The sequence below is a fragment of the Microbulbifer sp. ABM4_008 genome, from assembly GCF_056311705.1.
Genome location: NZ_CM149970.1, coordinates 463,743 through 521,413, shown reverse-complemented (window position 1 = coordinate 521,413; position 57,671 = coordinate 463,743). Strand labels below are relative to the sequence as shown.

General features: G+C 48.3%; 51 protein-coding genes (2 of these 51 cut by a window edge). 25 read left to right on the top strand and 26 right to left on the bottom strand.

The genetic code is table 11. The features are described 5' to 3' along the window. The 6 genes from ACYX4J_RS02230 to ACYX4J_RS02205 form a co-directional block, all read left to right on the top strand. On the top strand, window positions 1-734 hold the final stretch of the coding sequence (locus tag ACYX4J_RS02230; RefSeq protein ID WP_476177777.1) for a trans-sulfuration enzyme family protein. 1,048 nt of this gene lie to the left of the window's left edge; the window shows 734 of its 1,782 coding nt (coding positions 1,049-1,782); the start codon falls outside the window, past its left edge; its stop codon occupies window positions 732-734. A 110-nt stretch (window positions 735-844) separates the two neighbouring features. After that, window positions 845-2,143 (top strand): S1C family serine protease, encoded by a 1,299-nt coding sequence (locus ACYX4J_RS02225; protein ID WP_476177776.1) that lies wholly within the window; start codon window positions 845-847, stop codon window positions 2,141-2,143. Beyond that, the gene (locus ACYX4J_RS02220) at window positions 2,134-3,174 is read left to right on the top strand and encodes an FHA domain-containing protein (protein ID WP_476177775.1); all 1,041 of its coding nucleotides are present in this window, start codon (window positions 2,134-2,136) and stop codon (window positions 3,172-3,174) included. Before ACYX4J_RS02225 ends, ACYX4J_RS02220 begins: the two co-directional genes overlap by 10 nt. Continuing rightward, complete coding sequence (gene hisC, locus ACYX4J_RS02215; protein WP_476177774.1) at window positions 3,171-4,244, top strand: histidinol-phosphate transaminase; 1,074 nt, start codon at window positions 3,171-3,173, stop codon at window positions 4,242-4,244. Before ACYX4J_RS02220 ends, hisC begins: the two co-directional genes overlap by 4 nt. Before the next feature lie 76 nt (window positions 4,245-4,320). Then, window positions 4,321-5,262, top strand: coding sequence for a penicillin-insensitive murein endopeptidase (gene mepA, locus ACYX4J_RS02210; protein WP_476177773.1), 942 nt, complete (start codon window positions 4,321-4,323; stop codon window positions 5,260-5,262). Window positions 5,263-5,266: 4 nt separating this feature from the next. Beyond that, on the top strand, window positions 5,267-6,277 hold the full coding sequence (locus ACYX4J_RS02205) for a D-alanine--D-alanine ligase (RefSeq protein WP_445355638.1): 1,011 nt from the start codon (window positions 5,267-5,269) through the stop codon (window positions 6,275-6,277). A gap of 53 nt (window positions 6,278-6,330) precedes the next feature. Here ACYX4J_RS02205 and ACYX4J_RS02200 read toward each other — a convergent pair whose 3' ends face one another. Then, complete coding sequence (locus ACYX4J_RS02200) at window positions 6,331-6,900, bottom strand: HNH endonuclease (protein ID WP_282931208.1); 570 nt, start codon at window positions 6,898-6,900, stop codon at window positions 6,331-6,333. Between the two features lie 796 nt (window positions 6,901-7,696). Between ACYX4J_RS02200 and ACYX4J_RS02195 the strand changes: the two genes are divergently transcribed. The 7 genes from ACYX4J_RS02195 (at window position 7,697) to tcuB (ending at window position 17,004) form a co-directional block, all read left to right on the top strand. Then, window positions 7,697-9,184 (top strand): PQQ-dependent sugar dehydrogenase, encoded by a 1,488-nt coding sequence (locus ACYX4J_RS02195; RefSeq protein WP_476177772.1) that lies wholly within the window; start codon window positions 7,697-7,699, stop codon window positions 9,182-9,184. Between the two features lie 50 nt (window positions 9,185-9,234). Then, complete coding sequence (locus ACYX4J_RS02190; protein WP_413663362.1) at window positions 9,235-9,549, top strand: exodeoxyribonuclease VII small subunit; 315 nt, start codon at window positions 9,235-9,237, stop codon at window positions 9,547-9,549. Window positions 9,550-9,564: 15 nt separating this feature from the next. Continuing rightward, on the top strand, window positions 9,565-10,458 hold the full coding sequence (locus tag ACYX4J_RS02185; RefSeq protein WP_444908398.1) for a polyprenyl synthetase family protein: 894 nt from the start codon (window positions 9,565-9,567) through the stop codon (window positions 10,456-10,458). A gap of 95 nt (window positions 10,459-10,553) precedes the next feature. Continuing rightward, window positions 10,554-12,470, top strand: a complete 1,917-nt coding sequence (dxs, locus tag ACYX4J_RS02180) for a 1-deoxy-D-xylulose-5-phosphate synthase (RefSeq protein ID WP_476177771.1) — start codon at window positions 10,554-10,556, stop codon at window positions 12,468-12,470. 140 nt (window positions 12,471-12,610) lie between these two features. Then, window positions 12,611-14,461 carry a DUF885 domain-containing protein gene (locus ACYX4J_RS02175; RefSeq protein ID WP_476177770.1) on the top strand — a complete coding sequence of 617 codons (1,851 nt, stop codon included), beginning with the start codon at window positions 12,611-12,613 and terminating at the stop codon, window positions 14,459-14,461. 100 nt (window positions 14,462-14,561) lie between these two features. Further along, window positions 14,562-15,950 (top strand): FAD-dependent tricarballylate dehydrogenase TcuA, encoded by a 1,389-nt coding sequence (gene tcuA, locus ACYX4J_RS02170; protein ID WP_476177769.1) that lies wholly within the window; start codon window positions 14,562-14,564, stop codon window positions 15,948-15,950. Beyond that, the gene (gene tcuB, locus ACYX4J_RS02165; protein ID WP_476177768.1) at window positions 15,937-17,004 is read left to right on the top strand and encodes a tricarballylate utilization 4Fe-4S protein TcuB; all 1,068 of its coding nucleotides are present in this window, start codon (window positions 15,937-15,939) and stop codon (window positions 17,002-17,004) included. Before tcuA ends, tcuB begins: the two co-directional genes overlap by 14 nt. 18 nt (window positions 17,005-17,022) lie before the next feature. Here the strand turns inward: tcuB and ACYX4J_RS02160 are convergent, their stop codons facing one another. The 4 genes from ACYX4J_RS02160 to ACYX4J_RS02145 form a co-directional block, all read right to left on the bottom strand. Continuing rightward, window positions 17,023-19,101, bottom strand: a complete 2,079-nt coding sequence (locus ACYX4J_RS02160; RefSeq protein WP_476177767.1) for a TonB-dependent receptor — start codon at window positions 19,099-19,101, stop codon at window positions 17,023-17,025. Between the two features lie 585 nt (window positions 19,102-19,686). Further along, on the bottom strand, window positions 19,687-21,621 hold the full coding sequence (gene speA / locus ACYX4J_RS02155; RefSeq protein WP_444934210.1) for a biosynthetic arginine decarboxylase: 1,935 nt from the start codon (window positions 21,619-21,621) through the stop codon (window positions 19,687-19,689). Window positions 21,622-21,631: 10 nt separating this feature from the next. Further along, window positions 21,632-21,961 carry a DUF2218 domain-containing protein gene (locus ACYX4J_RS02150; RefSeq protein WP_444934211.1) on the bottom strand — a complete coding sequence of 110 codons (330 nt, stop codon included), beginning with the start codon at window positions 21,959-21,961 and terminating at the stop codon, window positions 21,632-21,634. Window positions 21,962-22,292: 331 nt separating this feature from the next. After that, on the bottom strand, window positions 22,293-22,976 hold the full coding sequence (locus ACYX4J_RS02145) for a response regulator transcription factor (protein ID WP_476177766.1): 684 nt from the start codon (window positions 22,974-22,976) through the stop codon (window positions 22,293-22,295). Between the two features lie 476 nt (window positions 22,977-23,452). On the opposite strand from ACYX4J_RS02145, the gene ACYX4J_RS02140 reads away from it, so the two are divergent. From ACYX4J_RS02140 to ACYX4J_RS02115, 6 genes are all read left to right on the top strand, one after another. After that, window positions 23,453-24,835, top strand: coding sequence for an MATE family efflux transporter (locus ACYX4J_RS02140; protein WP_476177765.1), 1,383 nt, complete (start codon window positions 23,453-23,455; stop codon window positions 24,833-24,835). 125 nt (window positions 24,836-24,960) lie between these two features. Then, the gene (locus tag ACYX4J_RS02135) at window positions 24,961-26,802 is read left to right on the top strand and encodes an IucA/IucC family protein (RefSeq protein ID WP_413663372.1); all 1,842 of its coding nucleotides are present in this window, start codon (window positions 24,961-24,963) and stop codon (window positions 26,800-26,802) included. Continuing rightward, complete coding sequence (locus ACYX4J_RS02130; protein WP_476177764.1) at window positions 26,789-28,708, top strand: IucA/IucC family protein; 1,920 nt, start codon at window positions 26,789-26,791, stop codon at window positions 28,706-28,708. Before ACYX4J_RS02135 ends, ACYX4J_RS02130 begins: the two co-directional genes overlap by 14 nt. Continuing rightward, the gene (locus ACYX4J_RS02125) at window positions 28,692-29,999 is read left to right on the top strand and encodes an AMP-binding protein (protein ID WP_444911553.1); all 1,308 of its coding nucleotides are present in this window, start codon (window positions 28,692-28,694) and stop codon (window positions 29,997-29,999) included. The genes ACYX4J_RS02130 and ACYX4J_RS02125 overlap by 17 nt, the downstream gene beginning before the upstream one ends. Before the next feature lie 43 nt (window positions 30,000-30,042). Then, entirely contained in the window at window positions 30,043-31,419 is a 1,377-nt protein-coding gene (locus tag ACYX4J_RS02120; protein ID WP_413663375.1) for a DUF6005 family protein, read from the top strand. Then, window positions 31,416-32,264 (top strand): sugar phosphate isomerase/epimerase family protein, encoded by an 849-nt coding sequence (locus ACYX4J_RS02115; protein WP_444911554.1) that lies wholly within the window; start codon window positions 31,416-31,418, stop codon window positions 32,262-32,264. Before ACYX4J_RS02120 ends, ACYX4J_RS02115 begins: the two co-directional genes overlap by 4 nt. 53 nt (window positions 32,265-32,317) lie before the next feature. On the opposite strand, the gene ACYX4J_RS02110 is transcribed toward ACYX4J_RS02115, so the two are convergent. After that, entirely contained in the window at window positions 32,318-33,205 is an 888-nt protein-coding gene (locus ACYX4J_RS02110) for a carbon-nitrogen hydrolase (protein WP_413663377.1), read from the bottom strand. A 58-nt stretch (window positions 33,206-33,263) separates the two neighbouring features. Continuing rightward, window positions 33,264-34,298 (bottom strand): agmatine deiminase family protein, encoded by a 1,035-nt coding sequence (locus ACYX4J_RS02105; RefSeq protein WP_444915488.1) that lies wholly within the window; start codon window positions 34,296-34,298, stop codon window positions 33,264-33,266. Between the two features lie 475 nt (window positions 34,299-34,773). On the opposite strand from ACYX4J_RS02105, the gene ACYX4J_RS02100 reads away from it, so the two are divergent. Then, window positions 34,774-35,091 (top strand): DMT family transporter, encoded by a 318-nt coding sequence (locus tag ACYX4J_RS02100; protein WP_108734565.1) that lies wholly within the window; start codon window positions 34,774-34,776, stop codon window positions 35,089-35,091. Window positions 35,092-35,130: 39 nt separating this feature from the next. On the opposite strand, the gene rsgA is transcribed toward ACYX4J_RS02100, so the two are convergent. After that, on the bottom strand, window positions 35,131-36,249 hold the full coding sequence (gene rsgA / locus ACYX4J_RS02095) for a ribosome small subunit-dependent GTPase A (RefSeq protein WP_445361099.1): 1,119 nt from the start codon (window positions 36,247-36,249) through the stop codon (window positions 35,131-35,133). A 590-nt stretch (window positions 36,250-36,839) separates the two neighbouring features. On the opposite strand from rsgA, the gene pulA reads away from it, so the two are divergent. Together pulA and ACYX4J_RS02085 are read left to right on the top strand one after the other, a co-directional pair. Beyond that, window positions 36,840-40,166 carry a pullulanase-type alpha-1,6-glucosidase gene (gene pulA / locus ACYX4J_RS02090; RefSeq protein ID WP_476177763.1) on the top strand — a complete coding sequence of 1,109 codons (3,327 nt, stop codon included), beginning with the start codon at window positions 36,840-36,842 and terminating at the stop codon, window positions 40,164-40,166. Window positions 40,167-40,317: 151 nt separating this feature from the next. Further along, on the top strand, window positions 40,318-41,592 hold the full coding sequence (locus ACYX4J_RS02085; RefSeq protein ID WP_476177762.1) for an amidohydrolase family protein: 1,275 nt from the start codon (window positions 40,318-40,320) through the stop codon (window positions 41,590-41,592). Window positions 41,593-41,717: 125 nt separating this feature from the next. On the opposite strand, the gene ribA is transcribed toward ACYX4J_RS02085, so the two are convergent. From ribA to ACYX4J_RS02015, 14 genes are all read right to left on the bottom strand, one after another. Beyond that, entirely contained in the window at window positions 41,718-42,335 is a 618-nt protein-coding gene (ribA, locus tag ACYX4J_RS02080; RefSeq protein WP_108734569.1) for a GTP cyclohydrolase II, read from the bottom strand. Window positions 42,336-42,352: 17 nt separating this feature from the next. After that, window positions 42,353-42,988: a retropepsin-like aspartic protease family protein gene (locus ACYX4J_RS02075; protein WP_444915485.1), complete on the bottom strand. Its 636-nt coding sequence runs from the start codon at window positions 42,986-42,988 to the stop codon at window positions 42,353-42,355. An 18-nt stretch (window positions 42,989-43,006) separates the two neighbouring features. Further along, a complete protein-coding gene (locus ACYX4J_RS02070) occupies window positions 43,007-43,495 on the bottom strand; it encodes a phosphatidylglycerophosphatase A family protein (RefSeq protein WP_413663383.1) in 489 nt (162 codons plus the stop codon). Between the two features lie 42 nt (window positions 43,496-43,537). Continuing rightward, window positions 43,538-44,479, bottom strand: a complete 942-nt coding sequence (gene thiL / locus ACYX4J_RS02065) for a thiamine-phosphate kinase (RefSeq protein WP_444934220.1) — start codon at window positions 44,477-44,479, stop codon at window positions 43,538-43,540. Window positions 44,480-44,489: 10 nt separating this feature from the next. Further along, window positions 44,490-44,933, bottom strand: coding sequence for a transcription antitermination factor NusB (nusB, locus tag ACYX4J_RS02060; protein WP_282931196.1), 444 nt, complete (start codon window positions 44,931-44,933; stop codon window positions 44,490-44,492). 69 nt (window positions 44,934-45,002) lie between these two features. Then, window positions 45,003-45,473, bottom strand: coding sequence for a 6,7-dimethyl-8-ribityllumazine synthase (gene ribH, locus ACYX4J_RS02055; protein WP_108735355.1), 471 nt, complete (start codon window positions 45,471-45,473; stop codon window positions 45,003-45,005). 77 nt (window positions 45,474-45,550) lie between these two features. Then, on the bottom strand, window positions 45,551-46,672 hold the full coding sequence (gene ribBA / locus ACYX4J_RS02050; protein WP_413663385.1) for a bifunctional 3,4-dihydroxy-2-butanone-4-phosphate synthase/GTP cyclohydrolase II: 1,122 nt from the start codon (window positions 46,670-46,672) through the stop codon (window positions 45,551-45,553). 78 nt (window positions 46,673-46,750) lie between these two features. Further along, window positions 46,751-47,413, bottom strand: coding sequence for a riboflavin synthase (locus tag ACYX4J_RS02045; RefSeq protein ID WP_476177761.1), 663 nt, complete (start codon window positions 47,411-47,413; stop codon window positions 46,751-46,753). Further along, window positions 47,413-48,558, bottom strand: coding sequence for a bifunctional diaminohydroxyphosphoribosylaminopyrimidine deaminase/5-amino-6-(5-phosphoribosylamino)uracil reductase RibD (gene ribD, locus ACYX4J_RS02040; RefSeq protein ID WP_476177760.1), 1,146 nt, complete (start codon window positions 48,556-48,558; stop codon window positions 47,413-47,415). Before ribD ends, ACYX4J_RS02045 begins: the two co-directional genes overlap by 1 nt. After that, the gene (nrdR, locus tag ACYX4J_RS02035; protein WP_108734577.1) at window positions 48,555-49,022 is read right to left on the bottom strand and encodes a transcriptional regulator NrdR; all 468 of its coding nucleotides are present in this window, start codon (window positions 49,020-49,022) and stop codon (window positions 48,555-48,557) included. The genes ribD and nrdR overlap by 4 nt, the downstream gene beginning before the upstream one ends. 153 nt (window positions 49,023-49,175) lie before the next feature. Next, window positions 49,176-50,444 (bottom strand): serine hydroxymethyltransferase, encoded by a 1,269-nt coding sequence (glyA, locus tag ACYX4J_RS02030; protein WP_476177759.1) that lies wholly within the window; start codon window positions 50,442-50,444, stop codon window positions 49,176-49,178. Window positions 50,445-50,663: 219 nt separating this feature from the next. Then, window positions 50,664-51,017, bottom strand: a complete 354-nt coding sequence (locus ACYX4J_RS02025) for an outer membrane beta-barrel protein (protein ID WP_282934635.1) — start codon at window positions 51,015-51,017, stop codon at window positions 50,664-50,666. Between the two features lie 8 nt (window positions 51,018-51,025). Beyond that, window positions 51,026-51,160 carry a hypothetical protein gene (locus ACYX4J_RS02020; protein ID WP_476177758.1) on the bottom strand — a complete coding sequence of 45 codons (135 nt, stop codon included), beginning with the start codon at window positions 51,158-51,160 and terminating at the stop codon, window positions 51,026-51,028. A 149-nt stretch (window positions 51,161-51,309) separates the two neighbouring features. Then, window positions 51,310-51,798, bottom strand: coding sequence for an outer membrane beta-barrel protein (locus ACYX4J_RS02015; RefSeq protein WP_444907217.1), 489 nt, complete (start codon window positions 51,796-51,798; stop codon window positions 51,310-51,312). Between the two features lie 480 nt (window positions 51,799-52,278). On the opposite strand from ACYX4J_RS02015, the gene ACYX4J_RS02010 reads away from it, so the two are divergent. Continuing rightward, window positions 52,279-52,854 carry a hemerythrin domain-containing protein gene (locus tag ACYX4J_RS02010; RefSeq protein ID WP_444896049.1) on the top strand — a complete coding sequence of 192 codons (576 nt, stop codon included), beginning with the start codon at window positions 52,279-52,281 and terminating at the stop codon, window positions 52,852-52,854. Between the two features lie 29 nt (window positions 52,855-52,883). Continuing rightward, window positions 52,884-53,327: a SpoIIAA family protein gene (locus ACYX4J_RS02005; RefSeq protein WP_282931190.1), complete on the top strand. Its 444-nt coding sequence runs from the start codon at window positions 52,884-52,886 to the stop codon at window positions 53,325-53,327. A gap of 68 nt (window positions 53,328-53,395) precedes the next feature. Here ACYX4J_RS02005 and ACYX4J_RS02000 read toward each other — a convergent pair whose 3' ends face one another. From ACYX4J_RS02000 to ACYX4J_RS01985, 4 genes are all read right to left on the bottom strand, one after another. Next, entirely contained in the window at window positions 53,396-54,097 is a 702-nt protein-coding gene (locus ACYX4J_RS02000) for a putative adhesin (protein ID WP_444896048.1), read from the bottom strand. 362 nt (window positions 54,098-54,459) lie between these two features. Next, entirely contained in the window at window positions 54,460-55,122 is a 663-nt protein-coding gene (locus tag ACYX4J_RS01995) for a putative adhesin (RefSeq protein WP_444896047.1), read from the bottom strand. A 401-nt stretch (window positions 55,123-55,523) separates the two neighbouring features. Next, window positions 55,524-56,246 carry a fumarate/nitrate reduction transcriptional regulator Fnr gene (fnr, locus tag ACYX4J_RS01990; protein ID WP_444896046.1) on the bottom strand — a complete coding sequence of 241 codons (723 nt, stop codon included), beginning with the start codon at window positions 56,244-56,246 and terminating at the stop codon, window positions 55,524-55,526. Window positions 56,247-56,463: 217 nt separating this feature from the next. Beyond that, window positions 56,464-57,330, bottom strand: coding sequence for an SDR family oxidoreductase (locus ACYX4J_RS01985; RefSeq protein WP_444896045.1), 867 nt, complete (start codon window positions 57,328-57,330; stop codon window positions 56,464-56,466). A gap of 302 nt (window positions 57,331-57,632) precedes the next feature. Between ACYX4J_RS01985 and ACYX4J_RS01980 the strand changes: the two genes are divergently transcribed. Then, on the top strand, window positions 57,633-57,671 hold the start of the coding sequence (locus ACYX4J_RS01980; protein ID WP_476177757.1) for an adenosine deaminase. 984 nt of this gene lie beyond the right edge of the window; only the first 39 of its 1,023 coding nucleotides appear in the window; it begins with the start codon at window positions 57,633-57,635; its stop codon lies beyond the right edge, outside the window.

The following is a 57,671-nucleotide window of genomic DNA, read 5'->3' as shown; positions in this document are numbered from 1 at the left end:
CCGGCGCCGCCACTGCCGGTGTGGTTATCGGCGAAAACCACCGCATGTTTATCCCTAAAGGCGACAGCGCAAAAGGCCTTAGTTGGGATCAGTGCATGTTCTGGGATGTTTATTACATCAAGGGGGCTTTCCTGGATGCAGACAAGGCCTGGGAAGTGCATTGCGGTATGCGCACCCTGGAAATGCGTATGCTCACCAAGTGTATTAATACTTTAAGCCTCAGCCATTTCTTCGCCAGTCACAGCAAGATTCGTGTCAACAGCCATGCAGTGGAAACCCATCCCAATTCCGGGCTGCGAGAATCGCTGATGCGCTACCAGTTCCCCACACCATTATTCAGCATCGACATGGAAGCTGCGCAAATTCCCACCGAAGCCTTTAAAAGTTTCTTTGACGCGCTGGAGCCCGCTTTCGGGCAAATGGTGAGCTTGGGCCAGACAAATACCATGGTGCTCTGCCCTGCCCTGACATCTCACTCAGAGCTATCACCTGAAGCGATGGAAGCGGCGGGTATATTCCCAACCACCATCCGAATTTCTGTTGGGGATGAAAATATGGCGCAGATGGCCGCTCATGTGATCAACTGCGCGCGCCTGCATCTCGATCCAGTTAGCCCAGGATTTAGCGAGGGCTTTATCGCTCCGGAAGAAGCCGACAAACTCTTCAGCCGCTTTTATCTCGAGTCGCACCAAAAAGTGATAGAGACACAGCCAAAAATTGTGGACTATCTCTGACCATCCAAAACAAACCCATCACTGGTAGATAGCGCCGGTGATGGGCGCTTGTTGCACTATCCTATATCCCGTAGTATCACGCTTCCTGTCCACAATTTAATCAATTCAAAATGCCGAAACTTTCCACGTGGCTATTCGCCTGGATTCTGTGCTGCTTATCCACTGTTGCAATGGCGCAAGGCTATGAAAAGCTCTACAGTGATTATCGCGGCAGCCTCTATCAAATTCGACTTATCGAAAAATCCTCCAATTCAAAAGCCGGCCTGGGGTCAGGCTTTCAAATCTCCCCCGATGGATTGATCGCCACCAACTACCACGTAGTGGCTCAAGCGGTTAGCGAGCCGGGCGAGTACTCCCTGGAATACCTTGCAGTTAATGGCACCCGGGGAAAGTTAACTCTACTGGATATTGATGTGGTCAATGACCTGGCGCTGCTGCGCCAGGAGAAACCGGGAGACGAATACCTGGAATTGGCGACGGACACCCCCAAGAAAGGGGAAACCATTGTCTCCCTGGGCAACCCATTGGACCTGGGCATGACCTTGATTCCCGGGACCTATAACGGTATTGCCGGCGGTAGCTTCTACGATCGTATTCACTTTGCCGGATCTATCAATCCGGGAATGAGCGGCGGGCCAGCGATCAATACCCAGGGGCAGGTAGTCGGCATTAATGTGGCAACTGCGGGCAACCAGGTTAGCTTCCTGGTGCCAGTGGATAAACTGTCGTCGCTTTTAAAGCATTATCGCGCCGAAGGCGGCACTCTCAACCTTAAGCAAGTAACTTATCAACAGCTTTTAGATAATCAGCAAAAAATTATCGACTCAATACTTAGGGCCGACTGGCAGCGTCGCGCCCTCGGTGAGGCACAGGTTGTCGGTGAAATAATTCCAGCCATTAAATGCTGGGGAAACACCCAAGAGAGCGAAACCAATCCGATCAAGCGAATTGATAAAGGCTGCACCGGACAAGATGTTATTTTCCTGTCCGACGACTTCAACACCGGGCGGGTAGAGTACGAATTTTTCTGGCTGCAAGCCGAGGATCTTCTGCCCGCGCGCTTCTATGCCGAGTACGAAGGGCAGATGGACTCCTTTTACCCAGGCAATAGCGCTGGAGAAGAAGATGTAACCAATTTCCGCTGCCAGCAAGGATTTACCTCTCAGGAGCGCGGCAATGAAACCTCGGTATCGAAGCCGGATCGCAATCGCGAGCCCCTGATCGCGCGCACCAGCTACTGTGTCAGGCGCTACAAGGACTTTCCTGACCTCTACGATATTTTCTTCCTGAGCCTAAGTGTGGATCAGAAAAATCGCGCACTGGTCAGCCACTTTACCTTGTCCGGCTTTACCCAGGAGTCCGCCGACGCCTTTACCCAGAAGTTTACGAGCGAGATCCAATGGCCCTGATTATTGAAGAACTCAATCGCGCCCACCGGGTGCAGCTGCGCTACCGAATGGACGGGGATAAATTTACCCTGGGCCGCGCTTACGACAACGATGCGATTCTGGAGGACATCCACTCCGATGCCCACCATGCCGAAATCAAGCGGGGAGAGGACGGCCAGTACGTCTTACACGACCTCAATTCGACCAACGGCTGCCAGCTTTTGGGAAACCTGAAAGATAAGTCCGTTAAACCAGATACCATCGCTCAACACAGAATTTCCTCCGGTGACTTGCTGCAGTGTGGGAAGTCACGCTTCCGGGTTTTCCATACGGATGACCCGGTACCTGAAGCTACCCCTCTCCATTCACTGGAAAACCTGTTTTCCAGCTTGTCCCACCCCCTGGGAGCAATACTGCTGCTGTTGTGTTTTGGCTTCGCCAGCGTACTGATGAGCTACCTCGGTTACGCCCGAAACTATCAATGGACTATTGCCGTCAACATTCTTGCCACGGCCATAATTGGTATGGTGATTTACGCCGGAGTCTGGGCATTTATCGGCAGGGTAGTCAGGCATGAAACGCACTTTTTCACCCATCTATCCATCGCCGCCATAGGTGCACTTACTTACACCTTTTGGGAATGGCTGAGGGGGCTAATCAATTTCAATTTTGCCATCGGCACTACTATTCAGGTCCTGGACTTCCTGGTACTCGCCATCATATTACCGGCAATGCTCTGGTCCGCCTGCTATCTGGCCACCAACCTCGCCAGGGGCTGGCGCTGGACAGTGGCACTGACACTGCCACTGGCATTCCTCGGCCTGGGCTTAGCTGAAAGCGTTAACAACATGGACGAATTCAGCGAGGTTCCACCGATATCCACAGAGCTGAAATACGATAATATGCTATTCCGCAACCCTGTTCCCATGCAGGAATTTATTGGAAGTTCGGCCGATCTATTTGATATCCCCATCAAGAAAAAAGAAACTAAAGAAGGCGCTGAAGGCTCCTCCAGCGACAATCAAAGTAGTACCGCAGAGGTGGAATCATGAGCAAGATTTATTGGAGCCCAGGGCTCGACCAGCTGGAACCCTATACACCCGGGGAGCAGCCCAAGAGTGAAACCCTGATAAAGCTCAATACCAATGAGAACCCCTACCCTGCCTCCCCCGAAGCTTTAAGGCTCCTGGAGCAGCACGACTTTGCCGATGCATTGCGCCGCTATCCCGACCCGGAGTCCTGTGAATTGCGCCGCGCTATTGCCGATAAGCACAATCTCTCTGCCGAACAAGTATTTGTGGGCAATGGCTCCGATGAAGTGCTTGCTCTGAGCTTTTACAGTTTTTTCCGCCGCAGCGAGCCCCTGCTATTTCCGGATATCACCTACAGTTTTTACCCGGTTTATTGCCAGCTCTTCAATATCAAAAGCCGCACTGTTCCCCTGCACGGCGATTTCTCTATCCAGCTTGAGGACTATGCCGCTCCCGCAGCCGGTGTAATTATTCCCAACCCCAACGCACCCACGGGACGGTACCTGCCGCTAGAGCAGATTGAGCAGCTATTGCGCTCACAGCCTGAGAGAGTGGTGGTTATTGATGAGGCCTATATCGATTTTGGCGGACAGAGTGCAGCAATACTCATCGATCGCTATCCCAACCTGTTGGTGATACACACACTGTCAAAATCCTATGCCCTCGCAGGGCTTCGCCTCGGCTTTGCCATGGGGCAAAAGCACTTGATTGAAGGGTTGCTGAGAGCCAAGAACTCCTTTAACTCCTACCCCATTGATGCCATTGCCCAGCGTGTGGCCACCGCAGCGATCCGCGATACCGCCTGGCACAGCGACAATTGCGGCAAGGTCATCGCCACCCGCGAGCGCTGTGAGCGGGCGCTTACAGACCTGGGGTTCGAAGTGATTCCCTCCCAAGCCAATTTCCTTCTGGCCAAACCACCGGAGCCCGGCGCAGAAGCCCTGTATCTGGCACTGCGGGAGCGTAATATTCTCGTACGTTACTTCAACAAGCCCCGGATCAGTGAGTACTTGCGTATCTCTATTGGCACCGATGAGGAAATGGAGCAGTTGATACGGAACTGCAAAGAGATACTTGCGTCACAGAGCTAGCACTCTGTCTGTCTATACTCGTCGGGCGCCACTTGAGGTGGCCCGACAACTGTGACTTATTGGTATCCAGGGACCTATGCACCCGAAAGCTCAAAATTCAGTATCCACTACCGAGGCCGTTAGCCCCTTTAAAGCGGGATTTTTACGGCAACTAACCCACTCCCTGATTCTCGCCTCGGCCCTGGCGAGCGGCGCCGCAAGTGCCAACGACTGGGATAAGGTCGAAGGGCCCAGTGCACAGACACCATCGAGTATTGGCACCTATACCAATGGCTGCCTGAGTGGCGGGGAAACCCTGCCATTGAGGGGAGAGGGCTATCAGTTGGTGAGGACTGGCCGCGACCGACATTTTGCCCACCCCCAGACCATTAACTTCCTGAAGGAGTTTTCCCAGAGCGTGGCGCAGAAAGATCTGGGCAGAATCCAGATCGGTGACATGTCTATGGCTCGAGGGGGCCCTTTCGGCAGTGGTGGGCACAACAGCCACCAAACTGGCCTGGACGTAGACATCTGGTATTCCCAGGATCGGCGAGCCGCAGAGCGTCCCCTCACCCCGTGGGAGCGTGATAATATTTCTGCTGTTGCCTTGGCTGATGAGCGCAAACACCGCCTAATCCCTGAAAACTGGGACGACCGGGTTCCCAAAATCCTGCGCTTGGCCTCAGAGGACCATCGGGTCGAACGAATTTTTGTACACCCGACCATCAAGCGCCACCTGTGCGAAATATCCGGCGAAGATAACGAGTGGCTGCGAAAAGTGCGCCCCTGGTGGGGGCACAATTACCATTTTCATGTGCGCCTGGCCTGCCCAGAGGGAAGCACCAACTGTAAGCCCCAGGCACCAGTGACCACTGCAGCCTGTGGCAGTGACCTGGATTGGTGGTTTAGCGATGACTTCTATGCAATTCTCAATGGCACTAAACCCCAGCCGAAACAGAAAAAGCCGAAACCAAAGACCTTGCCTCAACAGTGCGAACAGGTATTAACCGCACCTTCGGCAGGCACTACGACGGAATAATTTTATGATTAACACCTTGCTTATCTGCGGCGGTGGCGGCAGCGAGCACGACGTATCCCTCAGAACTGCTGATTTTATCGAGGACAAGTTGTCAGCGGCAGAGGACATCGCTCTATTGCGGGTGGAAATGGATAGCAGTGGCTGCCTTACCGACAGCCAGGGCCGGGTTTACCATATCTTTTACGATCGCAAAATTCGCGATGAAGAAGGTAACTCCTGGGATGTGGACTACGTAATTCCTGCAATTCATGGCTACCCGGGAGAGACCGGCGATTTGCAGTCGCAACTGGATATGTTCGGCATCCCCTATTTCGGCTCTGCACCTGAGCCCAGCAAAATCTGCTTTAACAAAATTAAAACCAAGATGTGGCTCAGCGCTCTGGGTATTGAAAACACACCTTACGAGTTTTTGCACAGCACTGAAGTCGAGGAGCTACAAAAAGCTCACGATGCCCTGGAGAACTGGGGCGAGGTATTTGTTAAAGCCTCCAATCAGGGATCTTCCGTAGGTTGCTTTAAGGTCCGTGACAAAGAGGGCTTAGAGGCCGCGATCGAGGACGCCTTTAAACTCTCCCCTTATGTGCTGATAGAAAAAGCATTGAAAGCCAGAGAGCTGGAAGTTGCGGTTTACCACTACGATGATGATGTGATCGCAACCCACCCGGGAGAAGTACGCGCCCCAACGGATACTTTTTACACTTATAAGGAAAAGTATGCCGAGGGCAGCCGCGCGGTCACCTTTATCGAAGCTGCTGATCTTCACGAAGAACAGCTTCAATGGATAGCCGAAGTATCCCTGCGCACTTTTAAAGCCCTAAAGCTGAAGGATTTGTCCCGCATAGACTTTTTCCTGACAGAGACCGGCGAACTCTACCTCAATGAGGTCAATACTTTTCCCGGTATGACACCTAACTCCATGTTCCCCAAAATGATGGAAAACCACGGGCACAATTTCACCGAATACCTGGCCGGCCTGATCCGCTCTGCGGTATCTTCACCTAACGACAAGACATAATTAAAAGGGGCCTGTTGGCCCCTTTTCTTTTTTGCTCATTTTGATCCAACGGGCTAGTGCAACAACCACCCCTGTTGACGTCGCCGTGAAAACTGGCCGCGCAGAAACTCCATCTGATCGCCGCGAATCCGCTCACTGTTAATCAGGGCAAGGTATTCAGCTGCATTGGGGCAGAAGGGCAAAGCCAACAACTCCATGTCGATATTTTCCAATAATTGATTGCCCTTATGCTGGTTACAGCGCCTGCAGGCCGCAACCACATTTTCCCAGGAATCAACTCCGCCTTTGGAAACAGGAATAACATGGTCCCGTGTCAAATCCACACTTTTAAAGAAATTACCGCAATAAAGACAAGTATGGGAATCGCGAAAAAACAGTGCTCGATTTGTTAGAGGTGGGCGCCGGCGCGGACGGGCCATACGTGCACCGCCACAGGCGATAATAGCGGCCAGATCAAGGCTGGAACGATCGCCATTGCGATTAAAGCCTCCTCTCACCCGCTGGACAACACCTCCCAGCGACCACGTAACCAGCTCCCGCACGTACAGACAGGATGCCTCTTGCCAACTCAGCCACTCCAGCGGTTGTCCCGCCAGATTTAAACGCAATATTCTCGCGTGCATAACCTCGCCTCCCCACTGTCGAATAGAACAAGGCAGCCCCGGAACTGTTTCCGTGTAATCACAAAGGTTTTTATAAAGAAGAAAAAAGAAGTTTTGGAGTGACAGATCGAAGGGACTGGATGACGATGACAGAGGCTGGCGCAATTCGCAGCATTAGAAAAAACTGCCACCTTCGAAAGTAAAAGCTTGCTCCCAGACAAGATGGAGGAGTCTGAAAGCTTTTTTACCAACGAAAATACAGATGCCCACAGGCGTAGTTTTGCCTTGGGTAATACGGGCACTTCTGCTGGTAGATTACTGAATGCGCCACCCTCCGCCGGCCCATGGGTAATTTGGCCGGCCTATCAACATTAAAGCGGATAACTATTACAAATTCCAGGCAGCGACATGCCGCTGATGGAATAACAGCAAATTACAAAAGAAAGGTGTAAATTGTAGAAAGCGTTGCAGGCAGCAACAGGCAGGTTAAAGCAGAATGTAAAACACCGCCCAGGCAATCCGGCCCGGGCGGTGCGTCTCACAGGATGGTGCCCATATCCCTAGGGCGAGCGGCGCAATCCATTTATCCATTGCCGCAGTAGTGCAGTCCCTTTCGCGTCCTTGCAAGTTAATTATGGACATCAAGGGAGAAAAAAGTAGGGGAAATCTGCTGAATTTTGTGTAAGAGATATCTCACAAACTGAGTTACCTGTTACAAAAGGGAGGGAAGACAGGAAATTAATCCCGTGTTAACTATAGGGGTAAATAGATAAGCGCGGCAACTATAAACATCTTTATTTCAAGTTCAATCGATACCATGAAGAAAACGTTGAAATATACGCTAATATTTTTTATCGCCCTCGGCGCGGTGCTTTCTACCGCCTTAGCCACCTTTAAATCCAGCGTCAGCGTGCCTTGGCGCCAGCTGGTCGGTGGTGTCAAAACAACAGAAAAAGAAGTGACAGGCCGGCTGACCGCAGCAAATGGATACTCGGTCCAGTTATTTGCAGGGGATGTTCCCGGCGCACGCTGGCTCACAGTGACCCGCAATGGAGACATCATCGTCTCTCAGCCTAAACATGGCAAAGTTTCACTTTTATTACAAGATAAAGACGGCGACGGCCGCAGTGACGGGCAAAAGACCCTTATTGATAATCTTCAACGGCCCCACGGATTATTGCTACACGACGGCTGGTTATATATTGCCGAAAGTGACGCAGTTGGACGGGTTCCCTTTGATCATTCTGATGGGCGACTCGCTGGGCGCTACCAGAGAATTATTGAAAATCTTGAGGACGATGGACACTGGACAAAAACTATTGATATGAGTCCCGATGGATGGCTTTTTCTCAGCAGTGGTTCCAGCTGCAACGTTTGTATTGAAAAAGATCCTCGCCGCGCAACCATCATGAGAATGAAACCAAACGGAGATAATTTTGAAATATACGCCACCGGCCTGCGTAATAGTGTGGGGTTCGATTGGTCTCCAAAAGATGGCGGACTTTACGCAACAGATAATGGCCGCGATTGGCTCGGCGACAACTTGCCGCCAGATGAGCTCAACCTGATTCGCAAAGACCAATTCTACGGATGGCCCTACGCTTACGGTGACCGGGTTCCCGATCCGGATCTTGGGGTGGATGCAAGCCCTGAAATCCAGCAAAAGATTGCTGACTCAATTCCTGCTGTGTACGAATTTCGCGCTCACAACGCGCCACTCGGGATTAAATTTTTGCGCAGTGTGGAACAGCCTAAGGATTATCGCCATGCAGCGCTGGTCGCCCTGCACGGCTCGTGGAACCGCAGCGTGAAAGATGGTTATAAAGTTGTCTCCCTGCACTGGAGTAACGACGGGGAAATTCAACAGAGGGATTTCCTGTGGGGGTTTCTCAGCGATGACCGCCAAACGGTTTACGGCCGCCCTGTCGCCATCGCCGAGGATAAACTGGGCAATATCTATATTTCCGATGACTACGCCGGTGCAGTTTATCGTGTAAGCCAAGGACCCCCTCGCCAAGCTGTATTGACAACACAGCAGCCACAACTGCAAAAAACATCCACGGCCAACGCGCTTTCAATAGATGCCGAGGTGGTTCAACTGGGCGCCCAGCTCTATCGGTCTAACGATTGTGCCCACTGCCATCAGGCCCAGTTTCCCCTGCGCAACCTGTCCGCTAAATACACAGCGCAGACCCTGGCTGACTACTTCGACGCCCCAACACCACCAATGCCTAACTACAACTTTACGGCGGTGCAGAAAAAAGCCCTGGCGCACTATCTTTTATCCCGGGAGTCGAGCCTCTAGGAATTGCGCTCCTAAACGACACTGAGAGGAGGCTCCCGGATGAGGGGGCCATGGAATTGACCCCCGCAGCGCCAGCCGCTAAGGTTGCCCCGCAATTAAGAGGCGATGCTATGGCGGCAAAGAAAAAAACAGCAACTTTTGAAGAGAGTCTCGAGGCGTTGGAACAGCTGGTTGAGCGACTCGAAGGCGGAGATCTCCCATTGGAGGAGGCTCTCGCTGATTTCGAAAAGGGAGTGAAACTCACCCGGGAGTGCCAACAGAAGCTTGCCAAAGCCGAGCAGAAAGTGAAGCTGTTAATTGAAGAGAGCGGCAATATCCGCGAGCTCCCCTTTGATGCCGACGACAACTCCGGGGACCCAGTTTAAGTGAGTTCCGCAAACCTGCCAGAGGAGCTGAAAGCCTTTCTACAGGCCTCCTCCACACGCGTCGAAAGCCGAATCCAGCAGGCGCTCAACACCCCGATCGACGGCTCAGAAAAGCTGTTCGAAGCAATGCGCTATGCCGCACTGGGCCCCGGCAAACGCCTGCGCCCCGCTCTCATCTACGCTTGTGCCCAGGTTTTTCGGGGTGTCGATTTTGACCTGGCCTATTGCGATAGCACAGCGGCGGCCCTGGAGTGCATTCACGCCTACTCCCTGGTCCACGACGACCTGCCGGCAATGGATGACGACGACCTTCGTCGAGGTCGCCCCACCTGTCATATCGCCTTTGACGAAGCCACAGCCATTCTCGCCGGCGACGCACTGCAAACCCAGGCTTTCGAGTTGCTTCTCGCAGAACCGCTCGCGCCTCAATTGCAGTTACAGTTAATGCGTGAGCTCGCCACTGCGGCGGGGGCCCGAGGTATGGTCGCCGGCCAGGCTATCGACCTGGACTCCGTTGACCAAACCCTCACCCTGGATCAGCTGGAGCCCATGCACCGCCTGAAGACCGGGGCTCTGATTTGTGCCAGCGCACGTATGGGCGCACTGCTGGGGGGTGCCAGCGAGAGGGAGCTGGAGGTTATTACCGGCTACGCCCAAGCTATTGGCCTGGCATTTCAGGTTCAGGACGATATTCTCGATATCACTGCTGAAACCGCGGTTCTGGGCAAAACCCAGGGCGCCGATGCCCTGCGCAACAAACCCACTTATGTCTCTCTGCTCGGCGTCGACGGCGCCCGGGACAAGCTGGCAAAACTGCACGCCCAGGCCTCCCAGGCACTGCAAAGTCTCGATGGCGATACCCTGCTACTGCAGCAGCTCGCAGACTATATCGTGCAGCGCGGACACTAAGTCACAGCCTTGCCTGTGGGGTTTGGGATGCAATATGCCCGCCACGGGCATACAATCCCCCTCAATATCACCATCTGTTGCAACTGATACATTTGATGCTCGAAGAAATTCCACGCACACGTCCGCAGACACCGCTACTCGACTCGATCGACGACCCGGCGCAGCTGCGCGCCCTCGATGAACGCCAATTGCCGGAACTCGCCAGCCAATTGCGTGAGTACCTGCTGTATTGTGTCGGCCAGACCGGCGGGCACTTTGGTGCCGGTCTCGGTGTGGTGGAACTGACCATCGCCCTGCATTACATATTCAATACCCCGGAGGACCGGCTGGTTTGGGATGTGGGCCACCAAACCTACCCCCATAAAATCCTCACCGGTCGCCGCGAACAGATGCTGTCCATGCGTCAGCAAGGGGGCCTGTCCGGCTTCCCCAAGCGCAGTGAGAGCCCCTACGATACCTTTGGTGTCGGTCACTCCAGCACTTCGATCAGCGCCGCCCTGGGTATGGCTCTGGGCTCCCCTGACGATCGCAAGGTAGTGGCGGTGATTGGCGATGGCGCCATGACGGCGGGAATGGCTTTCGAAGCCCTAAACCACGCCTCCCATACCGGCAAGGACATGTTGGTTGTTCTCAATGACAACAGTATGTCTATCTCAAAAAATGTCGGCGGCCTGGCTACCTATTTCGCCAAAATCCTGGCCAGTAAAACCTACCTGAACATGCGCGAGGGCAGCCGTAAGATACTGTCTGCCATCCCCAAAGCCTGGCAATTGGCGCGACGTACCGAAGAGCACGTCAAAGGCATGATCACACCGGGCACCCTGTTCGAAGAACTGGGTTTTAACTATGTAGGCCCCCTGGATGGCCACAACATGCACGACCTGGTCCACACCCTGCGCAACTTGCGCAGCCAGCCGGGCCCACAACTCCTGCATATTGCCACCACTAAGGGCAAAGGCTTCGGCCCTGCTGAAGAAGATCCAGTGGGCTACCACGCGCTGAACAAGCTGGAGCCAGAAGCCAAGGTGCAAGTGGCCGTACCCGGCAAGAAGAAACTGCCCAAGTACCAGGATATTTTTGGCCAGTGGCTGTGCGATGCCGCAGAACAGGACGAGCGCCTGGTCGCTATTACCCCGGCCATGTGCGAGGGTTCCGGTATGGTGGAGTTCTCCAAGCGCTTCCCGGACCGCTTCCACGACGTAGCCATTGCCGAACAGCACGCCGTCACTCTCGCTGCGGGCCTCGCCTGTGAAGACCAGAAGCCGGTAGTTGCTATTTATTCGACATTTTTACAGCGCGGCTACGACCAAATGGTGCACGATGTGGCAATCCAAAACCTGGATGTCACTTTCGCCATCGACCGCGCCGGCCTGGTGGGCGAAGACGGCCCCACGCACGCGGGTAGTTTTGACCTCACATTTATGCGCTGCCTGCCCTACCTGGCTATCGCCGCGCCCAGTGACGAAAACGAATGCCGCCAGCTGCTCTATACCGCCTACAAACACAACGGCCCCACTGCTGTGCGCTATCCGCGCGGAACCGGTATGGGTACCTCCATCAACAAGGAAATGGCAGAGCTACCGATCGGCAAGGGGCGCCTGTTGCGCCAGGGCAGTGGTGTAGCCATCCTCAGCTTCGGAACCTTACTCGGCCCCGCTATGGCCGCTGCAGAGCAGCTGGGAGCCTCCGTAGCCGATATGCGCTGGGTAAAACCCCTGGACGAAGCACTGATCGATGAACTTGCCGAGAGTCACCAACTCTTAGTTACCATCGAAGAGAACGCTATTGCTGGTGGCGCTGGCAGTGCCGTACTCGAATACCTCAATAGCACTGCGCGGTCAGTACCGGTGCTGCAAATGGGACTTCCAGATCAAATTATTGAGCACGGCAAGCACAAAGACCTGCTGGCGGCCATCGGCCTCAATGCTTCCGGTATTGAGGAACAGATTCGCAGGCGCTTGCAACTGATCAATCACCAGGAGTTTGGCAGTCGCACAGCGGCAGCCAACTGACCCAGCCCGCCTTTGGCAGCCAGCTAATGCGGCTGGCTGCTCTTCGAATGCCCGGCAATAAATTGCCGGCAGTGGTAACAAACCACCCATTGACTAAATCCGGCCACTATTTGGGCCACACTTTTTCACTTGAGGGGATTATGTCGTTTATCAGAAAAGCCCTATTTACATCCCTGGGACTTGTTGTGAGCCTCAATGCCTCAGCGATGGACCAGGACACCTTCCGAAAAGCTTACAAATCCCTTCCTGAGAGCAGCGCCTCCGAGCGCCTCACCGCCCTGCAGGATTTACGCTATCGCTGGGTCATGGAGAGTTATCCCAGCCAGGCAACGTACGAGGGCTATCCCGGGCAAAATCATCGCTGGGTAGATAACTCCCTGAAGTCTGTGGAACTCAGGCAGAAGCAAACCCGAATCCTATTGGGCGCTGCACGTAATATCGACCAGAGCGACCTGCCAGCCGAACAACAATTGGATTACCAGCTGCTCTACCAGGACTTGTTGGGGGACGTAAAAGGTTTCCAGTTTCCAGAACACTTGCAACCAATTACCCATATGAGCGGTATTCAGCGCAATGTGCCAGCTGTTATCAATAGCATGCCCAAGCGCACTGCAGCCGATTACGAAACAATAATCAGCCGTCTGGAAAGGTTGCCAATTCTGATTGAGCAAACCCAGGGGCTGATGCGCCGGGGTCTGCGCAAAGGAGTCACACCACCACAAATCACTCTGCGCGACCTACCGCGTCAAATACGCGCACTGGTACCTGCCGCGCCGGAGCACAGTCCATTGCTGACTGCATTTAATCAAATGCCTGAGGCCATTCCAGCAACTAAGCGGAAAAGCCTGCAGCAACGCGCCTATGCCATTTACAGTAAACAACTGGTACCGGCCTGGCAGGGTATGGCTGAATTTGTTGAGCGAAAATATATTCCCGAGGCCCAGGTGGATACGGCTTTAACCAGCCGCCCTGACGGTCTGCGCTGGTACGCCCATAAAGTGGAAGAGAATACCACCACCGACCTCAGCCCCGAGGAGATCCACCGCATTGGGCTTGCGGAAGTGAAGCGAATTCGCGGGGAGATGGATAGAGTTATCCAGAAGACAGGCTTCCAGGGAGATTTCAAAGCATTCACCGAGTTTCTGCGTACCGACCCGCGCTTTTACCACACCAGCCGGGAGGGGTTACTGCGGGATTACCGCGATATTGCCAAGCGCATTGATGCAGAGCTGCCCGCTCTGTTCGGCACCTTGCCACGCCTGCCCTACGGTGTGAAACCGATACCCAGCTACTCCGAACAATCCCAAACCACAGCTTATTATCTGCCCGGCTCCAACGAAGCTGGCCGTGCAGGTATCTTCTTTGCCAATACCTACAACCTGCCCAGCCGCCCGAAATGGGAAATGGAGGCGCTCACAGTGCACGAGGCGATGCCGGGTCACCACCTGCAAATTGCCCTGGCTCAAGAGCAAACTGATATTCACCCGCTGCGCCGTATGACTTTCTACACTGCATTTGTAGAGGGGTGGGGCCTTTACTCCGAGAGTCTTGGCTACGACCTGGGCCTGTATAAAAATCCCTACAGCGAGTTCGGTGCACTCTCTTACGATATGTGGCGTGCAGTGCGTTTGGTAGTGGACACCGGTATGCATCAGCTGGGCTGGAGCCGCGAGGAAGCGATCGAATACTTTATGGAGAACAGCGCCAAACCGCTCCACGATGTGACCGTCGAGATAGACCGCTACTTAATTTGGCCCGGCCAAGCCCTGGCCTACAAGTTAGGGCAGCTCAAAATTAAAGAGCTGCGCAAAGAGGCGGAGGAAGCCCTGGATAGCAATTTCGACATTCGCAGTTTCCATGACGCTCTGTTGGGATCTGGAGCACTGCCACTGAATATTCTTGAAGAGCGCATGGACAACTGGCTGGAAAGCCAGGCCTCTGTATCTGTTCACATCGGCATGCAGCAAGCTGAACAACCCGCCACCAGCTGACGATTTTTGCGGCAGGAATTGCCTGCCCGCCTATTTATTCTCTATTTTCACCTACCTTTTGCAATGAGACACAAGTCCATTGCAAAAGGGTTTTCTATCGGTGAACAATCACTACGACCTCGCCGTAATTGGGGGTGGCAATGCTGCTCTGTGCGCAGCTATAACTGCTGCCGAACTCGGGGCCAAGGTGATTATTCTGGAAACTGCGCCCAAACCCTATCGAGGCGGTAATTCCCGTCACACCAGGGATATACGCTGTATGCACCGAGGTCCCCTAGGCCCACTGGAAGGTGACTACAGTGAAGACGAGTACTACGAAGATCTATTAAAAGTTACCGGGGGTAAAACCAATGAGCAGTTAGCTAGGTTGGTAATACGCTCTTCGGAAAGCGCACTTCCCTGGATGGAAAAACACGGAGTCCACTTCCAAGCTCCTCTGTCCGGCACACTATCCCTCACACGCACAAATGCTTTTTTCCTTGGCGGCGGTAAGTCCCTGGTTAACGCCTATTACCGAACTGCAGGCAAATTAGGTGTTGATGTGCTGTATCGGGCACACGTTAAGCACCTGCAGCTGGAGGGAAATCATATTACTCGTGTCGACTATGTTTACGAGGGGCAGCAATACCAAATTGAACCCAGCTCAGTTGTAGTTGCCTCCGGCGGATTTGAAGCCAATCTGGAGTGGCTGGAAAAAGCCTGGGGGCCAGCTGCCGAAAATTTCCTGATACGCGGAACGCCTTATAACCGGGGTGCGGTGTTGGAGGATTTACTGGAGCAAGGCGTGCTGTCCGTCGGAGATCCCACCCAGTGCCATGCAGTGGCAATTGACGGGCGAGCGCCGAAGTTTGATGGCGGCATAGTAACACGCCTCGATTGTGTGCCCTTTTCCATTGTCGTTAACAAAGAGGCTCGGCGCTTTTATGACGAGGGAGAAGATATTTGGCCCAAACGCTACGCCATCTGGGGCCGCCTTGTCGCACAACAGCCAGACCAAGTGGCTTTTGCAATTATCGACTCCAAGTCTTTAAAAATGTTTATGCCGTCAGCATTCCCTCCTACCGAGGCGAATACCTTGGAGGAAATCGCGGAAAAAACCGGTTTACCCTCTGAAAAACTGATCGACACAATAGCGACCTTCAATGCTGCCTGTAGCAGTAGTGAAACTTTTCATCCCACAGAGTTAGATGGTCTCACCACCACCGGCCTGACACCAGAAAAAACCAATTGGGCCCGTCCTATCAACGAGCCACCATTTTACTGCTATAGCTTGCGCACCGGGGTTACCTTTACCTACCTGGCGCTCAAGGTTGATGAGAATGCCCAGTGCAACACTGCCACTGGGCTGGTAAAAAATCTGTGGGCTGCTGGGGAAACCATGGCCGGGTCAATTCTCAGTCAGGGATATCTAGCCGGCCTGGGTATGATGATCGGCACCGTTTTTGGACGTATCGCTGGCAGGGAAGCCGCTAACTATGCAATTGGATAATTTGGAAGAGGCACGGCGGCAAGCAGAAATTTGTAATGCTTGTCGCTATTGCGAGGGCTACTGTGCCGTATTTCCAGCACTTCAACTACACCGCTCTTTCTCAGAGGGAACCATCACCCAGTTGGCCAACCTTTGCCACAACTGTCGAGGCTGTTACTACGCCTGCCAGTATACCGCTCCCCACGAATTCAACATCAATATTCCCCAAGTCATGTCCGAAGCTCGACAGAAAAGCTGGGAGTCTTTTGCCTGGCCCGGAGGTATCGCCAGAATTTTCCAAAAACGCGGCAGTCTGATCGCCCTGGTCACTATCATCGGATTTGCCGTTATCTTTTATGTGATAAGAGCACTGAAACCCAGTGGTGGCGAGGGCTTCTACGCAGTTATTTCCCACCCCACTATGACCGGAATTTTTCTACCCGCTTTTCTATACCCGCTGTTTAGTCTAGGGATCAGTTTACGTCGCTACTGGAGGAAGGTCGGCGGGGAAAAAATTTCCTGGGATCACTTTAGAAGAGCATTAATCTCTGCAGGGAAACTAAAGAATCTATCCGGGGGCCACGGGGACGGATGTAACTTCGAGGAGGAAGACCGATTCAGCAACCAGCGAAGATACACACACCAAGCTGTTTTATACGGTTTTTTATTGTGCTTTGCCGCTACCTGCTCGGGTACTGTCATGTATTACTTTCTAAACATGCCAGGGCCATACCCAATTTTTTCGATACCCAAATTACTTGGTATTCCCGGTGGTTTACTCATATTAGTAGGGTGTAGCAAACTTATCCAACTAAAGCTCAAGGCTGATCCAGAACTGGGCTCGGCAAGAGTTTGGAGTGGGGAGATGGGGTTTATTGGGCTACTGTTATTTATCGCACTCAGTGGTCTCCTACTATTTGCCCTGGGGGGAACAGCTGCACTCCCCCTACTATTGGATTTACACTTGGGTGCAGTTCTCGCTTTTTTTTTACTTACGCCCTACACCAAAATGGCTCATGGTTTTTATCGGATGGCAGCTTTGATTCGTGATGCTCAAATGAAACCTGAAAATTAAAAGCAAGCCCTTACTACATTACCAATCAAAATTAATTCCGAAGTAAATTGAGCGAGGCTCTCCGGGGAAATAGCGGCTACCACTAAAACTACTGTAATCCGCGCGCTCAGCGTAGGCTTTATCGGTAATATTCAGTATTCGAGTAGAAATTTCATATTGTTTCCACTGCCAGGCCAAATGGAGGTTCAGTAAGTCATGTCCTGGATACCGATAAGCATTTTGAGGATCTGTAAAATAGCTACCCTGATGTAACCATTCAAGCTCCGCTGATACCAAAGAATTCGGGGACCAGTGAAGTCGATAGCTACCAAAGGTCTTTGGCGCAGAATCTACAAGCTTTCCATCCAGTTCTACACCTTGCAACTCCCTTTGATCTGCATAGCGATGTTCTGCATAGCTGGTACTCACCTCTAGCCGTAAGCTTTCAGTGAATTCATAATCGACAGCCAACTCAACTCCCCAGTGCCGGGTTTTGCCATTGGACTGGTTAAAATAGTCGGCATCACGAAATATTACATTCTCCTTTTTCATCGTATAAGCCACCCACTCATATGACAAAGAGTCGCCTATTTTCCTCAGCCCTACTTCAAAGCTATTAATTTCCTCTGGATCTAGGTCTGCTACCGTCTGCTCTCGCTGTAATCGATATAACTCTGTCGCTTGGGGTACACGATAACCCTGGGCCAATTGAGTAAAGAGTTGTAGTTCATTACTTAACCATAATAGCGCTCCCAACTTGGGGGATATATTGTTAAAGCTATCTTTTCGGTCATTTGGCCGGCTAAACCGACAGCCTCCAAAGTCACAGGGTAATCCATTTTCATCTGTGCGCCCGGGAAGCATTTGATTGTCGTAGTCATAGTGTGCAGATTCAATCCTGACTCCACCAGTGATTTCCAATTGATCATTAACCTTCCAGGTTGCCGATGCATAGGGGGCGACATTCCAAGCTACGACTTCATAATCGTAGTGCTTTCCCATTGGTATGGTTGCTTGCAGAAATTCAGAGCCCTCGGTAACACTCTCTTGGGCTTCCAGGAGATATCCTTTACTTAATTCAGTATCAATACCGGTTAGCAGATTAAGCTTTTCACCCATCTCCAGATAATAACCGCTTCTTATCCCAACACTCTCCTGGCCATTTTCCTCCATTGGTTGCCCCGGTAAATAATGCTGCAGAAAACGCATGTCAGTTTTACGGAGGTAAGGAGCCAAATGTAATTGACTAGTTTGATTCAAAGGTATATCAATCAGAGAGTAAAATCTGAGAGAATTGGCATCTCGAAACGCCTCTGGATTAGAGTTGGTACGACTCAATCGACGATTGCGGTAAACTCCGTCGCCCTCGAGGTAACCAGCCGTCTCCTGATTTAAGCTTGTCGCTACTAGACGAGTTCGAACTCTGCTATCACCGACCTGGTGGGTATACTGGATGCTAGCCTTTTGCTGGTCCAATTCTGACTGATCCCTATATCCTCCATCAGTCATCAAATACAAATCTGCACTGATCACATCACCTTCAATACTGAGGCGATGATCTGCTGATACACCCAGTCGATAGTAATCGTGGGGCCCCGCTTCAGTGTTGAGAGATCCATTCTTTCCTTCTACAGGATCGCGACTGATAACATTGATCAATCCATGCATTGCATTAGAGCCATAGAGGGTACCAGCAGGCCCTCTAACAACTTCGATATGCCGAGCTGTCTCGCTGAAGGATTCAAATAGCTCATTGATATTACAAAATCCATTTGCTCTCAGTGGAATCCCATCCTCTGCTGTCAACAAACCACCACAGGCTCCCGCACCAGTCAGTACTGGGGAACGTAGGGCTGGCAGGTATTCCTGTCCATTCCCTCTTGCTAGGTTTGCTCCAGGTACACTCACCAGGCTTTGTTGAATATGGGTATTACCACTTTTTCTGAGTACATCATTATCTAGAACAGAAATACTCTCCACCCGCTGTGAAATATCCTGTTCATATCTACCCGCAGTCACAACGATAGTTTCAATCTGAGTTTCACTGCTATGTGAAAAACTGATCGGAAGCAGAGCCAGTGCAATATAACCCAAAGTGATCTTATTTATGATCCTCAAGTCCACATCCCTATTCTTTAAAAGATAGAACATCTTATGTTGTGACCAGATAATATCAGAAAATCATATTCATAATCCTTATGAATATTAGCTAAACCTAGCTTCCTTACTAAATGGCGTAAAATTTAATATTTTACTTCTCGTTACTTTTTACGCAATAAAAAATGCAAGTAACAATCAGACAAAGAAACAAGAAAGATCAAAACTCTTAACAACTATTACAGAGAGGTAATATTTCAACTACAGGCACACTAAAGTTTAAAAGCAAGTATATTCAGAGTTCTGCAATAGCCATAAAGAAGAATAGATTCTATATAAGTGTATAATACTATCACTACAGAAAATTAGCTGACGCTAAAGTAACCAATATAAACCTAAAACACTAAATCAGGATAGGTGCTAACATCATAACTATATAAAAATAAGGAATTTATTAACGTGGCCGGGAGCTAGCTTCACAGAGTAGGGCTTAAATATTTTAGCCAGATCGAAGATCTGGCATCGTCGACATACTTAGATTTAACCTTTCACATATACAGCTAAAGATTTAAACAGGTCAAGTCTCTCACTGCTTTCTACTCTATTCTAATCTCTTTCATAATAGGTATAACCTTGCATACTTGCATTGAAGGTCTTAATTATTTGCTGACGTTCACGAGCGCTAATACGCCCACTGCGAACAGCCGCTTCAACCTTATTACGAAAACGCGTCTTTACTTCATGCGGCTGATACTCGACATAGCTTAAAACATCCTCAATAGTATCCCCATGAACCTCTTTCACAAACTCAAAGCTGGCATCTGAATTCAGTCTCACACTGACAACATTCGTATCACCAAATAAATTATGCAGATCACCCAGAGTTTCCTGATAAGCGCCCACTAGGAAAACACCGAGATAATACTCCTCGCCGTGCTTTATTGAATGCAGAGGTAAGGTTTTTTCGACTTCCTGGTTGACTACGAATCGCTCAATTTTTCCATCACAATCACAGGTAATGTCGGCCAAGATAGCACGCCGACTTGGAGCCTCATTTAGTCGATGAATAGGCATAACAGGAAATAACTGATCAATAGCCCAGCTATCAGGTAAGGACTGAAATAAACTAAAATTACCATAATAGATATCAGCTAATGAATCTGCCAAGCCTTCCAGATCTTCAGGTATTCGCTCCATTTCTGAAAGAGTCTCTTTTATACGATGCAAAACATTGTAATAAATTGTCTCTGATACAGAACGAACACGAAGATCTATTTGGCCACGCTTGAATAATTCGCGAACTTCGTCCCGATAAAACTGCGCATCATTGAAGCACTCTTGCAATCTTTGAGGCTTCAAATAAGTCAGAATTTCACGCATATTTTGAAGCAATTGATGCTCATCTTCCTCAGCTTCTTTTAGCTCTTCTGAGTCGAAACTTACAACATCAAGGATATTAAAGAGCAAAATTGATGTGTAGGCTACAGTAGCACGACCAGACTCCGTAACAATTATCGGGTGGGGTAAGTTCTTGCTATCTAATGTACTCTTAATTGTATCAATAATATCTTCGCAGTATTCCTCAAGTGAATAATTGCGGCTTTGCCCGGTACTTGACTGTCTACCGGTGTAGTCAACTGCTAAACCACCACCTAAATCAATATACTTTAATGCCGCGCCCTCTTTACATAAATCGGAGTAATAGCGACAGGCTTCTAATACACCACCGCGGATATCACGGATATTAGGAATCTGAGAGCCCAAATGGCAATGTAGTAACTCAAGGCAATTGAGCATTTGATGCTCTTTTAAGTAATCAACCACATGTATAAGTTGACTTGATGACAGTCCGAATACACTTCTCTCACCACTGGTAGCACTCCAATGTCCACTCACTTGAGTCGTCATTTTAACGCGCACTCCAATATGAGGAAAAATATCTAACGCTTGACTTCGCTCTACAATAATCGGCAATTCGGTTAAGGTTTCAATAACAAATATACATTTCAATCCAAGTTTTGTTGCCTCTAACCCCAATTCTATAAATTCTTGGTCCTTATAGCCATTACAAATAATTAGGCTATCAAGTTCTTCGATGGTGGATAAAGCTGCAATCATTTCAGCTTTACTACCAACTTCAAATCCATGTTGATAGCGAGAACCAAATTGAGCTACTTCATCGACAATTTGGGCCTGCTGGTTTACTTTAATTGGATAAACACCTTGGTATTTATTCTGGTAATCCAGTTTTTCGATTATCTGACGGAAAGTTTCATTAAGTGAGCTAATACTTTTATCAAGAATATTCTCGACACGCAGTAAAACAGGCATGTGTAAATCGCGGTCCCGCATACCCTCTATAATTTGCATCAAGGGAACAGCATCGGCCTCTTCATCACTAGGATTTTTTACGACAACATTACCCTGTGAATCTATATCGAAATAACCATTGCCCCACTGGTTAACACCATAAATATTCCCTGCCTCAGCTATATTCCACTGAGTATTAACTTCACTCTCGAGTTTATCTTTCTCTAACATCTTTTTACCATTAAGAATTCATTAGATTCCACTGAAGTGAACATTCCACACCTTTCGCAAATCGTAAGAAGTGGGAATCAATGCAATCTATGATCTCTTTTAACTCCGCATCAGAGTTAGCACCACAACACAAATCCAATTGATCTCCACTTCCGTTCATATCACAGAAACCCATATCAAACTCAATATGGCCGCACTCGCTGCTCCAGTGGGCATTAACTTTGTGAGCGAAGTGCTTACATAAACGCCTAATCATCCTCTCGCTGTCAATGTGAATTACCGTTGAAAAAGCTAAAAATTGGCTATCATGCTCAGCCTCAACTTTATTAATAGTGCTCATATCCCCACTTCTTAATTAATTCACTTTATGCCGAGCCAAATTTTAAACGAAAAGATGTATTCAGCAATTAACACCTTTGGTAATGATAATCATTATCAAAGATGTTAATTGCTTTCATGGCCAAAAAAAACCACTTTTACAATTGTTACGGGAGCATAATAGCTAATAAAAACCGTCGATAATTAAAACGTTTTGAACTCAAAGACAGCTTTAAGCTTGCTGATGTTAAACAAGCCTGATTAGAATTTTAGAAAGGAAAAAATACTTGAATAATGCCTAAACCGATGCTTAGTACACCTAAATTTACCGTTTAACTTAAGCTAGTCTTTTATTATGAAAATCTATAACCTTTGCCATGAATCGTAGCAAAGCGGTCAGCCGATATACCAACTTCAATAAACTTTTTCCTGATACGACTAAGATGCATCTCAAGGCTTCGATCATAACGGGAAAATTGCCTGTTGAGTACCGCACGATATAAAAATTGCTTACTAACTACCTTGAATCGGTTCTCAGCGAGTATCCAAAGTAATCGAAACTGAATAGGTGTAAACGCTAAATTATCTCCCCTATAAAAAACCTGCTGCCTTGATTTTAATAACCTTAAATGATCGATATCAATCTCACCTTCAATGTTACTTTCCCCCTTGTGAGTCCTACGCAGTATTGCGTTTACACGCAGCACTATCTCAGTGGAATCAATCGGTTTGGATATAAAATCATCAGCCCCCTGCCGAAAGCTCTCTATCCTTTTTGCCGTTGTATTAATTGAAGAGAGAACAATTACAGGCGTTTGCCCCCAACTACGTATAGCCTGTAAAGGTGATAAATCATCATTGGTGGGCAAAAACGCATTAACTAAAATAAGATCAAAATAGTCTGCGGGCATTACCATCAACCCTTCACTAACATCTTGACATTGAGTGACATTAAACCCTTGCTTTTGCAAAGTGCCGCTCAATTGTCTGCTTATTTTTGTATCACTTTCCAATATTAAAATATGCGCAGTTGCCACAACAGCCTCTTATCCACAACCAAATTAAAACTTGAATTTTTTGAATCCAAAACTATTCATAGCGCAAAAATACTCTCGCCCACCGACGACCTTAATATGGGGGAACCCGACTGGAACCTACACATAGCTCTTACTTTTGACGTCTGACAGTAATTTTAATAGTACATTTTCTAAACTATTTTCAATGGATACACATATGACTTACCAAGACATTTAGCACTGCAAAACATCAATACTGCTGCGCACTTCCTGTACAACCATTGCACGGGACACGCCACCAACATGCTTAGTGCCCAACACAATATTGCATTGGCTCAAACAAAAATCTATTCACATTTAGAACATCAAAACTTCACAATGCAGCTTTATGTATCAACCTAAATTCACCGATATTAATGATAATCACTATCATTTGCAATAAGTGGAATATATAATACTGCCTCAGAACCTATTTTCTCATGATTTGAGACACTTTAATGTCAGCCCAAAATCCAGCGCTTTCCGGTCGTATCGTCAAGACTTTTTTTTACTATGTGCTACCTTCAATAGTCGGCTTAGTTGCAATAACAAGCGCCAACCTGATTGATGGCTTTTTTGTCGGCAACACCATAGGTACAGACGCTCTCGCTGCAATCACTCTAATGATCCCGTACTTCACCTTGTTGATAGCTATTGCCATCATGCTGGCAATAGGCGGGGCTGTGAGCGTAGGTAAAGCCATAGGTGAGAAAGATCCGAAAACAGCAAACGCGATCTTCAGCCAATCCCTTATTGCCGCTGTGGTTATTAACACTCTGTTAGCGCTGGGCAGCTTAGCCTTCAACGATCTACTTTTTGAAATACTTAATATTTCAGCCCAGGTTGCTGTATTAGCAAGGGAATATTTCGACGTCATTCGCTGGGTGTTCATTTTACAGTTAACCACAATGGTGCTGTATTATTTTGTACGTGCTGATGGCCATCCGATATTAGCCACATGTGCATTAGTAATCGGCGCTGCTCTCAATATTATTCTCGATGCCTGGTTTATCGTGTACTTGGAATTCGGATTAGCTGGGGCTGCTTATGCAACTGCAATAGCACAAGTTATACAGTTTTTAGTATTGAGCCGTTATTTTTTTAGCAAGAAAAGAACACTTAAGTTCGAATTACAACAAAGAAACTGGAAACTACTTCTTAACTCAGCTTATAACGGTATATCAGAGTTTATAAACGAGATATCTGTTGGTATTATTTTTTTCATTCTAAATACTTTAATGATAATGCGGCTAGGCGTAGATGGTGTAGCGGCATTTACTCTGGTCAATTACTTCATTTTCTTAAGTGTCATGCTTAGTTATGGTTTAGCTGATGCGCTTCATATCGTTGTCAGTCAAAATTTTGGCGCTCGGCACTTAAATAGAGTGAAATCTTTTTTGTCAATTGCAATATTAAGTACCATCTGCCTGGGTATCATAATCGTTGCGCTGCTCGTTTTTTGGCCAGAAACTGTTCTGAGTTGGTTTACCAATGAACAAGATCAGGAAATATCCCGAGTCAGCATGCAATTGCTGCCATTGTTGCTTCCACTATTTTTAATTAATGGGACTAACATCGTCTTAACCTGTTACTTAACAGCAATACACAAACCAAAACCTTCAGCTTTAATTGCTATTAACCGCAGCTTATTATTCCCCGCCGTATTTTTGATTGCCTTTTATTATATGTTGCCCAGCTGGCACTTATTACCAGCAGCAATAAGTAATTTATCATTTATTGTTGCACTGCCATTAGCAGAATGGTGCACCTTTTTGTTGGCCGCCTATTTTTGCTACCAATACAGGCCTACGAAGCTGAAAGTGAATCAAACTTCAGTCTAAGTAACGCCAAGTGAGATACAGCTCTAAAACAATAGTAACAATTGTAAACTTACTTGCTGGTGAGAATGTGTATCATTATCATCTGGGTAAGTTCTTTTACTTAGTATCTCCAGGAGAATATCGTCATGCCATTCACCGCAAAAGAGCTGGCGGAAAAGGCTTCTTTTCAAGCATTTGCTAATGCATATATAAGAGAAGTTGACCCCGGTGTTTGGCATACAAGCTCTGATTGGCAATTACAAACTGGTGTGGCTCTTGAAGAAGAAAATGGTTATGCGCTAGAACTTTATTTGAACGGAACTGGAGTTACACTTGCTTTAGAAGCTTCTTATCGTTCAATTGTCGGCCGACATGTATTTACTAAAAGCTATCGCAAATTAGCAAATCAATGGAATTGGCAACCCATAGATTTTACTTCTGCAATTATGATGTTAATAGATAACATTTATGCAAAAGATAATAACCAAAACAATAAGCCAAATACTCCAGCCAACAAAATAGAACTATTAAATCGCACTTTAGAAAGTCTTCAAATCATGCAGGATTATCTTACTAAACGACTAGATGATCCTACGCTTAATAGCTCCGATTATATTTGTTCTGAGCAATCTCTGTTATTTGGACATTGGCTTCATCCTACACCCAAGTCACGCCAAGGCATTCACTCTTGGCAACATGAAAAGTATACGCCGGAATTGAAATCTAAATTTCAATTACACTTTTTTGCCGTGTCAAAAGATCTTCTGGAACAAGATTCTTTACTCGACGAGAGTGTTGAGGAAATTATCAATAATATATTAGGGGCCGATATCGATATCGATATCGATAAACAACTAATACCTGTGCACCCCCTACAAGCACAGTGGCTGTTACACCAGGACTATGTTCAACATTTACAACGTGACGGATTAATTGTCGACTTAGGTCTTATGGGTAAGATGTTTACGCCCACTTCTTCTGTCCGCACTTTGTACTGCAGTGAGCTGAATTATATGATTAAGCTCTCGATCCCTGTAAAAATAACTAATTCGCTAAGAAAAAATATGGCTCACGAATTAGATCCGGGATTAAATGTTGGAAAGTTGTTCTCATTAAGCAACTTCAAGCAAAAATTTCCACAGTTTGTTTTAATTGAAGATCCTGCCTTTATTACTGTTAAATTACCTAATATGCAGGAAACAGGCTTTGAAACTATTATACGGCAAAATCCATTCAGTAAAGATACAAACAGTCTAGAACTACCCACAGTTTCAATCGCTGCATTGGTACAAGACCCTATCTTATCCGGAACTCAGTCTAAATTAGCGCAGCAAGTTTTAAGCTTGGCTTCCAAGCAGGGCATTAGCGTAGAAGAAGCAGCGTTAAAATGGTTTAATTGTTATTGGCAATGTGCAATTGAACCAACAATTAGACTTTACGATAGTCAGGGTATTGGTTTAGAGGCTCACCAACAAAATTCTCTATTAACTATTTATGATGACTGTCCAATTAGATACTACTATCGAGACAATCAAGGTTTCTACTTGTCAGAAAAAATGCAGGATAAGTTGCTCGAAGCTGTACCTGAGTTGAGGAATAATCCTGACTTATTTTATCCTGACAATATGATTGCAGACCGGTTTGGATACTATCTTTTTGTCAATCAGTTATTCTCAATTATTGGCCGTATGGGACAAGATGACCTTATTGATGAGAATAAACTATTACAATTAAGTTACAGCAAGCTTAATTTTCTAAATTCTAGGGTACTGACAAGCGTCGGCAAAAACTTTACAGATAGATTATTTAATAATTCTAGTATTCCCTGCAAGGGAAACCTTCTAACTCGCGTTGAAGATGTTGATGAGCTGGAAGCGGAAAAAGAATTAGCTGTTTACACTAATATACGAAATCCTTTCTTCGACCTGCATCAAGAAAGCTTGACTACCCACAAGCAAGTTAACGAGGTGACTCTTGCTCACAGTTAACCCACAGCAGCATTTATCTCAACAAGACTTAGAAATCTCTCCTTATAAAAATTCTGACAGCCACTTAGCTGAAGAAAAAAGAGTGATTCGCCAGCTCTTGGAAGCATTGTTGTTCGAGCATCTTTGTGATTACTCTTATCACGATGGTTTTTTCTATTTTACATTAGGAAGATCTTTTTATCGTGCTTCAGGAAGAATTTCTGGTTTTAGTCGAATTAGAATCAATGCAGAAGAAATGTTTTTTTCTCAAAGAGATGAAAAGCATGTAGATACAAAACTTCAGGCACAATGGATAAAAAATATATCTCAAAGCATTGATTGGCAACCAATAACACTAAATGCCCTTGTTGAGGACTTGCCTACTTCAGTAGTAGTAAAGAAAAAGCTGGCAATTGAGCTCGAACAAACTGTTAAACTTTGCCAGTGGAACAACAAGCATTTAAACCGCCATATAAGCCGTCGTGAATTAACATATACCCAGTTAGAGTCTGCAATTGATGAAGGGCACCCTTATCATCCATGCTTCAAGGCACGAACTGGGTTTAGTGAGCTTGATCATAAACTTTATGGTCCAGAGTTTGGCAATAATTTTCAACTACATTGGTTGGCGATTAGACGATGCTATTTGAAGCGTCGATTTAACTCTGTAACTGAAAAAATATTTTGGGAAACTGAGCTTGGTGAACAATGTTACCAGCAGTTAAATACACAAATTAAAAATCTAACTTCCGATAGTACTGCATTTTCATTGATGCCTATCCATCCATGGCAGTGGAAGTTTTTAAAAGATAAACTTGAGCCCGCTATTGCTGATGGACAAGTATTTTACCTTGGAGAGGCTGGCGATCAATATCAAGCCAGCATTTCTATTCGTACATTATTAAATATTAGCCATCCTGAAAAAGCTAATATAAAACTACCTCTGAATATAATTAATACTTCTTCACTACGCACTATAGAAAGTCACACCATTTGTACTGCACCTGCTATATCAAACTGGTTAATACAAATTCTGGAGTCGGATAACTACCTGAAGCAAAATATGATTTTGCTGGCGGAGTATGCCGGAATAAGGCCTACAAATGATGGCACTGAACATCAGGAATGGATTGAGAATCTCGATGGTCAATTGGGTGTAATTTTTCGACAGAGCCTGCACTCATACTGTGATGAGAAAACTGTAATACCTTTTGTAGCCCTAAGTATAATAGAACAAGATGGCAGCCCTTTTATCGAGCCCTGGATTGCCGAATATGGTTGTCATAGTTGGCTGGAGAACCTGCTCGAAAAGGTGATTATTCCCATATGGCACTTACTAGTTCATCACGGTATTGCAATTGAGGCGCACGGGCAAAATATCTTATTGCAACATAAAGATGGTTGGCCTGAAAAAGTTATAGTGCGCGATTTTCATGAAAGCATGGAGTACGTTCACAATTACTTAGCACAACCGGAATTAGCGCCTACTTTTACTGACTTCGAGGAAGAATATAGTTTTGGCGGGCCAAACCAATATTATTGGATGGAAAGTGTCGAAGCTTTGCGCGAGCTTTTAGTAGATACTTTATTGGTTTTTAATTTATCTGACTTGGCCGTATTACTTGAAGATTACTACCAATTTCCAGAAAGTGAATTCTGGAAATCAGTTTATCACAACTTTAGAAAATATCAGCAATCAAACTTAACTGATCAAAAGCGCATAGCCCAAATCGATTTATTCCAACCGGAAATTAAAACCGAATCACTATTGGATAAGAAATTTCGCGGGAATCGTGAAACAGAATTTCATCATCACATAAGAAATCCGTTAGCAGACGCTGCTTTACATGATACCCAAAAGGAAACCTCCAAGACATCAATATCAGTGCCAGCAGTACCAGGAAAATCCTATGCTTACAATAAATGATAAGTTTTATAGTAAAGAAGACTTTAACGAGCAACAGCAGTCCTATGTCTCAATAAATACTATTAATGAGAGTAACGCTGTTGCGGTATGTGTTGAAGATAATTTTATTTGGTTGACTCTATGTTATTACTTAAAGTCAAAGAAAATATCTGCCATGCCTATCCACCCCAGTGTTCCAAAGGATACTGCAAAGCGTATGGCAGAAAAAGCTGGCTGCGAATTGCTGATTTATGGTGACTTAGCAGGATTAATTGAGCTACCGGCAACTAATTTGAATAAATCTGAAGCAGGTATTATTCAAATGAGCTCCGGCACCACAGGTGAGCCAAAATGCATATTGCGAAGCTGGGCGGATATTGATATTGAGGTAAAGAGTTATTGCCAGGCTTTCAGCGACCCGGACAGCATGACTCCAGTTGTCGCTTGTCCCGTTACCCATTCATATGGATTAATTTGTGGCGTAATGGTTGCTCTGAATCGGGGTCAGTCACCACTGATAATTAGCAATATCAATCCTAAATACCTTATCAAGAAGCTGCAGAGTTGTCAGCGTCCGCTTTTGTATTCTTCTCCGGTAATGTTGCAGGGATTATTACGTTTATGGCCGGCCAATAGCAAACTATTTGCTGCTATGACTTCAGGTTCCACTATGCCACAACAGGTATTTGAGCAGATTCAGGCACGTGTAGAAAACTTATATCAACAGTATGGATGCTCTGAAGCGGGCTGTATTAGTATAGGACAGGATTTATCTGCTGCTAACGATCAAGGAAAGCCATTACCTCATGTCGAAATTACCTGTGGTAATCTCGACAATAAACAGCAAGAGATAGTTGCTTATGTAAAAACTGCATCAGGAATTAAAACTGTTAAAACACAGGATGTCGGCTATTTGAGTGAAAATGGTCGACTGCATTTTCTTGCACGAATGGATGACACAATCATCGTATCGGGGCTAAATGTATATCCTGCAGAAGTAGAAGATATCATACTTGAACACCCGCAAGTTAATGATGTAGTGGTATTTAAGATAGATGATCAATTTGCGGGCCAACGAGTTTGCCTACAGTATGTCGCTTCCCCAGCAATAGACCCCTCCGAACTACGCCAATGGTGCAGTCAACACTTAGCACTATTTCAAGTACCGCAAATATTACAGCCGGTCGATGAGATAATGCGAATGGCTAACAGTAAAGTGAACCGTAAGCAGATTGCGCTGAACTATCAACAGAACATACTAACCAGAACAAATAAAAGTAGTGAAGGAAAACAAGCTGAAAGAGCCAACTAGTAAGTAGGGGCTATCTATTGAGCAAACAAACAATATATTAATTATGCAAAAGACTGAAATAGTAGATTCGATTCAGAGCATACTTACTAATGAGTTGAATCTAACACATATAGAAGATGTTCAGCTTCACTCCAAGCTAAATGAAGATTTATACCTTGATTCCGTACTGATCCTGCAAGTACTTATTAGCTTGGAATTAAAGCTGGGAATTGATATACCCGATGAAGCCTTGAACTTGAAGGATTTTGATACAGTCGATAGCTTTAGTGAGTTTATATTAGGCCGGGTTAACTATAAGAGCGAGAATGGCGCTTCTCCCAAACATACCGATCCTCAAGAGAAATCAGGAGTCGAAATAGCTCCAGCAGAACAAGCTGAAGAGCAGACAGAAGAGTTTGAGGATATTAAAGTACATTGTTTTGTGAGTTGTCTATGCGAGTGTATCAAAGCAAATGATCATGTTGACCATAGACCATTTTACTTTGGTGTATGGGACGCCGATGTTGTAGTTGATAATGATTATTGTATCAACTATCACGCTGAGAATTTGAACCATGACTTCTTTCGAAACTGGTTCGAGAAAATTTATGGTGTCGAGGTAAAGTCCTGGTACAACCAAGGCTTATCCAAAAGCGACAATATTAACACTTTACTAACATTACTAGACAATAAATCTGCCAGTCAGAACATAATGGTAATGCTAGATATGTATAGGTTGCCAGAACGCGAAAATAAGTTTAACCAGAATCCATTCCCTCACTACGTAATGCTGGAAAATAGCCAAAATCCAGAAATGTTATTTATGTGGGATCCTGATTTTCGCTGGGAAGGAGAGCAAAATAAAAAACAAGTATTACACGCAATTGAGTCGGATGCTGTTGCTGGCGGTTATATCTTTGATAGCAGCCAAATTAAACCAAGCTCCAATCAGGCAATCCATGACTATTTTACTACCTGTTTGAACTTAAACAATAATCCGATGACGGATGCTGTGCGAAAAATTGTCAAGGCACATTTGGCTCCTGAAAGTCAGCTAAGCCCCTCTAATTTAAGCCGTGCTCTCACTCAGCTTCCCGTATTGGCTATTCGAAAGTATGCCTACGAACATGGCTTAGCATATTTTATGTTGCAGCTAAATTTGGATTTTGATGAATTTGAAACATGGTGCGACATTATTGAAGAGTTAGTTTCCACTTATAAGCAGATTCAATTTCGTTCTATGAAAATCGCGAATTACGCTACTGAAGGAAACTATCCATCCGAATCATCGACAGATATTAAAACAGAAATCATGCAGCTACTGGATCAACAAGATCAGCGAGAATTTAAAATCAAAGGTCAGCTACATACATTATTTCAACAATGGCAAAACCATGTAGCTATTACTAACAAAGAACGTTCCAATGAGGTGTGCATATGATTTTATCTATCTGTACAATCTCTTTTCGCCATCAACTGGTTTCAATTGATCATTTGGCAAAGTGGGCGAAGCATAATCATTTTCAGGGTATTGAATTGTGGGGAACTCACGCAAAAAACCTCGCCTCTCAACCAGAATATAATAAAGATTGGTTGGCGGACTACGGCCTAAAAATCACGATGTTAAGTGATTATTTAGCACTATATGCCACTGAAGCTGAGTTACATAAACAAGTAGAACATTTATGTTACTTAGCAAAACATTGGGGTGCTAAGAAAATTAGGACTTTTGCCGGCTCCGAGGCAAGCGCAAACACATCTGAGCATGGCTTTGCACGATTAACAAAGACGTTGCGCAAGGTCTGTCAATGGATGTCCCGACATGATCTCAACTTGATTATTGAAACACATCCCAATACATATGCGGATTCCGTCCCAGCAACAAAGCATTTATTACAGAGCGTTGCTTGTGACAACCTTCAAATCAATTTTGACGTACTCCATGTCTGGGAATCAAAAACTGAAGTGATCCCAGCTTTTGAGGCTTTAAAAGATAATATTAATCATATCCACTTAAAAAATGTAAGTTCTGCAGAATTCCTGAATGTGTTCTCGCCTGCTAATGTATATTCTGCTTCTGGCTCGCGGGAAGGTATTGTCCCGCTGTTTGATGGCGCTGTTAACTATCAGGAATTCGTAAGTCATATTAGTCAACATCCAGACAAGAGAGTCCGCAACATTGAAGCTTCACTGGAATGGTTTGGTGATGACTGTAAAGAAACACTAGCTAGAGATAGATACCTAATTCAACAACTTCAGCAGTGTCGCGAACCACTAGCCATTTAGTAAATTGGGTCTGCTAATTTCTAGGAAATCTGGCAGACCCAAACTATCAACTCTTAATCACGGTAAATTTTCGTTAAGTCTTGGTAATGATCGACACGTCTATCTCGCAAGTATGGCCAAATACGACGTACTTGTTCACTTTTCTCCATATCTATATTCGCAATTAGTATCTCACCATCACTTTCACTTGCACAGGCAAGTAGCTCGCCCTGTGGACCACAGATAAAGCTATTACCCCAGAAATCAATGCCGGCAGAACTTCCACTGGAATCACTTTCATGGCCCACACGATTACAACTAATAACTGGTACGCCATTCGCTACCGCGTGGGACCTTTGTACAATTTTCCAGGCTTCAAGTTGCCGTTGCTGCTCAGCCGCATCATCGCGCGGGTCCCATCCAATTGCGGTTGGGTAAATCAGTAATTCTGCTCCAGCCATTGCCATCAGTCGGGCAGCTTCAGGAAACCATTGATCCCAACAAACCAATATGCCCAACTTGCCAATACTCGTATCTATAACTTCAAAGCCCAAATCACCAGGCGTGAAATAAAATTTTTCGTAAAATCCCGGATCGTCCGGAATATGCATTTTTCGATACTTTCCGGCAATAGAGCCATTTTTATCCAATACCACTGCAGTATTGTGATAAATACCTGCAGCACGCTTTTCAAATAAAGAGGTCACTATGACCACGCCGAGTTCTTTTGCAAGCCTTCCAAAATAATCCGTACTGGGTCCAGGGATCGTCTCAGCTAAATCGAATAAACTCACATCTTCTGACTGACAAAAATACAGACTACGATGCAACTCCTGCAGCACTACCAAATCAGCACCTTCACTCGCTGCGGCACGTATTCCCTGAGTTGACCTATCAATATTTTGTTGGCAATCAACAGTGTTATCTTGCTGAACAAGTGCCACTTTAACTATGTTACTCATTAATAAATTCGCTAGATTGTTTAATTTTAGATTAGATGCAAAAAATTTTTTTTAACGCCTAATTAGCCAAGAGGTTTTTCGGCAGCTGCATAGTTAAACAATGCAAACTACCGAACTGTTCGATAATGGGCCGGCAATTAACCGCAACTATCTGATGCTCCGGAAATGCCATCTGGAGAGTTTGTAACGCCTCAGTATCTTCTTCAACATCATATACAGGAGCTAGTACCGCATCATTGATAATTAGAAAGTTGGCATAAGTGGCAGGTAAACGCTCGCCACTTGCATTTGCTTGTCCGCTAGGCCATGGTAATTCCAGCAAATTAAATGGTTTCCCATCAAGCGAGCGCATTTGTACTAAACTCTGCTTCATTTTCTCAAGTTCATCAAAAAAACGATAACCACTTTCATTACAGCCCTGATAGACAATAGTTTGGCCAGGTGCGAACCGTGCAAGAGTGTCGATATGACTATCTGTATCATCGCCCTCTAATGCGCCATGATCCAGCCATAGAATATTCTTTGCACCTAACTCAGTTTTTAGCAGTCCCTCGATATCCGCTCTTGTCATGCGGTGGTTACGATTTTTATTTAGCAGACAGCGCTCAGTCGTTAAAAGATTGCCCTTTTCATCAATATCTATTGCTCCACCTTCAAGAACGACGTCAATTTTCCGCCAATTACAGATACCCAATTGCTTAAACATTTCCTGGTTAATCTGATTGTCTAAATCAGCCGGGTATTTGCTTCCCCATCCATTAAACGTAAAATCGAGAGCAACAACTTCTCCTTGGCTGTTCACTACTGAAATTGGGCCATGATCTCTCGCCCAACTATCATTTGTGGCAACAACAACAAACTGAATATTTTGAATTATTACATTAGCCACATGTAATAGCTGGCTAATATGTTTTTTTAAAACCTCATCATGACAAACGACTACCAGTTTTTGTCGAGCAGTTATAGCTTCGCAAATAGAAACATAAACCGCTTCTACTTCGCTTAGTATCGGTCTCCAATCAGTATCCGCATGAGGCCAAGTGAGCATTATTGCATCTTGCTTTGCCCATTCAGGTGGCAATCTATTTGACATAAGTTTTAATTACTTTATCTGATAGTTATTTTAAATTTACAGGGGTATTGAACTAGCACCAAATGATAATAATTATCATTACAATAATATAGAAAAATTCATTTCGCGCAAGTTTGGGCTCGGATTTAAATAGACTTTCGCACAGTTTTATCGTTTTCCTGATTTCATCTGGAAAACAATGCAAAGCCCTCTCAGTAAAGATTTTATTTATTTAGCATGCTCCAACTTCCTCCGAAACAATGCACTTGGCAATGTAACTAATAGATTGCGTTTTAAGAGCTCAAACAGGTCCGACTGCACTTTGAGATTAATTACTGGATGGGAGCGAGGCACAGCTATCCACCTGACTTTCAATAAAGCTATCTCAGCTATTCTCAACTATATCTGTTCTAATACGGGAAAGACTTGTTTACTGACATGTCAACATTGATTTCTCCGCTAGAAGCAAATCGCCGAGTCTCTTTAAAGGAATATCATGGCCTGGTTCTACTTAATACTCGCCGGACTATGCGAAATTGGTTGGGTGCTGGGACTGAAAATTTCACAGGGCAGTAACACCCGCCTTCTGGGTGTGGTTATGGCTGTGGTATTTATTGGGGTCAGTGGATTTCTTCTGTGGCTGGCGCAGCGAGAGATACCTATTGGTACTTCCTATGCGGTCTGGACAGGAATTGGTGCCGCCGGAGCCTTTGCGGTAGGAGTGCTGTTCTTTGGAGACTCCACCAGCCTTGGACGCTACCTGGGAGTTTTGCTCATTATCTTAGGCGTTGTCACGTTAAAACTCTCTCATTAATTGAGAAGCACCCGGGAAAATTCCCGGGCGCCAGTTCTATTAATCCTCTGAATATTTGTGTTTACGTGCCTGGTTTTGCACAGATCGATACATCTGGGATAGCGCTCTCTCCCCTGCCCGTTTCTGCGCGAGAGTTTGACCGTTACGGCTTAGTTCCTGTTGCAGTTTTTGCCAATTGCGCAAGCGCCGATCATCCAACGAACCGCCCGTTATTGCCTCTTGTACCGCACAGCCTGGCTCTGACTGGTGCTGGCAGTCAGAGAAGCGACACTCTCTGGACAAGGCCTCAATATCAGAAAAAGTCTCCGCCACGCCATCTTCAACATGCACCAACCCCAGCTCCCGCATTCCAGGGCTATCGAGTAACAGCGCTCCCCAACTCAGGGAGTGAAGAGAGCGTTTCCGTGTAGTGTGACGCCCTTTACTATCGGCTTCGCGAATGGTCCCAGTCTCAGCCAGGGGTTCGCCAGACAGCGCATTTAGCAAAGTGGATTTACCCACTCCAGAAGAACCTAACAGCGCGATAGTTTCCCCAGGTAAGCACCACTGGCGCAGCTGTGCCACGCTTTCTCGATCCAGGCTATTTACCATTGCAGCGGGTAATTCGCCGAATGGACGCAATGCCTGAAGAAAAGGGGCTGTATCTTCACACAGATCGGTCTTAGTCAGTATCAGGTGTGGGCTGCAACCAGACTCCCGAGCCAGAGCCAAATAGCGCTCAATACGTGAGAGGTTAAAGTCATCATTCAGGGAGGAAACAATAAAAACACTATCGACATTGGCGGCGATCATCTGCACCTGATGCCCCCCAGGTGCCATGCGCTCAAACTGGCTGCTGCGGCTCAACAAACGCACGAAATATCCACTGCTCTTCTCTAACAACAGCCAATCCCCCACTGCGGGCAAATTAGCCACAAGACTCCCGGTTAGCGGAAGGGACACAGCCCCCTGCTCGCCGGCCAACTCCAGGCGACTGCGGTGTACAGCCATAACCCGCAGCGGCAAACACTGCTCGAGTTCTTCGAGCGTCAGCTGCTGTTGGAAAAAAGGCTTCCAACCGAGTTTTTGCAGCGGAGAAGCTTCCCGCTCAATTTTGATAGATGGGGATTTAGTGCCGAATCTATTAACAGACCGGCGGGTAAAGCGAGATTTACTCAAGATTGAAACCCTCTGGGCGCAATAAAGCACCAAGCGACCGCACATGCGCGGCCAACAGAGCTTTCTCAGGGAAAGCCCGACGTCTAGGAATCTATCGCCGGGCGTGGGCAGCTGGAGGCTGCTACTGGACCCGACGGAGGGTTGCAACAATCATCAATCATCCTCCGCAGTCATTGAGTTCTGGATTCCGCCAAAGTACCTGGCGGGTTATGGGCAAATTAGCACTACCCGGGGATAGGAGCAAGGATAATCCCGGGAAGCCTCTTAGTAATTGCCCCGCCATAAAAAGCAAAGCCGGCAAAAGCCGGCCTTCGAATCCGATTACAGCGAGTGCATCACCTTTCTCGACTCACCATAACCCGATCAGCTGAGTATAGATCCGGCTTTTTCTTTCGCCATCGCGTTTACTCGAGAAGCATCTTCTCCTGCGGGTATTTCCACCAAGTGACGAATCTATAAAGGTTTTATGACACCCCCAACCACCTCCCCCAGACCTCCACCTCCTCGGGGTGGGAGGCCGTCAATGCGTGACTGCGATTCAATACCAACTGAGAGAACCGCAACAAGTACAACAAAAAATGGGAAGCGCTATGCCAACAACAAAATTTACAGGGCCCGGCACAAAGGCCGGGCTGATTCTGGGGGCAGTCTTCTGCTCCATCCAAATACCGGTGTGGGCATCTGACACACCAGACCCCACAGAGGTCAATATTCCCGGCAACCTACAAAGCCAACTGGGCTGCGATGGCGACTGGCAACCAGGTTGTGTCGCCACCCTGCTCAGCTATGACAGCGAAGACGACAAATGGCAAGGCAACTTTTGGATACCCGCCGGCAACTGGGAGTACAAAGCCGCTCTCAACAACAGCTGGGATGAAAATTATGGCTGGGGCGGCCAGCGGGACGGCGGTAATATTTCCCTTAGCCTGGATGAGGCCCGCGAAGTTAAATTTATCTACGACCACGAGAGTCACTGGATCGCCGACAACCACAATAGCGTGGTCGCTACTGTAGCCGGCAACTTCCAATCCCTGCTGGGGTGCCCGGGAGACTGGCAACCCGGTTGCCTGCGCAGCTGGATGCAGGATGCCGATGGAGATGGCACCTACACCTTTATCACCTCAGCACTGCCTGCCGGTTCCTATGAATTCAAGGTAGCCTTGCACGAAGGCTGGGAGGAGAGCTACGGAAACAATGGAGCTAACGTCAGCTTTACCGTGGCTGCCGATTACGACGAAATCTACTTTGCTTTTGACTCGAATAGTAAAGAAGTCACCGTCAGTAGTGATGGCTTCGCCAAGGGTGACCTGAGCAGCGATAAAGCTCACTGGGTGGATACCAGCAGCTTTGCCTGGGATATCCAGGTGCAGGAAGGTATCGAGGTTAAATTGCACTACAGCAACAGCGCCGAGCTAAAACTGGAGGACGGTGATATCCGTTCCGATGGCACCATCGATCTCACCCCTCTCGCCACCCTGCCCGACAGCGCCCAACAAAAATTCCCGCACCTGGCCAGTTTCAGTGCCTGGCAATTGCCGGGGCAGGCTTCCACTAGTGATCTGGTAACCCAGCAACTCGCCCTCGCCGCTTACGATGCGGAGGGCACGTTACTGGATGCGACTGGTGTGCAGATGGCAGGCGCGCTCGATGATCGCTTTTACTACGACGGTGAACTCGGTGCCCGTGTCGGCGAGGAGAATATCCAGCTCGATCTTTGGGCTCCCACCGCACGGGCAGTAAAACTGCACCTGTTTACAGACTCCAGCAGCGACAGCGCCGATCAGGTGGTATCCATGCTGCGCGATGAATCTACCGGGGTTTGGAGTGCCGATATCGACAAGCAGTGGGACCGCAGTTTTTATCTCTATGAGGTCGAGGTGTACTCCTACTTCAGCCGTCAGATTGAAACCAACCTGGTCACCGACCCCTACTCCCTGAGTCTCTCCATCAATAGCGGCAAAAGCCAGATCGTCAACCTGGATGACCGGGACCTGAAGCCGCGCGGTTGGGATCGTCTGCGCAAGCCCAAGTTAACCCAGCCGGAAGACATCAGTATCTACGAGCTGCATGTGCGCGATTTCAGTATTGCGGATCAAACTGTCCCCGAAGCAGAGCGCGGCACCTTCAAGGCTTTCACCCGCAAGCACAGCGACGGCATGCGCCACCTCAATAAACTGGCCCACGCCGGCCTCACCCATATCCACTTGCTGCCGGCCTTTGACTTTGCCACAGTCAATGAGGATCGCACCCAGCAGCAGCAAACCCCGGACCTCTCAGACTACGCGCCGGACAGCAGCGAGCAGCAGGCCCAGGTAGATGCTATTCGCGATACCGATGGCTTTAACTGGGGCTACGATCCATTGCACTACACGGTCCCCGAAGGCAGCTATAGCAGCGCTCCCGATGGACCTGCGCGCATTCGCGAATTCCGTCAAATGGTGCAAGGGCTATCCCACTCCGGCCTGCGACTGGTGATGGACGTGGTTTACAACCACACCAGCTCCTATGGCCAATACGACAACTCCGTACTCGATAAAATCGTCCCCGGCTATTACCATCGCCGCAATCTGGAGGGTGGTGTGGAAATGAGCAGCTGCTGCGCCAATACCGCCAGTGAGCACGCCATGATGGAAAAGCTGATGATCGATTCCCTGGTCACCTGGGCCCGGGCCTATAAGGTGGACAGCTTCCGTTTCGATCTGATGGGACATCACAGCCTCGACAATATCCTCAAGGCGCAAGCGGCATTGCAATCACTGACCCCGGCAGCCGATGGTGTCGACGGCAAAGCTATCTACCTGTACGGCGAGGGCTGGAATTTTGGCGAAGTGGCTGAGGATGCTCGCTTTGTACAGGCCCGCCAGGGCAATATGGCCGGCAGCGGTGTCGGCACCTTTAACGATCGCCTGCGCGATTCCGTGCGTGGCGGCAACCCCTTTGGAGGTTTTGAGGAGCAGGGCTTTGGTACCGGTCTGTTCACCGACAGCAACGGTAAGTTTGAGGGAGAAGATGAGCGTGCCACACTGCTAACCCTGGCAGATAAAGTCCGCGTTTCCCTCGCCGGCAACCTGGCGGATTATCCTTTTGAAGATGCCAACGGCAATATCATTACCGGCAGCGAGCTGGTCTATAACGGCCAGCCCACCGGCTATACCGCCGACCCGCAGGAATCCATTAATTATATTGCCGCCCACGACAACGAGACGCTGTTCGACGGAGTACAGATCAAAGCCAGTGACAGCGCCGACTTGGCTGAACGAGTGCGTATCCAGGCATTCAGTAATTCCCTGGTTCTGTTCGCCCAGGGAGTGCCGTTTATCCACGCAGGCCAGGATTTCCTGCGCTCAAAGTCGATGGATCGGGACAGTTACAACTCCGGTGACTGGTTTAATACACTGGACTTCAGCCTCGCCACCGATAATTGGGCTGCGGGTTTACCTATCGCAGATAAAAATGAAGATAACTGGTCCCTGATGCAACCTTTACTGGCAAACCCGGAATTGGCTCCCGAGCGCCGGCACCGCTTGTGGAGCTCTGCTCTATTCCGCGAGCAGCTGGCGATTCGCAACAGCTCTCCCCTGTTCCGCTTGTCTGATGCAGAGTCCGTAGAAGCACATCTCAATTTCCTCAACACCGGACCCGACCAGATTCCTGGGCTGATTGTGATGGAGTTATCCGATTCCAGTGGCAGCATCGATCGCCGCTTTGAACGTATTGTGGTGCTGTTTAATGGCGATGACGAATCATTGGAATTTACCAGCGAAAACCTTATTGGTGAGTACCTGTTCAAGCACCCACGTCAGCGCCGATCAGTAGACTCACGCCTGCACAAAGTAAAATTTGATAGGAGCAGCGGCACCTTTACTCTGCCCGGCCGAACTACCGCAGTATTTGTGCAGCCACGCCGTAGATATTAATTCTTCATAAATTTTAAAAGGCCGGATTTTCCGGCCTTTTTTTCATTTTTTAGAAACTATTTCCCGGCTCTAACCAAGTAATCAACTCGCAATTGTCATATTCCGCAGATTGATTTAGCGTGTACCTAAATAATAAATAGGTGTACAAATCATGAAGCGTCTCCTTCTCTGCGGCATCGCAACTCTTCTCTCATCCGCGACACTGGCAAAAACTACTGTTATCCATGCAGGCACACTCCTCGCCGTTCCCGGTGAGAAACCTTTGCAAGAGCAAAGTGTAATTATCGAGGACGGCAAGATCAGTGCTGTCAGATCCGGTTATGTAAGCCCGGATAACGCTGAAGTCATTGATCTTAAGAATAGTTTCGTAATGCCGGGCTTAATGGATATGCACGTGCATTTACAAGGTGAGCTGGGCCCTAAAAATGATACCGAGGCTCTCAAGATGTCCATGCCGCTGACCCAGATGCGCTCGCAAATGTTTGCCATGCGAACCCTGGAGTCTGGTTTTACCACTCTGCGCGATGCTGGTAACAGTGGTGAAGAAATGTATGCGATGCGCGATGCGATCAATAAAGGTTGGGTAGATGGCCCGCGAATTGTTGCAGCCGGCAGGGTGGGAATAACTGGTGGCCACGCAGATATCAGCGGGGTCAGTCCAGAGCTAATGGAGCTGCATGATGACAAGACCAAAACTGTATGCGACGGCCCCTACGAGTGCCGACGCGCGACCCGCCATGCGATCAAATATGGTGCTGACTTTATCAAGATTACCTCTACCGGTGGTGTGCTCACCGATCGCGCTACCGGAACTGGTCAGCAGATGGAAATGGATGAGTTAAAAGAGGTGGTCCTTGCAGCCAAACGTATGGGCCGCAAGGTGGCCAGCCACGCGCACCAGGAAGAAGGCATTATCGCCGCACTGGAGGCTGGTGTAGACAGTATTGAGCACGGCACCTACGCAGGTCCCCGCGCCCATAAGCTATTTAAAGAAACCGGCGCTTATCTGGTTCCGACACTTCTCGCCGGCGATACCGTGGTACAGCTGGCAAAAAATACCGATGTCTTATCTGAGGCTCAGAAGGAAAAAGCCATTCGTGTTGGCACAGACATGCGCGGCAATTTCCGTAAAGCGGTCAATGCCGGAGTAAAAATTGCTTTCGGTACCGACTCAGGTGTATCCGAGCACGGCATCAATGCCCGCGAGGCGGTACTGATGAGTGAAGCCGGTATGGACAATATGGCCATCCTGCAATCCGCTACCGTTAACGCCGCCGACCTGATCGATATGAGCGATTCACTGGGCACCATTGAGTCCGGTAAGTATGCCGATATTATCGCCACCGATGGCTCGCCACTGGATAATATCGATGAGCTTTTAGATGTGGATTTTGTGATGAAAGGGGGCAAGGTCTTTAAGAATTAAAAGGCTCTGAATAGTTTAAAAGCGAAATTAAAATATTCGAACCCAGTTTTAATTAATTTCTACAAAATAAAAAAGGCCGGATAACTCCGGCCTTTTTTATTGGGGTGCTTAAAGAAAAGTGAAAGTTAGTTTTCCTCTTTTCCTTCTTCATCCTCATTTTCGATCAAGTGACCAAGTTTGCCTTTTTTGGTGGACAAATACTTGGCATTGTGGGGATTACGTCCGGACTGGTGCGGCAGACGCTCAGTCACATTGATGCCCAAGTCCTCCAGCGCTTTTACCTTACGCGGGTTATTGGTCATCAAGCGAATGGCATGAATACCCAGGTGTTCGATCATTGCTTTCAGAATTGAGTAATCCCGCATATCGGCGCCAAAGCCCAACTGCTCATTGGCTTCCACCGTATCCGCACCACAATCCTGCAAGTGGTAAGCGCGAATCTTATTTAACAGACCGATACCGCGGCCCTCCTGGCGGAGATAGAAAATAGCTCCACGCCCCTCCATCGCTATGCGATGCATCGCATGTTGTAGCTGGGCACCACAATCACAGCGCAGGGAGAAAAGTGCATCCCCGGTCAGGCACTCAGAATGAATACGGGCCAACAGAGGCTCTTCGGTATCGAAGTCACCCATGGTGAGCACTACGTGCTCTTTTCCGGTTTCCACTTCCTCGAAACCGTGCATCTCAAACATACCCCAAGAGGTGGGCAGTTTTGAGGATTCCACAAAACGAATGGTCAACTTAATACCTCTTTAAATCAGTGTCGGGCGCGCAGTAGCAGCACACCGCCCTGCTGTTCCATATCAACCCGACTGAGAAAACTATTGCCGAGAAGCACTACGCTGGGAAAATCATCGGAGTGTACAGTCGCATCAACATTGTGAAGCTTGATTCCGCCAATGGTTACACTGTTCAAGCTCACTTTGTAAGCCCTGGTAACTCCATTGGCAGTGGAAACCCGTATTTCTTGTGCAGTATCCAAATTCAAACCGAGACGGCGAGCGGTGGGATAATTGAAGGCAATGCTGGTAGCACCGGTATCCACCATCATCGGCACTCTCATGCCATTAACCCAGGCATCCGTCATGTAATGACCCCGGCTATCAGCGGAAAGCCGTACTTCAGCTTTTGCCGCCTTGGCAAAACTGGTTGCGATAGGAGCCGCCAAGGTCAGCTTTTGCTCCTGCCCGGCAACACTGATCCGCGCATAACGAGTAGTTGCCTCCAGTAGGGTGACGCCCTCTGGGGATTTTTGTCCAGCCTTAAGGATTTTCTGGCGGCCATCAATCTCCAGCATGGCGCTATCGCCAAACAGGCCTTTTAGCTGCACCTGCTGTGCATTGACATTCAGTGCAAATAAAAAGCTAACTATAAATACAAAATAGCTGCGCATTGATCTTCCCTATCCAACCTAGACACCCAGTACCCATGCGGTTAATTGCAGCACCAGTGACGCGTAAACGGCGGCCAGTATATCGTCGAGCATAATTCCAACGCCACCTTGCACCTTGCGATCAGCCCAACCAATGGGCGGGGGCTTGGCAATATCAAATATCCGGAAGAGGACAAAACCGTATAGCGCCCAAGCCCAACCTGCAGGAGCCATAAACATGGTGAGCCAGTAGCCCACCATTTCATCCCAAACAATACCGCCGTGATCGTGAACTCCCATTTTCTTGGCAGCTGCACCACATAAATAGCAACCTACCACACCGGTAACAAACACAATGGCCAGATACCAGAATGGAGGCAAATCCTTCATCAACCACCAAAAAGGAATCGCTGCCAGGGTACCAAACGTACCCGGCGCTTTGGGTGCCAGCCCAGAGCCGAACCCAAATGCCAACAGAAGAGTGGGATCGCGCAACAGCTGGGAAAATGTCGGGTTGTTAATGCTCATGTTATTGAACTCTCACAAAGGCACTATGGTCTACACAGTGACTTAAAAGTGCCTATAGCCTGGCGATTGAGCAACCCAGGGGTTCCCGTGATAGGAGCAGCGTACCTGCGGCCCCCCCTCAACGAGTTTCCCTATGGGTGTGAAACCCAACAGACGAACTTGATCAACAGCGGCTGCCGGTGCAGTAAAACAGAGCTGGTAGTCATCCCCTCCACAGGCCGCCAGCTCTACGGCAGTATCAGCTGCCAATCGATTGGCCAGGGGTGCTATGGGCAGAGATTCCAGGTTTATTTCTGCTGCCACACCGCTCGCTTTGCAGATATGGCCCAGATCCCCCAATAATCCGTCGGAAATATCCAACGCACTGGTAGCAATGCCTGCAATCGCGTTGGCAGTTTCTAATTGCGGCTCGGGAAAATAGAAAACCTGCTCCGCTTCCCGCCGCACTGACTCAGTCACATTACGCTCTGCCAAAACAACGGGCAGGGCTGCTGCGGCAGCGCCCAGTGGGCCGCTCACATAAATATTGTCGCCGACAGAAGCGCCATCCCGCCGGAGGGGCTTTTCGGTATGGCCGATCACCTGAATCGTAATGGACAAGGGGCCTGCGGTGGTGTCACCACCCACAAGGGAAACCCCAAACTTGCCAGCAGTTTCCAGCAGGCCACTGGCGAATTTCTCCAGCCAAACGGCGTCGCTATCGGGTAAGGTCAGGGCAAGGGTAAACCAGAGGGGGCGGGCATTCATTGCCGCCAGATCACTGATATTCACACGCAGTGCACGGCTCGCAACCATGAATGGGTCAGCACCTGCGGGGAAGTGACGACCTGCTACCAGGGTGTCCATAGAAGTGGCCAGCTGCCCGCTGACAGGTGCTTGCAATAGCGCGCAGTCATCGCCAATCCCAAGGGCTACACCTTTGCCCTGGGGAGCGCGGGCGAAGTAATCGCGGATGATCTCAAACTCCCCAGGCGCTTTAGACATAATTGCTGGCTCAGCCCTTCTTGTCTGCGGCTACCTCTGCCGAGCGCAGGTCCGCAGCGGTCTTATCCAAAATGCCATTGATAAACTTGAAGGCATCGGTGGGACCAAATTTTTTCGCCAGTGCCACCGCCTCATTAATGACAACCTTGTAAGGCACATCGATACGGTTTTTCAGCTCGTAAGTGGCCATGCGCAACAACGCGCGGGATACAGGGTCCAGGTCTTCCACTTTGCGATCCAGGTGCGACGTGTAAGCGCCCTCTACCTCATCAAGGTTTTTCGCTACGCCGTGGAAAATATCACGAAAATATTCCACGTCGGTTTTGCTCATATCATTATCGGCGTGAAACTCGGCCTCAATGGAATTAAGGCTGGCGCCGGCCATCTGCCACTGATAGAGCGCCTGCATGGCGTAGTGACGTGCCTTACGGCGGGCGGATGCAGTTACGGTCATTGTCTTTTCCGGTAGATACTTCACAGAATGGGCTGCACCGACACACCTTTTGTGCCGGCGCGCCGGCAATTAAATCTTGCCGAGTAGGGAAACCATTTCCAGGGCGGTTTCGGCGGCTTCACAACCTTTGTTGCCAGCCTTGGTGCCTGAGCGCTCGATAGCCTGCTCAATGGAGTCCACAGTCAGCACGCCAAAGGTGACGGGAATGCCAGTATTCATGGATACCTGAGCCAGGCCTTTGGTGCACTCGCCAGCCACATACTCAAAGTGCGGGGTGCCACCACGGATAACCGCGCCCAGGGCAATAATGGCATCGAACTTTTTAGTCTCAGCCAACTTCTGTGCCGCCAGGGGAAATTCGAATGCGCCCGGGGCGTAGTAGATAGTGATATCTTCATCCTTGATACCCTTGCGGCGCAGGGTGTCCAGTGCACCATCCTTTAGGCTTTCAACCACAAAGCTGTTCCAGCGGCTCACCAACAGTGCGTATTTGCCCGTACTGCCGACAAAGTCCCCTTCGATCACTTGAATATTACTCATAATTTTCAATCCGTATTTCTTGTCCATCGCCGCCGCTATCAGGACAGTAGCGGCGCTTCAGTATTGTTACTCTTTTACTAGGGTTGCGGCGCTTCCACGTTCAGGTATTCCTCTACCTCCAGGTCAAACCCGGAAATAGCACTGAACTTGAACGGTGCGCTCATCAGGCGCATTTTGCGCACCTTGAGATCCCGCAGAATTTGCGAACCGGTACCTACCTGCTTGTACACCAAGTCCTGGCTGGGGCGCTGTTGCTTGCCGCTGATCAGCCAATCAATGCTCTCTTCGATTTCTTCGGTGGTTTCGTTGTGGCAGATCAGTACCACAACACCCTTGCCCTCTTCTTCAATACGCTGCATCGCGCGGCGGAAGGTCCACGGGGTGAATTTTTCATCGCCGCGCTGAATCGTAAGCACATCGCGCAGAGTATTTCCCACATGCACACGAACCAGGGTCGGCTCTTCTGGGGTGGGGTCGCCTTTAACAAAGGCAAAGTGGCGTTCGCGGCGAGCCTTATCGAGATAGGTGCGCAGCTTGAACTCACCGAACTCGGTGCGCACCTTGCGCTCATTAACGCACTCGACGGTTTTCTCATTCAGGGCGCGATAGGTAATCAGATCGGCGATAGTGCCGATTTTCAGGTTGTGCTCTTTCGCGAACTTTTCCAGGTCCGGGCGGCGGGACATGGTGCCGTCTTCATTCATGATCTCAACAATCACCGCAGCCGCCTCAAAACCCGCCAGGCGGGCCAGGTCGCAACCGGCTTCGGTGTGGCCTGCGCGGCTTAATACACCGCCGGGCTGGGCCATAATGGGGAAGATATGGCCGGGCTGTACAATATCGCTGGGCTTGGCATTTCTGGCCACAGCGGCGCGAACCGTGCGCGCGCGATCGGCGGCGGAAATACCGGTGGTGACACCCTCTGCCGCCTCAATGGATACGGTGAAGTTGGTGCTGAACTGGGCTCCGTTGTCCCGCGACATCAGCGGCAGGTCCAACTGCTCACAGCGCTCTTTGGACATGGGCATACAAATCAGGCCACGGGCATGAGTGGCCATAAAGTTGATGTCTTCAGCGCGAATCTGCTCCGCAGCCATCACCAGGTCGCCCTCGTTCTCGCGATCTTCATCATCCATCAGGATTACCATTTTGCCCTGGCGGATATCGTCGATCAGTTCTTCAACCGTATTTAGTTCCATGGTTAACTCTGGATAAATTTATCAATTGCAAATAGAGCGGCTATCGCTGCTGTTTTCGCCGTGGTGCACGGCCCATCTTTAGCGCTTGTAAAACCCGTTCTGGGCCAAAAATTCGAGGGTCATACCCCCACCACTAGGCTTGGCTGCCTCATCACCGAGGAGTAGCCGCTCCAAGTAGCGCGCAATCAGGTCCACTTCCAGGTTGACCCGAGTACCGGCGGTATAGCCGGCCATAATCGTTTCCTGCAACGTGTGTGGCACTATGGTGAGTTCAAACTCAGCCCCATCCACGGCATTGACCGTGAGGCTGGTGCCGTCGACGGTGATAGACCCTTTATGGGCAATATAGCGAGCCAGGTTTTCCGGTGCGCGCAGGCGGAATCGCTCGGCGCGAGCCTCGGACTTGCGCCATACCACCTCGCCAATACCATCCACATGGCCGCTGACAATGTGTCCACCCAGGCGGGTCTGGGGTGTTAGTGCTTTTTCCAGATTGACCCGGTCGCCTTTTTTCCAGCGGCCCACCGTTGTCACATCCAGGGTTTCCGCAGAGACATCCGCCCAGTAACCATCACCGGGCAGGTCAACAACCGTGAGACAAACACCATTGGTGGCAATACTGTCCCCCAGTTGCACATCACCCAGATCCAGCTTACCGCTGCGCACACGCACACGCAGGTTGCCGCCCTGGGGTTTTAACTCTGCAATCTCGCCTAAGGCTTCAATAATTCCGGTAAACATCAGCGCTCGATATCGGTTGTTGCAGTAATGCGCCAGTCGTGACCAACTGCGCGCATATCGGTAATCGTAATCGGCAGCATCGAGCCCATACGCTCGATAGGCAGTTCAAACAGCGGTCGCCCGGTGCTACCCAGCAGTTTTGGCGCCATATAAACAATTATTTCGTCGACATGGCCCCGGTAGAGGAATTCACCAGAGAGGGTCGCACCGCTCTCTACCAAAACTTCATTGCACTGGCGTCGCGCCAACTCCTTGAGCAGGGCGAGCAGGTCTACGCGGCCCTCTTTGTCGTGGGGTAAAACCACGACTTCCGCACCCGTTTTCTCAATACGCTCGCGGCGCTCGGCCTCCGCGCGCTCTGTCGTGCACACCAATGTGGGGGCATCCCCCTGCAAAATAAAGGCTCTCGCTGGGGTACGCAGCTGGCTGTCAACAATTACTCGCAGCGGCTGCACTTCGGCGGCTCGCTCTGCGGCCAGCATTTCCAGTGCCATTTCATCGGCGCGCACATTGAGATTGGGATTGTCGAAGCGCACCGTCTCAACCCCGGTAATCACTGCACAACTGCGAGCGCGCAGGCGCTGTACATCGGCGCGAGCCGCAGGGCCCGATACCCACTTTGACTCCCCACTGGCCATAGCGGTGCGCCCATCCAGGCTCATGGCGGATTTGCTTCGCACCAGGGGCAGTCCCAGGGTCATACGCTTGATAAAGCCAGGGTTTAGAGCGCGACACCTCTCTTCCAGGATGGGACCTTCCACTTCAATCCCAGCATCGCGCAATATTTGCAATCCGGCACCGCTGACATTCGGATTCGGGTCCTGCATCCCGTAAATAACCCGGACCACGCCGGCCTTTACCAGCGCCTCGGCACAGGGACCTGTGCGGCCGGTATGGCTGCAGGGCTCAAGAGTGACATAAACCGTAGCCCCCTGAGCCAGGTCGCCGGCATCACTCAGGGCTTCGATCTCAGCGTGGGGTTCGCCGGCCCGCTTGTGCCAGCCTTCGCCGACAATATTGCCATCCCCGTCAGTAATCACACAGCCCACTCGCGGATTCGGCATAGTGGTGTAGAGACCGCGCTCTGCTAACTGAATAGCGCGGGCCATCAGTGCTTCCGCACTGTGTACAACCGTTTGACTCATTCTGTCTTCGATCCCTTACTGGTCAGGCGTTCAATCTCTTCTCTAAACTCGCTGACATCCTCAAAGCGGCGATAGACAGAAGCAAAGCGCACATAGGCCACCTGGTCCAGCTCACGCAGTTGCTCCATCACCAATTCACCAATAGCACGCGCCGGCAACTCCCGTTCTCCGGTCGCCTGCAGGGCGTGTTTTATTTGAGATACCGCCGACTCCACCCGCTCAATACTCACCGGGCGCTTTTCCACAGCGCGCTGAATACCCGCGCGCAACTTGTCTTCATTAAACGGCTCGCGCTGGCCGTTTTGCTTGATCACTCGCGGCAGCAGCAGCTCCGCAGTTTCAAATGTGGTAAACCTCTCGTGGCACTCCAGGCACTCGCGCCGGCGGCGTACTTGGTCGCCCTCAGCCACCAATCGGGAATCGACTACTTTTGTTTCTTCTGCGCTGCAGAACGGACAGTGCATGTGGGATTATCCCCGGAATGGAAAATGGGCCGCAGTTTACCACAGCCGTTGCACTGTGTGACCGCGGCACGCACAGCCACAGTGCATCGCAAGTTCAACAGGGACACATAAAAAAAGCGGCTCTATGAGCCGCTTTTTTGTCAGCAGTGCTGATCAGCCTTTTTTATACACAGGAAACGCTGCGCAAATACCCAGAACCTTCTGCTTCACATCGGCGATAGTGGCTTCAACATCACCTTTCTCCAGTGCGTCCAGCACGTCGCAGATCCAGTGAGTGAGCTGTTGGGTTTCCTTTACACCAAAGCCGCGAGTGGTAATTGCCGGGGTACCAACACGCAGGCCGCTGGTAATGAAAGGAGAGCGCGGGTCGTTAGGTACCGCGTTCTTATTAACGGTGATGTTGGCATTACCCAGGGCTTCATCCGCATCTTTACCGGTGTACTCTTTACCAATCAGGTCAACCAGCATCAGGTGATCATCGGTCCCACCGGATACAATGTTGATACCGCGATCGAGGAAGGTCTCCGCCATTGCGCGGGCATTTTCCACAACCTTCTTCTGGTAGGCCTTGTATTCGGGGGTCATGGCCTCTTTGAAAGAAACCGCTTTCGCCGCGATCACATGCATCAGCGGGCCACCCTGGCCACCGGGGAATACGGCGGAGTTGAGCTTCTTCTCAATTTCTTCGTTGGCGCGCGCCAGGATGATACCGCCGCGGGGGCCGCGCAGGGTTTTGTGAGTAGTAGAAGTCACAACATCGGCGTGGGAGATTGGGGAGGGATACTCACCAGCGGCAACCAGACCTGCAATGTGAGCCATATCCACAAACAGGTAAGCACCCACTTTGTCAGCGATCTCGCGGAAACGCGCCCAATCCATCACTCGGCTATAGGCAGAGAAACCAGCCACGATCATCTTCGGCTTGTGCTCAAGCGCCAGGCGCTCAACTTCCTCGTAATCCACTTCGCCAGTTTCCGGGTTCAGACCGTACTGCACTGCATTGTAGATCTTGCCGGAAAAGTTAACGCGGGCACCGTGGGTAAGGTGGCCACCGTGGGCCAGACTCATGCCCAGTACAGTGTCACCTGGGGCGCAGAGCGCCTGGTAAACAGCCGCATTAGCCTGTGATCCTGAGTGCGGCTGCACATTGGCGTAGTCAGCACCAAACAGCTCCTTGGCGCGCTCAATGGCCAGGGTTTCCACTTTGTCCACGTACTCACAACCGCCGTAATAACGCTTGCCTGGATAGCCCTCGGCATACTTGTTAGTCAGGCTGCTGCCCTGAGCTTCCATTACCATTGGGCTGGTGTAGTTCTCAGAGGCGATTAACTCGATATGGTCTTCCTGACGAGAGTCTTCCTCCTGGATGGCTTCCCAAATTTCCGGGTCGTAAGAAGCTAAAGTGACAGATGAATCAAACATGGTGTTCCCTCGGTAAAGCGGGCTTGAGTAGAGGCTTGTAAAACTCGATACCACAGCGCCCAGACTTATGAGTAGGACCAAAGGCTCCCAGCGTGGGATGGCCCTACTGCTCAATGCATTCTGGGCATTTTAGAAAGGCGCGCATTGTACACCAAGGGCAGCATGAATGCGCAAATGCAGAGACGTGGCGGGACCAACCCGTCCACCTTGAAAAGACGGTCAGAATTTGTACACCACAGAGCCAGACCAGTAATTCACGTCGGACTCAATGATGGTGTAATCCAGTTCCAGGGTCGCCTCGTCGGTCAGTTTGAAACCAGCCCCGAGCCCGGCAGATGCCCCGTTATCCGAGTACTCTTTCTCCCAATTATCTATCTCCAACTCCTCATGGAGGTAGCCGATACGACCTTTCAGATAAATGTTGCCCGGGCTGCGGTAGGTGGCATAAACAGCTTGTGTTGCCAGGGAGTAGTTGTAATCGTACCAGTAGTAGTCGAACTCACCATCAATGACAGAGTCGGTGACTTCTGCCTCGAATCCCCAGCCAGAACCCCAGGTATAACCGGCTCGAATCCCCCCATTTAAAGGACTCTCCCCCTGGCATCAACATCCAAAACACCGAAAACGCCACCGATATACGCACCCTGCCCATAAGCGGTAGCGGAACACAACAGAGCGGTAACTGCAGCCATTGCCTTGAGATTAAAGCCCACCATCTTCCCCTTAAATCTCGAAGTCTGATCAAAGGGCAGGGATTATAGGGACATGATCAATTGGCACAATTGTTCACTTAGACAAGTCAGAATGTAACCTAGGAGCTTCTAAAAAGAGATGTCTCCATTAGTTAAATTTAGGAAAGGGACAATTAAAATCTCAGGCTAAACCCGCCTGACCAATAACTGACATCCTTCTCTAATACGGTGTACTCAAGCTCCAGGTGATAAATTTCATTCAGGCTATAACCAATTCCAGCCCCTAAGCTGACACCCAAGTCATCACTACTTTCGCTGCCAACAGAAACGTCTTCATAGAGAAGGCCCAGGCGTCCTTTCAGGTACCAGTCCCCCTCTGTTCTGTAAGTCGCATAAGTAGCAAGAGTACGTATGTCTACATCCACATTCCGACCATAAGCCTCAGTCTCACCACTTAATAGTGAACTGGTATATTCACCTTCCACCCCAAAACCCGAGGCCCGCACATAACCTGCTCGCAGTCCCAAATTCAGTGGATTATCGACCCCCTTGAAATCAAAATCAGCTATTCCGGCCACACCCCCCCAGTAGACGCCCTCGGCAATTGCGCCCGCTGAAACAACGAGTGCCAGCACACCTATACCAGCCTTAACTATTTTCATTAACACTCCCATCCTGTTGCATTAACTTTGTCGTGACACACAAATAGGGCGCTGCGGAATAATTCGATGACAACCTACGACTTCAACACCAATAAATTTATTGAACAACGGGAAACATCGCAGCATGCTTAAATGTGCAACAACACGTCATTAGAAATTATTAAAATATGAAGGATCAAACACACCCTTATCTAGGTCCGACAGAAGAGCGTACTTGTGGAAAAAACTGAAGAAAGGGCTACTCGAAAATAGGTTTAATTTATCTTGTGGTCAAATACAACGAGGTACAGATAAGAGTTGAACCAAGGAATTCAGCGGCATGGTCAGCCTCATACCTATTGATAACCCCAGTCCTCCCCTGAGTAGGTAGCGGTAAATTCCACCTTGAGTCCCACTAAGTCCCCCTCACTTGATCCAAATCAACTTTGGATTGGTACATATGGCAACAATAGACCCATCGACAAATCGCGGAGGTCTGGGATGAATGCCATCTACCGACAACTGTGCTGTGACCATAAACATATGCAAGAGTTGCTCAACGCCTTTGAGCAATTACTCCTGGATCTTTTTGGCTGCGGCGACCGCGATCCAAACACCTTGTCACTGATCCTTGATGCTTTGGATTATTTATCGGCGTACCCGGATAGATATCACCACCCAGTTGAGGACTTAATATTTTCCCGGCTGTTGACTAAGCCAGTACATGACAGGGAATCAATTTACGAAGCGCAAATGCAGCATGAAAATATAGCCGCAGCGACAAAACACATGTGCGCTTTATTTTATGCTATTGCCAATGATGCGACCGTTGAACGGAGAGTGCTGCAAGGAGCTTGCAACACCTACCTGAAGCTGCAACGCAAGCATATGGACTTGGAAAATAAATCTATTTTCCCACAGATCGAACAGTACCTGGGGACTACCGACTGGATTTATATTCAGAAACAGGTCAGTGAATTAAGCTGCAGATATTTCGACAGGGCAACCAGAAAAATTTACGAGTCCCTGCACGAAGATCTGACACAACATCAAATGCCCGCGCAGGCATTAGCTTAGGTCACCAAAACAGCAGGGAGGAAATGTTAATGCAGTTTAAACGCCACGGCATATCCATTGGTATGGAACGCATAAATGATGAGTTTTTCCTTTACATAAAGGCAATTGGTGAGTTAACCCATGAGGATTATGAGCATATAACACCACTATTAGAATATGCTCTGGAAGGGGTAAAAAAACCTCAGGTTCAATTGCTGATTGATCTTCGGGATTTCGAGGGCTGGGGGATGCACGCGATCTGGGATGAGTTCAAGCTGGCCTTAAAGCACGGCAATGAATTCTCGCATGTCGCTGTACTTGGGGATGAGGAGTGGCAGCAAATAGCCACAAAAGTCGGGAGCTGGTTTGTTAGCGGTGAAGTCCGCTATTTCAAACAGCAACAAGAGGCCATGGATTGGCTACAGGAAACAAGGAAGACGGGTATTGGTCACAAGGAATCTGAAAAGGAATTAGCTTTCTCCACACACTCCTGATAAGTAGTGGATTAAGGGGGCGTTTACGCCCCCCTTTTTTTACCCGTAAATTACTCAGTTACTTATTTCTAAGTATTCACCTTCCTCTTTTTACTGTCCCAGGAAGGCGTTCCCAATATAAGATTACCTACGCTCAACTCGTTGCGGCAAAAAGAACAGTAAATATTCTCATAGTGTAAGTTGTTCCGATGCAGAATATTGAGCACATCAGCCAGGGTTGGACTCTTTTGATTGTGCCTATTTCGAATCGTCAAGAAGTTAGCTTCCATCTTTGTGGTGTACAAAGAAGCACCAACTTTTGCGTCATACAGAGACTTTTGAAAGGGATCATTTAAGTCATATTGCTGCAGTCTTGCCTGATTCCGAATAGCTTTCACATTGTGATTATGGGCTTCATCCACAACATTCTGAATCTGAGCGTAACTCTCACCATCATTAATAAATCGACGCGATAGGCGACCAAAAATCTGTCCGGCTGTACTGCCGTGGTACCCCTGAAATTTTTTTAACATATAGTTACGGCATATCTTACCCTTGCCAATATGCTCATGAACTTTTGCTTTCCCATCTACAACATCTTGTAGGCCAGGATCTTCCAACGTGTAACCGTGAGGTGCAAAGAAAAGCAGGTTGTCGCCACCGTGACCTTTATTATAAAAAACCTGCTTGGTTGCGGCACCGTGGGCAGAAATCACCAGGGACGGCGCATCCCCAACATTGGTACCTTCCGGTGCAAAAATTTTGACTAAATCCAATTCACGAACAGGCATATGACACCTATCTAACGTCGAGTACAGAAATAAGAGGGTCACCCCTCCAAACAAAACAACCGTACTAACAACCTACTATGACCAATCATCCATACTCAAGTTTTATTGCATGATTTTTGACATTAGTCACGAAGAGGAAAATTTTTTGGACTAAGTATTAGTCAAATGAGTGAGGTATGAAATAAATATGACAAAAATAAGGAGGAATTGAGGAAAAAAGTTTAGGCTCGGCAAGCTCAAAGAAGTGAGCCGTAACAAATTGGTAGATGGTGACCCATAATAAAAATGCATTCACATTTCTAGCTTAACGGACACCATCTTTTCTCTACTTAAGAATTGAATACGAAGTTAAAAGACACCGTTTAGGTGGTTGGTCGCTGCATTTTGCTGTCCCAGGATGGAGTTCCAATAAGGATATTGCTAAAACTCACTTCGCTTCGACAAAAAGAACAATAGATATTTTCATAGTGAAGATTATTTCTATGCAGAATGTTTAGAACATCCACTAAGGTGGGGTTATCCATTTTTACTCTATTGCGAATAGTCAATAAGTCCGCCGACATTACCGGCTTAACCCCTTTCTTAATATAAGGTTGATGCATGGGATTATTGGGATCCAGATTTCGCACCATCTCATTGTGCTCATGGGCATTATCTACAGCCTTTTGCACATCGGCATAGCTCTCACCTTTAATAAAATGGCGAGTAACGCGGCCTAGAATCTGACCGGTTGTTGACCCGTGATACCCCTGAAATTTGCTCAGGGTATAGTTATGACAAACCTTTCCCTTACCAACCCACTCATGATATTTGGCATTGCCACTCAAGACGCTACCAATACCCGGATCATTTAGAGAGTAACCATGGGGAGAAAAGAAAAAGAGGTTATCCCCTCCGTGTCCTTTGGGATAAAAAATTTGCTTGGTTGTTGCACCGTGAGCAGAAATTACCAGGTTGGGAGCATCTCCCACTTGTGTTCCTTCCGCTGCAAAAATCTTAACTAGATCAAATTCTCTGACAGGCATACTTCCCTTCCTCTCACTTCTTATTTTTTTGAGGCTTACTGACTAGCGCTCTGTGACAAAGGCTACTATGGCTTATTGGATATTTGCTAGAGGTGTGAAATACAAAAAATACCAGGCAAGAGAGCTACAAATATCCAGGCTATACAGCCAAACCCTCTTAAACAAAGGAGAAAAGAAAACACTTCCAAAATGGTGACACCAAATTAGAACCATCGTACCCTTTTAAGGCGGCAGTATTCGCAGCTATTCTGGCTAAAATGACCCAGATACTGCCGAAATAGACAAGGAATAAAAATTAAAATTAGGAGGCTTTATGCGCCAGCGTGCTCAATAGCCGCTATAAAAAAAGAAGCGTTAGGTTCCAGAAAATCAATTGGAAAAGTGAAAAACCTGTACGGCTATCAGTCGTAGCCACAATGGGTTCCAGCCAATTCACTCAACGCCAACAAGTCAAGGATTTCAACCATTCGACCACTAACATTCACCAGTCCATCTCGCTGAAAACGCGAAAATAAACGGCTCACCGTCTCCGCTGTTAACCCCAAGTAATTGGCAATGTCCGTTCTCGGCATAGAGAGTACAAATTCACGGGGGGAGTAACCACGACATGCATAGCGACTGGAAATATTAATCAACAATGCCGCTAAGCGAGCATCAGCAGCACGCTTTCCCAGCAACATTAAGATTTCATTTTCCTGCCGCAACTCTTCGGAAAAAATGCTATAGATTTGCTGCTGCAGTGCTGGAACTTCCTGAGCTAAGGTTTCCAGTTGGTCAAATGGCAACAAGCACACACTGCTATCTTCCAGTGCCTCCGCATAACTGGGGTGAACCCGACTACTATAAGCATCGAGCCCCAACAGCTCACCAGGAAGGGCGAAATGTGTTACCTGGATATTCCCATCTGCACCAATGACTACTGTTTTGACACTTCCAGAGCGAATCGCATAGAGATTTTGGAAAGGGTCACCTGCTCGATACAAGGTTTCACCCGCTTTAATTACCTTTTTCTTGCGGGTAACACGTTCAAGCCGGTCAATATCCGCCTGCACCAGCCCTGCAGGCAAGCACAAACGCCTGACTGAACAGTTACTACAACTTACGGCCTGCGCTGACTTGGTCATAGCTAGGCAACCAAATTCTTTTACTGACAGTAATACTATTGCCGGCCATGAATCAACTTTTTGACTCTTTCATAACCGGCTTGTCCTGGTAAATACACTCCATAATACTAAGCAACACACATGGTAGTTAGTAACTTGCCCTATGTGCTAAATTCGTAAAGTTAAAAGATAGTTTCACATTAAAAACAACTTTTATATTTTTTTAAAAGTTAAAAGATTAAAACTCAGGTAAAAAGCTTTCGATTACCATTCGTTGCTGTTTTTTGCCATCCTGATCCAAGCCGCTCTTAAAATTGCAAAGTTTATTGGCCCACTTGGATGTTCTGACCCGAATAGGTGGCTCCTCAGCCTGTACCACTTGTAAAACCACGTCGGCTACTTGGTCAGATGTCTGGTATATCTCAGCTGTCTGCTCTGGGCTTCGCGACCTCATACCACCAATATACTGATTGAAGACCCCCTGGTATTCATCTTCGGGATACCCCTGGCTCCGCTCCAACTGCGAAAGCACATTATTGGCAAACTCTGAGTGGATACCACCGGGCTCGACAGCGGTAAAATTAATATTAAAGGCAGGGGTTATATAACTTGCCAGGGCCTCTGTATAACCCTCAACAGCAAACTTTGCCGCACAATACAGCTCATTGAACGGCTGCCCAACTAGCCCACCCACTGACGAAATATTGATAACGTGTCCACTACGAGCTTCGCGCATATGGGGTAAAACTGCTTTAGTGCAGCGAACTACACCGAGGTAGTTCACATCCGTCACCCAACGTATCTCTTCTTCGCTGGCGTGTTCAGTGGTCTTTACAAAACCAGCGCCAGCATTGTTGATCAATAAATCGATACGCCCAGCATCCCGGATAATGGTATCTACGCAGTTCTGAATACTGTCAGAATCTGTTACATCCAATTCCATCACTTCGAGAGCCGCCCCCTGAGGAGCCGCATTTATCAGCTGGTCGGCCTTGGAGAGATCTCTCATGGTGGCAAAGACCCTAAACCCCTGCTTGGCCATTTGCAGCGCCAGACTCTGCCCCAGCCCTGTGGAAGTCCCGGTAATCAAGGCAACCTTACTCATTGCTCTCTCCTCAGTATCCGTTAATCAATCTCAAAATGTAAACTACTCAGTGCAGTATACACATGAATAGCAGTAAGTAAACCGGTCGGTGTATTTTCTGGCAATGAATCTGGCTGCAGCTAAACAATAGGGCTGGCGAGTCAGAATAAGCCGCAAAATAAGCTCCGCCAGCTTTATTCTCAGAGGGTGTAACCTGATACCATTAGCGCCCTTTTATAGCCCAGACAGTTTCTGTGAGTCGGAATGTTGGATAGCCTCCGGCGCATTCACGTTCACAGGTAGTCCCGCAACAAGGTATTTCTATGTCCATTGCCGATTTGAACTTTTTGAAAGCACTGCCA

Bases quoted from the DNA above. Each gene is read 5' to 3' on its own strand.
- hisC (WP_476177774.1), top strand. From the start codon at position 3,171: ATGAGCAAGATTTATTGGAGCCCAGGGCTCGACCAGCTGGAACCCTAT.
- ACYX4J_RS02225 (WP_476177776.1), top strand. From the start codon at position 845: ATGCCGAAACTTTCCACGTGGCTATTCGCCTGGATTCTGTGCTGCTTA.
- dxs (WP_476177771.1), top strand. From the start codon at position 10,554: ATGCTCGAAGAAATTCCACGCACACGTCCGCAGACACCGCTACTCGAC.
- ACYX4J_RS02120 (WP_413663375.1), top strand. From the start codon at position 30,043: ATGCAAAAGACTGAAATAGTAGATTCGATTCAGAGCATACTTACTAAT.
- ACYX4J_RS02140 (WP_476177765.1), top strand. From the start codon at position 23,453: ATGTCAGCCCAAAATCCAGCGCTTTCCGGTCGTATCGTCAAGACTTTT.
- ACYX4J_RS02045 (WP_476177761.1), bottom strand. From the start codon at position 47,413: ATGTTTACCGGAATTATTGAAGCCTTAGGCGAGATTGCAGAGTTAAAA.
- ACYX4J_RS02190 (WP_413663362.1), top strand. From the start codon at position 9,235: ATGGAATTGACCCCCGCAGCGCCAGCCGCTAAGGTTGCCCCGCAATTA.
- ACYX4J_RS01995 (WP_444896047.1), bottom strand. From the start codon at position 55,122: ATGCCTGTCAGAGAATTTGATCTAGTTAAGATTTTTGCAGCGGAAGGA.
- ACYX4J_RS02000 (WP_444896048.1), bottom strand. From the start codon at position 54,097: ATGCCTGTTCGTGAATTGGATTTAGTCAAAATTTTTGCACCGGAAGGT.
- thiL (WP_444934220.1), bottom strand. From the start codon at position 44,479: ATGTCTAAAGCGCCTGGGGAGTTTGAGATCATCCGCGATTACTTCGCC.
- fnr (WP_444896046.1), bottom strand. From the start codon at position 56,246: ATGACCAAGTCAGCGCAGGCCGTAAGTTGTAGTAACTGTTCAGTCAGG.
- ribH (WP_108735355.1), bottom strand. From the start codon at position 45,473: ATGAGTAATATTCAAGTGATCGAAGGGGACTTTGTCGGCAGTACGGGC.
- mepA (WP_476177773.1), top strand. From the start codon at position 4,321: ATGCACCCGAAAGCTCAAAATTCAGTATCCACTACCGAGGCCGTTAGC.
- ACYX4J_RS02075 (WP_444915485.1), bottom strand. From the start codon at position 42,988: ATGCGCAGCTATTTTGTATTTATAGTTAGCTTTTTATTTGCACTGAAT.
- ribBA (WP_413663385.1), bottom strand. From the start codon at position 46,672: ATGGAACTAAATACGGTTGAAGAACTGATCGACGATATCCGCCAGGGC.
- ribD (WP_476177760.1), bottom strand. From the start codon at position 48,558: ATGAGTCAAACGGTTGTACACAGTGCGGAAGCACTGATGGCCCGCGCT.
- tcuB (WP_476177768.1), top strand. From the start codon at position 15,937: ATGCAATTGGATAATTTGGAAGAGGCACGGCGGCAAGCAGAAATTTGT.
- ACYX4J_RS02175 (WP_476177770.1), top strand. From the start codon at position 12,611: ATGTCGTTTATCAGAAAAGCCCTATTTACATCCCTGGGACTTGTTGTG.
- ACYX4J_RS02010 (WP_444896049.1), top strand. From the start codon at position 52,279: ATGAATGCCATCTACCGACAACTGTGCTGTGACCATAAACATATGCAA.
- nrdR (WP_108734577.1), bottom strand. From the start codon at position 49,022: ATGCACTGTCCGTTCTGCAGCGCAGAAGAAACAAAAGTAGTCGATTCC.
- ACYX4J_RS02015 (WP_444907217.1), bottom strand. From the start codon at position 51,798: ATGAAAATAGTTAAGGCTGGTATAGGTGTGCTGGCACTCGTTGTTTCA.
- ACYX4J_RS02005 (WP_282931190.1), top strand. From the start codon at position 52,884: ATGCAGTTTAAACGCCACGGCATATCCATTGGTATGGAACGCATAAAT.
- ACYX4J_RS02070 (WP_413663383.1), bottom strand. From the start codon at position 43,495: ATGAGCATTAACAACCCGACATTTTCCCAGCTGTTGCGCGATCCCACT.
- ACYX4J_RS01985 (WP_444896045.1), bottom strand. From the start codon at position 57,330: ATGAGTAAGGTTGCCTTGATTACCGGGACTTCCACAGGGCTGGGGCAG.
- glyA (WP_476177759.1), bottom strand. From the start codon at position 50,444: ATGTTTGATTCATCTGTCACTTTAGCTTCTTACGACCCGGAAATTTGG.
- ACYX4J_RS02115 (WP_444911554.1), top strand. From the start codon at position 31,416: ATGATTTTATCTATCTGTACAATCTCTTTTCGCCATCAACTGGTTTCA.
- ACYX4J_RS02105 (WP_444915488.1), bottom strand. From the start codon at position 34,298: ATGTCAAATAGATTGCCACCTGAATGGGCAAAGCAAGATGCAATAATG.
- ACYX4J_RS02110 (WP_413663377.1), bottom strand. From the start codon at position 33,205: ATGAGTAACATAGTTAAAGTGGCACTTGTTCAGCAAGATAACACTGTT.
- ACYX4J_RS02195 (WP_476177772.1), top strand. From the start codon at position 7,697: ATGAAGAAAACGTTGAAATATACGCTAATATTTTTTATCGCCCTCGGC.
- nusB (WP_282931196.1), bottom strand. From the start codon at position 44,933: ATGACCGTAACTGCATCCGCCCGCCGTAAGGCACGTCACTACGCCATG.
- ACYX4J_RS02150 (WP_444934211.1), bottom strand. From the start codon at position 21,961: ATGAGCACTATTAATAAAGTTGAGGCTGAGCATGATAGCCAATTTTTA.
- speA (WP_444934210.1), bottom strand. From the start codon at position 21,621: ATGTTAGAGAAAGATAAACTCGAGAGTGAAGTTAATACTCAGTGGAAT.
- ACYX4J_RS02135 (WP_413663372.1), top strand. From the start codon at position 24,961: ATGCCATTCACCGCAAAAGAGCTGGCGGAAAAGGCTTCTTTTCAAGCA.
- ACYX4J_RS02125 (WP_444911553.1), top strand. From the start codon at position 28,692: ATGCTTACAATAAATGATAAGTTTTATAGTAAAGAAGACTTTAACGAG.
- ACYX4J_RS02220 (WP_476177775.1), top strand. From the start codon at position 2,134: ATGGCCCTGATTATTGAAGAACTCAATCGCGCCCACCGGGTGCAGCTG.
- pulA (WP_476177763.1), top strand. From the start codon at position 36,840: ATGCCAACAACAAAATTTACAGGGCCCGGCACAAAGGCCGGGCTGATT.
- ACYX4J_RS02205 (WP_445355638.1), top strand. From the start codon at position 5,267: ATGATTAACACCTTGCTTATCTGCGGCGGTGGCGGCAGCGAGCACGAC.
- ACYX4J_RS02200 (WP_282931208.1), bottom strand. From the start codon at position 6,900: ATGCACGCGAGAATATTGCGTTTAAATCTGGCGGGACAACCGCTGGAG.
- ACYX4J_RS02085 (WP_476177762.1), top strand. From the start codon at position 40,318: ATGAAGCGTCTCCTTCTCTGCGGCATCGCAACTCTTCTCTCATCCGCG.
- ACYX4J_RS02020 (WP_476177758.1), bottom strand. From the start codon at position 51,160: ATGGTGGGCTTTAATCTCAAGGCAATGGCTGCAGTTACCGCTCTGTTG.
- ACYX4J_RS02100 (WP_108734565.1), top strand. From the start codon at position 34,774: ATGGCCTGGTTCTACTTAATACTCGCCGGACTATGCGAAATTGGTTGG.